General features: G+C 71.4%; 57 protein-coding genes (1 of these 57 running past the window's edge). 26 read left to right on the top strand and 31 right to left on the bottom strand.

What is annotated here, in order from left to right; genetic code table 11:
- Positions 1-37: 37 nt before the first annotated feature.
- The gene (locus ABGA98_RS22490) at positions 38-706 is read right to left on the bottom strand and encodes a hypothetical protein (RefSeq protein ID WP_347620327.1); all 669 of its coding nucleotides are present in this window, start codon (positions 704-706) and stop codon (positions 38-40) included.
- A gap of 129 nt (positions 707-835) precedes the next feature.
- Between ABGA98_RS22490 and ABGA98_RS22495 the strand changes: the two genes are divergently transcribed.
- A complete protein-coding gene (locus ABGA98_RS22495; protein ID WP_347620328.1) occupies positions 836-1,777 on the top strand; it encodes an acyl-CoA dehydrogenase family protein in 942 nt (313 codons plus the stop codon).
- Here the strand turns inward: ABGA98_RS22495 and ABGA98_RS22500 are convergent.
- Positions 1,774-2,289 carry a hypothetical protein gene (locus tag ABGA98_RS22500; protein ID WP_347620329.1) on the bottom strand — a complete coding sequence of 172 codons (516 nt, stop codon included), beginning with the start codon at positions 2,287-2,289 and terminating at the stop codon, positions 1,774-1,776. The two genes, ABGA98_RS22495 and ABGA98_RS22500, sit on opposite strands and share 4 nt — an antisense overlap.
- Before the next feature lie 92 nt (positions 2,290-2,381).
- On the opposite strand from ABGA98_RS22500, the gene ABGA98_RS22505 reads away from it, so the two are divergent.
- From ABGA98_RS22505 to ABGA98_RS22525, 5 genes are all read left to right on the top strand, one after another.
- A complete protein-coding gene (locus ABGA98_RS22505) occupies positions 2,382-3,449 on the top strand; it encodes an LLM class flavin-dependent oxidoreductase (protein WP_347620330.1) in 1,068 nt (355 codons plus the stop codon).
- Positions 3,446-4,519 carry a hypothetical protein gene (locus ABGA98_RS22510; protein WP_347620331.1) on the top strand — a complete coding sequence of 358 codons (1,074 nt, stop codon included), beginning with the start codon at positions 3,446-3,448 and terminating at the stop codon, positions 4,517-4,519. Before ABGA98_RS22505 ends, ABGA98_RS22510 begins: the two co-directional genes overlap by 4 nt.
- A 23-nt stretch (positions 4,520-4,542) precedes the next feature.
- Positions 4,543-6,096, top strand: coding sequence for an AMP-binding protein (locus tag ABGA98_RS22515; RefSeq protein ID WP_347620332.1), 1,554 nt, complete (start codon positions 4,543-4,545; stop codon positions 6,094-6,096).
- Between the two features lie 226 nt (positions 6,097-6,322).
- Positions 6,323-7,624 carry an FAD-dependent oxidoreductase gene (locus ABGA98_RS22520; protein ID WP_347620333.1) on the top strand — a complete coding sequence of 434 codons (1,302 nt, stop codon included), beginning with the start codon at positions 6,323-6,325 and terminating at the stop codon, positions 7,622-7,624.
- Positions 7,608-8,750, top strand: a complete 1,143-nt coding sequence (locus tag ABGA98_RS22525; protein WP_347620334.1) for an aldolase — start codon at positions 7,608-7,610, stop codon at positions 8,748-8,750. The genes ABGA98_RS22520 and ABGA98_RS22525 overlap by 17 nt, the downstream gene beginning before the upstream one ends.
- A gap of 10 nt (positions 8,751-8,760) precedes the next feature.
- Here ABGA98_RS22525 and ABGA98_RS22530 read toward each other — a convergent pair whose 3' ends face one another.
- The 5 genes from ABGA98_RS22530 to ABGA98_RS22550 all read right to left on the bottom strand — a co-directional run bounded on the left by ABGA98_RS22530 (position 8,761) and on the right by ABGA98_RS22550 (position 13,718).
- Positions 8,761-9,441: a copper homeostasis protein CutC gene (locus ABGA98_RS22530; protein WP_347620335.1), complete on the bottom strand. Its 681-nt coding sequence runs from the start codon at positions 9,439-9,441 to the stop codon at positions 8,761-8,763.
- A 213-nt stretch (positions 9,442-9,654) separates the two neighbouring features.
- The gene (locus ABGA98_RS22535; RefSeq protein ID WP_347620336.1) at positions 9,655-10,257 is read right to left on the bottom strand and encodes a GNAT family N-acetyltransferase; all 603 of its coding nucleotides are present in this window, start codon (positions 10,255-10,257) and stop codon (positions 9,655-9,657) included.
- 200 nt (positions 10,258-10,457) lie between these two features.
- A complete protein-coding gene (locus tag ABGA98_RS22540) occupies positions 10,458-11,207 on the bottom strand; it encodes a GntR family transcriptional regulator (protein WP_347620337.1) in 750 nt (249 codons plus the stop codon).
- A 946-nt stretch (positions 11,208-12,153) separates the two neighbouring features.
- A complete protein-coding gene (locus ABGA98_RS22545) occupies positions 12,154-12,549 on the bottom strand; it encodes an OB-fold domain-containing protein (protein ID WP_347620338.1) in 396 nt (131 codons plus the stop codon).
- Positions 12,549-13,718, bottom strand: a complete 1,170-nt coding sequence (locus ABGA98_RS22550; protein ID WP_347620339.1) for an acetyl-CoA acetyltransferase — start codon at positions 13,716-13,718, stop codon at positions 12,549-12,551. Before ABGA98_RS22550 ends, ABGA98_RS22545 begins: the two co-directional genes overlap by 1 nt.
- A 140-nt stretch (positions 13,719-13,858) precedes the next feature.
- Between ABGA98_RS22550 and ABGA98_RS22555 the strand changes: the two genes are divergently transcribed.
- From ABGA98_RS22555 to ABGA98_RS22575, 5 genes are all read left to right on the top strand, one after another.
- A complete protein-coding gene (locus ABGA98_RS22555; RefSeq protein ID WP_347620340.1) occupies positions 13,859-14,458 on the top strand; it encodes a flavin reductase family protein in 600 nt (199 codons plus the stop codon).
- Complete coding sequence (locus ABGA98_RS22560; RefSeq protein WP_347620341.1) at positions 14,427-15,593, top strand: acyl-CoA dehydrogenase family protein; 1,167 nt, start codon at positions 14,427-14,429, stop codon at positions 15,591-15,593. Before ABGA98_RS22555 ends, ABGA98_RS22560 begins: the two co-directional genes overlap by 32 nt.
- Before the next feature lie 11 nt (positions 15,594-15,604).
- Positions 15,605-16,378: an SDR family oxidoreductase gene (locus tag ABGA98_RS22565; RefSeq protein WP_347620342.1), complete on the top strand. Its 774-nt coding sequence runs from the start codon at positions 15,605-15,607 to the stop codon at positions 16,376-16,378.
- A gap of 82 nt (positions 16,379-16,460) precedes the next feature.
- Complete coding sequence (locus tag ABGA98_RS22570) at positions 16,461-17,756, top strand: DUF2252 domain-containing protein (protein ID WP_347620343.1); 1,296 nt, start codon at positions 16,461-16,463, stop codon at positions 17,754-17,756.
- Positions 17,757-17,871: 115 nt separating this feature from the next.
- Positions 17,872-18,618, top strand: a complete 747-nt coding sequence (locus ABGA98_RS22575) for an SDR family oxidoreductase (RefSeq protein ID WP_347620344.1) — start codon at positions 17,872-17,874, stop codon at positions 18,616-18,618.
- 133 nt (positions 18,619-18,751) lie between these two features.
- Here ABGA98_RS22575 and ABGA98_RS22580 read toward each other — a convergent pair whose 3' ends face one another.
- The 3 genes from ABGA98_RS22580 to ABGA98_RS22590 form a co-directional block, all read right to left on the bottom strand.
- On the bottom strand, positions 18,752-19,009 hold the full coding sequence (locus ABGA98_RS22580) for a hypothetical protein (RefSeq protein ID WP_347620345.1): 258 nt from the start codon (positions 19,007-19,009) through the stop codon (positions 18,752-18,754).
- A gap of 54 nt (positions 19,010-19,063) precedes the next feature.
- Positions 19,064-19,345 (bottom strand): hypothetical protein, encoded by a 282-nt coding sequence (locus tag ABGA98_RS22585; protein WP_347620346.1) that lies wholly within the window; start codon positions 19,343-19,345, stop codon positions 19,064-19,066.
- A gap of 224 nt (positions 19,346-19,569) precedes the next feature.
- Positions 19,570-20,409 (bottom strand): SDR family oxidoreductase, encoded by an 840-nt coding sequence (locus ABGA98_RS22590; RefSeq protein ID WP_347620347.1) that lies wholly within the window; start codon positions 20,407-20,409, stop codon positions 19,570-19,572.
- Between the two features lie 47 nt (positions 20,410-20,456).
- Here ABGA98_RS22590 and ABGA98_RS22595 point away from each other — a divergent pair, with 47 nt between their 5' ends.
- The 4 genes from ABGA98_RS22595 to ABGA98_RS22610 are packed head-to-tail and all read left to right on the top strand — an operon-like array spanning position 20,457 to position 23,707.
- Complete coding sequence (locus ABGA98_RS22595; RefSeq protein ID WP_347620348.1) at positions 20,457-21,185, top strand: enoyl-CoA hydratase family protein; 729 nt, start codon at positions 20,457-20,459, stop codon at positions 21,183-21,185.
- Between the two features lie 8 nt (positions 21,186-21,193).
- Positions 21,194-21,970, top strand: coding sequence for a CoA-transferase (locus ABGA98_RS22600; protein WP_347620467.1), 777 nt, complete (start codon positions 21,194-21,196; stop codon positions 21,968-21,970).
- Complete coding sequence (locus ABGA98_RS22605; RefSeq protein WP_347620349.1) at positions 21,960-22,682, top strand: CoA-transferase; 723 nt, start codon at positions 21,960-21,962, stop codon at positions 22,680-22,682. Before ABGA98_RS22600 ends, ABGA98_RS22605 begins: the two co-directional genes overlap by 11 nt.
- Positions 22,679-23,707, top strand: coding sequence for a nitronate monooxygenase (locus tag ABGA98_RS22610; protein ID WP_347620350.1), 1,029 nt, complete (start codon positions 22,679-22,681; stop codon positions 23,705-23,707). Before ABGA98_RS22605 ends, ABGA98_RS22610 begins: the two co-directional genes overlap by 4 nt.
- 123 nt (positions 23,708-23,830) lie before the next feature.
- Here ABGA98_RS22610 and ABGA98_RS22615 read toward each other — a convergent pair whose 3' ends face one another.
- The 3 genes from ABGA98_RS22615 to ABGA98_RS22625 form a co-directional block, all read right to left on the bottom strand.
- The gene (locus tag ABGA98_RS22615) at positions 23,831-24,502 is read right to left on the bottom strand and encodes a pentapeptide repeat-containing protein (RefSeq protein WP_347620351.1); all 672 of its coding nucleotides are present in this window, start codon (positions 24,500-24,502) and stop codon (positions 23,831-23,833) included.
- A 4-nt stretch (positions 24,503-24,506) separates the two neighbouring features.
- Positions 24,507-26,051 carry a glycoside hydrolase family 3 N-terminal domain-containing protein gene (locus ABGA98_RS22620; RefSeq protein ID WP_347620352.1) on the bottom strand — a complete coding sequence of 515 codons (1,545 nt, stop codon included), beginning with the start codon at positions 26,049-26,051 and terminating at the stop codon, positions 24,507-24,509.
- A gap of 61 nt (positions 26,052-26,112) precedes the next feature.
- The gene (locus ABGA98_RS22625) at positions 26,113-27,273 is read right to left on the bottom strand and encodes an acetyl-CoA C-acetyltransferase (RefSeq protein ID WP_347620353.1); all 1,161 of its coding nucleotides are present in this window, start codon (positions 27,271-27,273) and stop codon (positions 26,113-26,115) included.
- A 97-nt stretch (positions 27,274-27,370) separates the two neighbouring features.
- Between ABGA98_RS22625 and ABGA98_RS22630 the strand changes: the two genes are divergently transcribed.
- Both ABGA98_RS22630 and ABGA98_RS22635 read left to right on the top strand, forming a co-directional pair.
- Positions 27,371-28,039 carry a TetR/AcrR family transcriptional regulator gene (locus ABGA98_RS22630; protein ID WP_347620354.1) on the top strand — a complete coding sequence of 223 codons (669 nt, stop codon included), beginning with the start codon at positions 27,371-27,373 and terminating at the stop codon, positions 28,037-28,039.
- Positions 28,036-28,719 (top strand): DNA alkylation repair protein, encoded by a 684-nt coding sequence (locus ABGA98_RS22635; RefSeq protein ID WP_347620355.1) that lies wholly within the window; start codon positions 28,036-28,038, stop codon positions 28,717-28,719. Before ABGA98_RS22630 ends, ABGA98_RS22635 begins: the two co-directional genes overlap by 4 nt.
- Here ABGA98_RS22635 and ABGA98_RS22640 read toward each other — a convergent pair.
- Positions 28,709-29,548, bottom strand: coding sequence for a helix-turn-helix transcriptional regulator (locus ABGA98_RS22640; protein WP_347620356.1), 840 nt, complete (start codon positions 29,546-29,548; stop codon positions 28,709-28,711). The two genes, ABGA98_RS22635 and ABGA98_RS22640, sit on opposite strands and share 11 nt — an antisense overlap.
- A gap of 102 nt (positions 29,549-29,650) precedes the next feature.
- On the opposite strand from ABGA98_RS22640, the gene ABGA98_RS22645 reads away from it, so the two are divergent.
- Positions 29,651-30,358 carry an SDR family NAD(P)-dependent oxidoreductase gene (locus ABGA98_RS22645; RefSeq protein ID WP_347620357.1) on the top strand — a complete coding sequence of 236 codons (708 nt, stop codon included), beginning with the start codon at positions 29,651-29,653 and terminating at the stop codon, positions 30,356-30,358.
- Between the two features lies 1 nt (position 30,359).
- On the opposite strand, the gene ABGA98_RS22650 is transcribed toward ABGA98_RS22645, so the two are convergent.
- Complete coding sequence (locus ABGA98_RS22650; RefSeq protein WP_347620468.1) at positions 30,360-31,199, bottom strand: LysR family transcriptional regulator; 840 nt, start codon at positions 31,197-31,199, stop codon at positions 30,360-30,362.
- 85 nt (positions 31,200-31,284) lie between these two features.
- Between ABGA98_RS22650 and metE the strand changes: the two genes are divergently transcribed.
- Together metE and ABGA98_RS22660 are read left to right on the top strand one after the other, a co-directional pair.
- A complete protein-coding gene (gene metE / locus ABGA98_RS22655) occupies positions 31,285-33,426 on the top strand; it encodes a 5-methyltetrahydropteroyltriglutamate--homocysteine S-methyltransferase (protein WP_347620358.1) in 2,142 nt (713 codons plus the stop codon).
- 232 nt (positions 33,427-33,658) lie between these two features.
- Positions 33,659-35,224, top strand: a complete 1,566-nt coding sequence (locus ABGA98_RS22660; RefSeq protein WP_347620469.1) for an RICIN domain-containing protein — start codon at positions 33,659-33,661, stop codon at positions 35,222-35,224.
- 54 nt (positions 35,225-35,278) lie between these two features.
- Here ABGA98_RS22660 and ABGA98_RS22665 read toward each other — a convergent pair whose 3' ends face one another.
- From ABGA98_RS22665 to ABGA98_RS22685, 5 genes are read right to left on the bottom strand one after another with little or no spacing between them, the layout of a single operon-like run.
- A complete protein-coding gene (locus tag ABGA98_RS22665) occupies positions 35,279-36,145 on the bottom strand; it encodes a carbohydrate ABC transporter permease (protein ID WP_347620359.1) in 867 nt (288 codons plus the stop codon).
- A gap of 56 nt (positions 36,146-36,201) precedes the next feature.
- Positions 36,202-37,116 carry a sugar ABC transporter permease gene (locus tag ABGA98_RS22670; RefSeq protein ID WP_347620360.1) on the bottom strand — a complete coding sequence of 305 codons (915 nt, stop codon included), beginning with the start codon at positions 37,114-37,116 and terminating at the stop codon, positions 36,202-36,204.
- Complete coding sequence (ngcE, locus tag ABGA98_RS22675; RefSeq protein ID WP_347620361.1) at positions 37,116-38,522, bottom strand: N-acetylglucosamine/diacetylchitobiose ABC transporter substrate-binding protein; 1,407 nt, start codon at positions 38,520-38,522, stop codon at positions 37,116-37,118. Before ngcE ends, ABGA98_RS22670 begins: the two co-directional genes overlap by 1 nt.
- Before the next feature lie 19 nt (positions 38,523-38,541).
- Complete coding sequence (locus ABGA98_RS22680; protein WP_347620362.1) at positions 38,542-39,276, bottom strand: SIS domain-containing protein; 735 nt, start codon at positions 39,274-39,276, stop codon at positions 38,542-38,544.
- On the bottom strand, positions 39,277-40,146 hold the full coding sequence (locus ABGA98_RS22685) for a MurR/RpiR family transcriptional regulator (RefSeq protein WP_347620363.1): 870 nt from the start codon (positions 40,144-40,146) through the stop codon (positions 39,277-39,279).
- An 82-nt stretch (positions 40,147-40,228) separates the two neighbouring features.
- On the opposite strand from ABGA98_RS22685, the gene ABGA98_RS22690 reads away from it, so the two are divergent.
- The gene (locus tag ABGA98_RS22690; RefSeq protein WP_347620470.1) at positions 40,229-41,239 is read left to right on the top strand and encodes a BadF/BadG/BcrA/BcrD ATPase family protein; all 1,011 of its coding nucleotides are present in this window, start codon (positions 40,229-40,231) and stop codon (positions 41,237-41,239) included.
- Between the two features lie 48 nt (positions 41,240-41,287).
- Here ABGA98_RS22690 and ABGA98_RS22695 read toward each other — a convergent pair whose 3' ends face one another.
- The 3 genes from ABGA98_RS22695 to ABGA98_RS22705 all read right to left on the bottom strand — a co-directional run bounded on the left by ABGA98_RS22695 (position 41,288) and on the right by ABGA98_RS22705 (position 42,237).
- A complete protein-coding gene (locus tag ABGA98_RS22695; protein WP_347620364.1) occupies positions 41,288-41,617 on the bottom strand; it encodes a hypothetical protein in 330 nt (109 codons plus the stop codon).
- 92 nt (positions 41,618-41,709) lie between these two features.
- Entirely contained in the window at positions 41,710-41,988 is a 279-nt protein-coding gene (locus ABGA98_RS22700; RefSeq protein WP_347620365.1) for a CopG family transcriptional regulator, read from the bottom strand.
- 90 nt (positions 41,989-42,078) lie between these two features.
- Positions 42,079-42,237: a hypothetical protein gene (locus tag ABGA98_RS22705; protein WP_347620366.1), complete on the bottom strand. Its 159-nt coding sequence runs from the start codon at positions 42,235-42,237 to the stop codon at positions 42,079-42,081.
- A gap of 239 nt (positions 42,238-42,476) precedes the next feature.
- On the opposite strand from ABGA98_RS22705, the gene ABGA98_RS22710 reads away from it, so the two are divergent.
- The gene (locus tag ABGA98_RS22710; RefSeq protein ID WP_347620367.1) at positions 42,477-42,971 is read left to right on the top strand and encodes a GntR family transcriptional regulator; all 495 of its coding nucleotides are present in this window, start codon (positions 42,477-42,479) and stop codon (positions 42,969-42,971) included.
- Between the two features lie 42 nt (positions 42,972-43,013).
- Positions 43,014-43,496: a GntR family transcriptional regulator gene (locus ABGA98_RS22715; RefSeq protein ID WP_347620368.1), complete on the top strand. Its 483-nt coding sequence runs from the start codon at positions 43,014-43,016 to the stop codon at positions 43,494-43,496.
- Here ABGA98_RS22715 and ABGA98_RS22720 read toward each other — a convergent pair.
- The 6 genes from ABGA98_RS22720 to ABGA98_RS22745 all read right to left on the bottom strand — a co-directional run bounded on the left by ABGA98_RS22720 (position 43,486) and on the right by ABGA98_RS22745 (position 49,711).
- Complete coding sequence (locus tag ABGA98_RS22720) at positions 43,486-44,304, bottom strand: carbohydrate ABC transporter permease (RefSeq protein WP_347620369.1); 819 nt, start codon at positions 44,302-44,304, stop codon at positions 43,486-43,488. The genes ABGA98_RS22715 and ABGA98_RS22720 overlap by 11 nt on opposite strands.
- A complete protein-coding gene (locus ABGA98_RS22725) occupies positions 44,301-45,185 on the bottom strand; it encodes a sugar ABC transporter permease (RefSeq protein ID WP_347620370.1) in 885 nt (294 codons plus the stop codon). The genes ABGA98_RS22720 and ABGA98_RS22725 overlap by 4 nt, the downstream gene beginning before the upstream one ends.
- A complete protein-coding gene (locus ABGA98_RS22730) occupies positions 45,185-46,444 on the bottom strand; it encodes an extracellular solute-binding protein (RefSeq protein ID WP_347620371.1) in 1,260 nt (419 codons plus the stop codon). The genes ABGA98_RS22725 and ABGA98_RS22730 overlap by 1 nt, the downstream gene beginning before the upstream one ends.
- A 60-nt stretch (positions 46,445-46,504) precedes the next feature.
- A complete protein-coding gene (locus ABGA98_RS22735; protein WP_347620372.1) occupies positions 46,505-47,857 on the bottom strand; it encodes a cellulose binding domain-containing protein in 1,353 nt (450 codons plus the stop codon).
- 184 nt (positions 47,858-48,041) lie between these two features.
- Complete coding sequence (locus ABGA98_RS22740; protein ID WP_347620373.1) at positions 48,042-48,815, bottom strand: SIS domain-containing protein; 774 nt, start codon at positions 48,813-48,815, stop codon at positions 48,042-48,044.
- Positions 48,812-49,711 (bottom strand): MurR/RpiR family transcriptional regulator, encoded by a 900-nt coding sequence (locus ABGA98_RS22745; RefSeq protein WP_347620374.1) that lies wholly within the window; start codon positions 49,709-49,711, stop codon positions 48,812-48,814. The genes ABGA98_RS22740 and ABGA98_RS22745 overlap by 4 nt, the downstream gene beginning before the upstream one ends.
- Before the next feature lie 60 nt (positions 49,712-49,771).
- Between ABGA98_RS22745 and ABGA98_RS22750 the strand changes: the two genes are divergently transcribed.
- Positions 49,772-50,953 carry a BadF/BadG/BcrA/BcrD ATPase family protein gene (locus tag ABGA98_RS22750; RefSeq protein ID WP_347620375.1) on the top strand — a complete coding sequence of 394 codons (1,182 nt, stop codon included), beginning with the start codon at positions 49,772-49,774 and terminating at the stop codon, positions 50,951-50,953.
- Between the two features lie 139 nt (positions 50,954-51,092).
- Here ABGA98_RS22750 and ABGA98_RS22755 read toward each other — a convergent pair whose 3' ends face one another.
- Positions 51,093-52,154, bottom strand: a complete 1,062-nt coding sequence (locus ABGA98_RS22755; RefSeq protein WP_347620376.1) for an acetyl-CoA acetyltransferase — start codon at positions 52,152-52,154, stop codon at positions 51,093-51,095.
- Between the two features lie 353 nt (positions 52,155-52,507).
- Between ABGA98_RS22755 and ABGA98_RS22760 the strand changes: the two genes are divergently transcribed.
- Both ABGA98_RS22760 and ABGA98_RS22765 read left to right on the top strand, forming a co-directional pair.
- A complete protein-coding gene (locus tag ABGA98_RS22760) occupies positions 52,508-53,356 on the top strand; it encodes a LysR family transcriptional regulator (protein WP_347620377.1) in 849 nt (282 codons plus the stop codon).
- 15 nt (positions 53,357-53,371) lie between these two features.
- A complete protein-coding gene (locus tag ABGA98_RS22765) occupies positions 53,372-53,992 on the top strand; it encodes a MerR family transcriptional regulator (RefSeq protein ID WP_347620378.1) in 621 nt (206 codons plus the stop codon).
- On the opposite strand, the gene ABGA98_RS22770 is transcribed toward ABGA98_RS22765, so the two are convergent.
- On the bottom strand, positions 53,956-54,895 hold the 3' portion of the coding sequence (locus tag ABGA98_RS22770) for a LysR family transcriptional regulator (RefSeq protein ID WP_347620379.1). It continues 2 nt past the right edge of the window; the window shows 940 of its 942 coding nt (coding positions 3-942); the start codon is cut by the window's right edge — 1 of its three bases falls inside, at position 54,895; its stop codon occupies positions 53,956-53,958. The two genes, ABGA98_RS22765 and ABGA98_RS22770, sit on opposite strands and share 37 nt — an antisense overlap.

Raw genomic sequence — 54,895 nt, forward strand, 5'->3', positions numbered from 1 at the left:
GACTTCCGGCGGCGCGCCGCGCTGCTTGTCCCCGGGGTCAGACCGGCAGCGGGAGCAGGCCCGCCGGCGAACCGGTCAGGCCGGCCGCGAGCAGGGTCGACAACACCGCCGACATCGCCAGCGCGCGCACCCGTCCCCACGCGTTCCTGCGCAACCCGAGCACCAGCGCCACGGACAGCAGCCCGATCACCACCGCGGGATACGGCCAGAACGAGACGTCGCTCTCCACGAGCCGGGGAACCGCCCGGCCGGCCACGTCCGCGATCAGGGCCGCGCCGACCGCGGACGCCGCGACGTCGCCCCACACGTCGTCCCTGCGGGTGACATGGGCGGCCAGGCCCAGGCAGACGAGCAGGACGAGGGCCCAGTTGACCCCGGCGGCCTCGCCGACGGGCCCCAGGACGTCGCCGCCGAGCAGCGCGCTCGTGCCCATGGCCGACACCAGCGTGGACACGGCCGCCAGGAACGTCGTCACCAGCGCCCACCCGATTCCCGAGGCGGTGGCGCCCACCGCCAGGGTGAGGGCGAAGTAGGCGTACGGGTCGTAGATCTGGCCCAGCCATCCGGGGGCGTCGCCGGTGACGAGCATGCCCATGAGGCCGACGGCCAGACCACCGAGGAAGGCCGCCAGCAGGTGGTGTTCGATGTTGCGCTGCCGCCGGTCGTATTCGGCGTAGTCGCCATAGTCGAGCGTGGTGTTGTTCATCTCCATCCCAGGTCAGCCCTTTCCCGGCAGATTCCAGGGATGACCAGTGCCAGACTATGAAATCGTACAAAAAGGGCAAAATTGGGTCATTGGTGTACCATCAAGCAACCGCTTGGTTAAGATGCGTCCGTGGGCCTTCCCGATGAGCTGCGCGACGCCGTCCGCGCCTATCTCGCCGGCCGGCCCGGCGCGTCGTGGCGAGAGGCCGCGCGCGACCTGGGCATCGCCGGGCTGCTCGTCCCCCAGGAGCACGGCGGCGCGGGCTGCGGCCCGGCCGAGATGGCGGCCGTGGCCGGGGAGCTGGGCCGGGTCCTGTCTCCTCATCCGTTCCTGCAGTCGGCGGTGATGTCCGTCGCGGCGGCCGAGGCCTGCGGAGCCGGGGAGCTGCTGAGCACGCTGGCCGACGGCTCCGCGACCGCGACCGTGGTGCTGCCGGGCGACGGCGACCTGCGACTGGAGGGCGACCTGCTCACGGGGGACGTGCCGTACGCGCCGGCGGGCGAGGTGGTGCTCGTCTACGCCGGCGGGCTGCTGGTGGAGGCCGTGCCGACGCGGCGCGAGCCGTACGCGACGATGGACGAGAGCCGCCCGTTGCAGCGGCTCGCCTTCCGGCAGGCCCCGGCACGCCGGCTGGGCGACGGCGGGGCGTGGACCCGTGTGCGCGACCTCGGCATCGCGGCCCTGGCCGCCGAGCAGGCGGGCGGGGCGCGGCGGTGCCTGGAGATGGCCGTCGAGCACGCCAGGGCGCGGCGGCAGTTCGGGCGGCCGATCGGGTCCTTCCAGGCGATCAAGCACAAGCTGGCCGATCTGCTCCTGCTGGTGGAGTCGGCCTGCTCGGCGGCGGAGGCCGCGGCCCGCGACGAGGTGTCCGCGGCCATCGCGGGGTCGTACTGCACGGAGGCCTATCTGGCGGCGGCCGGCGAGAACATCCAGGTCCACGGCGGGATCGGGATCACCTGGGAACACCCCGCGCACCGCTATCTCAAGCGCGCCACCTCGGACGCGCAGCTCTTCGGGCCTCCCCAGGCCCACCGCGCCCGCCTGGCGGCTCACGTCTTCGCGGGCGCCTAGCCTCCGAGCAGTTCCTCCCACGGGTGACGGGCGTTGGTGCGGCGGGTGGTGTCGAGAGCCTCGGACAACCGCCAGAAACCGGACCGCGCCCGCAGGGTGGCCCGGCCCATCGGGTCGATCGCGCGCAACTCGAACCGCACGCCCATCACGTCGAGCATGGCCGAGCCGGCGCCGCCCGGGCCCGCCTCGGTGACGAGAGGACCGTCGGAGGCGCGGACATGACCTGAGAGGAGCTCGGCCACCTCCGAGGCGTACGGGCCGTCGCGCCACTCGATGTGCCAGCTGTGGTCTGCTCCGCGCCACCAGGTCAGGTCGCGGCACGACTCGATGAAGTCGACCTCGGTCGCGAGCGCGGCCATCACCCGGCCGAACGCCTCGTAGCCGCGGGCGCCCGCGAGCGAGAGGTCGTCGTCGCCGGAGTCGGGGCCGCTGCCAGGACCGCTGCCAGGACCGGGGCCGGGGAGCGCGCCGTCCTTGGGCCGCCGCGGCGCGCGCTTTCGCTTCACGGGCATCACTCTGATCGTCGCCGCGCCCTTCCCGCAAGTCTTTGCCGCTGATACGCTCTACCAAGCGAGCGCTTGGTCACCAACCTGCCGGAGGCGCGATGACGTCCCTACGGATCAGCCTGGGATACGAACTGGAGGTCCGCGGTCGCACCCGCGACGTCGAACAACAGGCGTTCCAGAACGTGATCGAGCAGGTGGTGCTGGGCGACCGGCTGGGGTACGACACCGCGTGGTTCGTGGAGCACCACTTCACCAGGGGTTTCTCCCACTCCTCCGCCCCCGACCTGGTCCTTGCCGCCATCTCCCAGCGCACCGAGCACATCCGTCTGGGGCTCGGCGTGGTGCTGCTGCCGTTCCAGTCCCCGATCCGCACGGCCGAGCGCGTCGCCACGCTGGACGTGCTCAGCGGCGGGCGGGTGGAGTTCGGCACGGGACGGGGCGCCTCGCCGCTGGAGTACCAGGCGTTCCAGCGGCCGTTCGAACAGTCGCGGCGGATCTGGGAGGACTCACTGGAGGCGACGCTGGCGATCTGGCGGGCCGACGGCGCGCCGGTCAGCAGGTCGAACGAGTTCTTCGAGATCCCCGACGTGGCCGTCTACCCCCGGCCGGCGCAGGAGCCGCATCCACCGGTGTGGGTGGCGTCCACGTCGCTGGAGGGTTATCTGGCGGCGGCGCGGAACGGGTACAACCTGCTCGGCATGACCATGCTCAAGGGCATCGACGACGTGGCCGCCGACATCACGAAATATCGGAAATGCTTGGCCGAGAGCGGCTTCGACCCGGCCAGCCGGCGCGTCGCCCTGATGATCCCCTGGTACGTCGCCCCCACCCGCGACGAGGCGACCGCCACGGCCGCCGACGCCGTGCTGTGGTACATCCGCCGCCAGGTCAACCTCGTCACCCCGCCCGGCTACTACGACGCCCGCCATGCCACGCACCGCGTGCTGGGCCAGCTGGCGGCCGGGCTGCCTCCGGAGGAGGCGATGGCCACCCTGCGCGAGAACCTGATGGTGGTGGTGGACGACGTGGCGGGCTCGCGCAAGGCCCTGGCCGGGATCGCCGAGGCGGGCGCCACCGACCTCATCATCCAGGCGCAGGTCGGCGGCCTGGCACACGACCGGGTGTGCGACGCGATGACGCTCTTCATGACCGAGGTGGCGCGGTGACCCGCCGCTGGCTGACCCGTGACGACCTCGGGGCCGCCGGGCACGCCGCCACCGGCCTGCTCCTCGTCTCCCCCGACGCGTCGAGCGTCCTGCCGATGGGGCCGGACGACCGCGCGGCGGCGTCCGCGCTGACCGGCGCGGCGCTGCGCGCTGCGGGGGTGGGCGAGCGCGACCGCGTCGTGGTGGCCCTGGCGGAGCCCGCGGGCGCGCTGTGGAGCGCCGCGGCGGCCGACGTGGCAGCGGCCGCCGCCTGCGCCGGGCCCCGCGGCCGGATGCGGCTGCACCACACGCTGTCCGCGCTGAGGGCCACCACGCTGGTCATCACCCCCACGGGAGCGATGGACTTCCTGGCCCGCCTGCACCTGGAGTTCCTGCTGGACCCGCTGGATCTGGGCCTCAGGACCGTCGTGCTCACCGGCGAGATCGCCTCGAAGCGCACGATCGGCCATCTGGCGGGCGAGTTCGGGGCACGCGTCACGGAGGTGCTGGCGAGCCCGTTCGGCGGCATGGCCCTGGCCTGGCGCGCGGCCGAGGACGACCCGTTCACGCCGCTCGCCGGCGGCCTGATCGCCCCGGCTCCCCTGACCAAGGACGACCGGTCCGCGCCGCCCGGCCCGCTGGCCGAGCTCGTCCTCACCCCTCGCGGCCACGCGACGCTCGGCGACGCCGTGCTCAGGACCGGGCTGGTGGCCAGGACCGGTCCTGAGGACGGTCCCGGCATCCCCGCGCCCGCCCATACGGCCGGCGAGCACGTCCTCGTGAGGGGCGTGTGGCTGGCCCTGCCCCGCGTCGAGAAGGCGCTGGCGAAGATCGACGGCGTGGCGGGCTGGGAGCTGGCGATCAGCCGCCCGGGAACGCTGGACGCGGCGGCGCTGACGGTGACCTTCACCCGCGAGAGCCTGGTGGGCAACCCCATGTGGCGCTCGCGGATCGAGCATGCGCTCCGGGCGCTGACCCCCGTCTCGATCGACGTGGAGATCGCCGGGAACGTCTCGGAGGCGCCCTTCCCCGCGACGGTGACCGACCTGCGCGGCCACCACCTCGGCAGGGACCGGGCGCTCATCATCTGAGAGGCGACGGGAGGCGCGAGCCGATGGCACCGATGCCGGACTGGGGGACGCTCCCCCGCATGCTGCGCGACCAGGCCGAGCACCACCCCGGCGGCACCGTGGTCGCCGGGGGCGGCGCCGGCGTGACCTTGTCCGGGTTGCGGGCGGCGGCGGCCGGGATCGCCCGCGGCCTGATCGCCCTGGGCGTCGGCCCGGGTGACCGGGTGGCGATGTGGGGGGTGAACTCGGCGTCCTGGGTGGCGCACGCCTTCGGGATCTGGGACGCGGGCGCGGTCATCGTGCCCCTCTCGTCCCGGTACAAGGGCATCGAGGCGGCCCAGTTCATCGACAAGACGGGCGCGAAGGTCCTGATCACCGGCGCGGGCCCGGCGGACGCCCCGCTCGCCGGCCTCCTGCCGCCGCTGCCCGACCTGCGGGTCGTGAGCGCCGGGACGGGCCCGGAGATGAGCGCTGAGGCCGGCTTACATGCGCTGGGGGCGGCGGTCTCCGTCGGGGAGGCCGAGGACCGGGCGCTCGCCGTCCGCCCCGACGACCTGTGCGAGATCATGTCGACGTCGGGCACCACCGGCGCGCCCAAGGGCGTCATGCTCGACCACGCGCAGATCCTGCGCGGCTACTGGGACTGGTCCGAGATCGTCACCCTGGGCGAGCACGACCACTACCCGGTGATCGCCCCGTTCAGCCACGGGTTCGGGTTGAACGCCGGGCTCATCGCGTGCGTGCTGCGCCGGGCCACGATGGTGCCGGTCCCGGTCTTCACCCCCGACGCCCTCATGTCGCTGATCTCGTCCGAGCGGGCGAGCGTGCTCGCCGGCCCGCCCACCCTGTTCCACCGGCTGCTCGACGAGCTGGACCGGGGTTCGTGGGACGTGTCGTCGCTGCGGGTGGCCATCTGCGGGGCCGCCGCCGTGCCGTCCTCCCTGATCACCAGGATGGTCGAGCGGGTCGGGCTCGAGCGGATGATCAACGCGTACGGGCTGATGGAGGGCACGGTCGTCTCCATGACCAGGGCCGGCGACCCCATCGACGTGATCGCGAACACCACGGGCAGGCCCGTGCCCGGCATCGAGGTCAGGATCGTCGACGATGACGGCAAGGAGGTCGCGCCCGGCGAGCGCGGCGAGATCCTGCAGCGCGGCTACGGTGTGATGCGCGGCTACTGGAACGAGCCCGCCAGGACGGCCGAGGCCGTCGACGCGGACGGCTGGCTGCGCACCGGCGACGTCGGCGTGCTCGACGAGGCCGGCAACCTGGCCATCGTGGACCGCAAGAAGGAGCTCTACATCGTCAACGGGTTCAACGTCTCCCCCGCCGAGGTCGAGTCGCTGCTGCTGCGCGAGGGCTCGCTGGCGCAGGCCGCGGTCATCGGCGTGCCCGACCCGGTGGCGGGCGAGGCCGGCCTGGCGTACGTGGTCGCGCGGCCGGGCGTGACGCCCGACCCCGAGGCCCTGCTCGCCTGGGCGAGGGCCAACATGTCCGGCCACAAGGTGCCCAAACGCGTCATCGTGGTCGACGCCCTGCCCGCCAACGCCAACGGCAAGATCGACAAGCGGGCCCTGCGCGACCGGCTGCCGTGAGCCTCAGGGGTCCCCTGCGAGGGCCGGGCGGGTTACGGTGAACTCGGCGCCCGAAAAAACGGCCTGAAGATGCGGTCCGGACGAGCGGTCACGTCGGCACTGCCCGGGTGTGCGCCCGTTCGCCCGGCCGCGTTCATCCGGGTCGGCGATCGGGGATACATCGATCACACCGGCCGGTTGTACCTAAGGGACACATGTCTCGTGCGACCGGGTCTTAGGAGGCAGCGTGGCGTTGCACGTGGCGGTCATCGGGTCGGGCCCCGCCGGGATCTACACGGCGGAGGCCCTGGTCAAGCAGTCGTCCGAGCCTGTCCATGTCGACGTGCTCGAACGCCTGCCGACCCCGTACGGGCTGGTCAGGTACGGCGTCGCGCCCGACCACACGTCGATCAAGTCGATCGCCAACTACCTGCGCAGGGTGCTGGAGCTGCCGGAGGTGCGCTTCCTCGGCGGCGTCACGCTGGGCGAGCACCTGTCCGTCGACGACCTGCTCGGCGTCTACGACGCGGTGGTCTACTGCACGGGCGCGATGGTCGACAGGAAGCTCGGCATCCCCGGCGAGGACCTGCCGGGGAGCGTGGCGGCGACCGACTTCGTCAACTGGTACTGCGGCCATCCCGACGTCGACTCCGGCAGGTTCACGCTCGACACCTCCGAGGTCGCGGTGATCGGCGTCGGCAACGTGGCCGTCGACGTCGTCAGGGTGCTGGCCAAGACGTCCGACGAGCTGCGCTCGACCGACGTGCCCCACGACGTGCTCGAACGCCTCCAGGACAGCCAGGTCAAGGCCATCCACATGATCGGCCGCCGTGGCCCTGAGCACGCCAAGTTCACCCTGAAGGAGCTGCGCGAGCTCGGCGAGCTGGCCAACGCCGACGTCTGCGTCCGCCCGGAGGAGGCGGTCGTGCTGGGCGGCGACTTCCCGCGCCAGGTCCAGGGCAACATCAAGGTCCTGCAGTCGTGGGCCGAGCGCGAGCCGGTGGGCCGGCCGCGCCGCCTCGACGTGCGCTTCTGGCTGCGGCCCGTGGAGATCCTCGGCACCGAGCGGGTCGAGGGCATCACGCTCGAACGCACCCGGCTGTCCGACGAGGGCCGCGTGGTCGGCACGGGCGAGTTCGAGACGCTGCCCGTCGGCATGGTGCTGCGTTCCGTGGGTTACCAGAGCGTGCCGCTGCCCGGGGTGCCGTTCTCCGAGGCGACCATGACCGTGCCGCACGAGGCCGGCCGGGTGCGCGAGCGCGAATACGTGGCGGGCTGGCTGAAACGCGGACCCACCGGGGTGATCGGCACCAACAAGTCCGACGCGGCGGAGACCGTGCGCACGCTCCTCGCCGACCTCGCCGGACACGAGCGGGCGCACCGCGGCTCCGTCGACGCGCTGCTGGCCGAGCGCGGGGTGCGGCCGGTGACGTACGAGGAGTGGCTGGCCATCGAGCGGGCCGAGGCCGAGCTGGCCAGGTCGCTCGGCAGGGGCGAACGCGTCAAGCTCGTGGGCTTGGAGGCCATGCTCCGTGCGTGCCGACCTTAGGGGTTTCGCGGAGGCGTACTCGGTCCAGCAGGCCCGCTATCCCGCCGGCGAGCTGGAGTGGCAGCCGGTCCACACCGTCTACGTCCCCGCCGACCGGTTCACGGCCGGCACGGTCTCCGCGTGGGGCGACCAGGCGGCGTCCCTGGTCAAGGCCCATCTGGCCGGCCCCGGCGAGCTGGCCGAGGTGTTCGGCGTGCCCGGCGGGCTGGCGCCGGCCGTGCACGAGCGGGTGGTGCGCAAGCTCGCGTCCGAACCCGTCGAGGACGTGCGCGTCGACTTCGAGGACGGCTACGGCGTACGCCCCGACGCGGTCGAGGACGGGCACGTGGAGCAGGCGGCCGAGGCGGTGGCCGCGCTGCACGCCGCCGGGGCGTTGCCGCGGCGGTGGGGGCTGCGGGTGAAGTCGTTCGCCGACGGCGACCCCGAGCGGTCGGTGCGCACGCTCGACGGGTTCGTCACGGGGGTGGTCGCGCGGGCCGGGGAACTGCCCGGCGGGTTCGTGGTGACCTTTCCCAAGGTGCTGATGGAGGCCTACCTCGGGCAGTTCGCCGAGGTGCTGGCGCGGCTGGAGAGCGGGCTCGGGACGCGGCTGCGGTTCGAGATACAGGTGGAGGCGCCGCAGACGCTGCACTTCCTGCGCGGTGACCTGCCGGAGTCGCTGGACGGCCGGCTGGCGGCGGCGCATTTCGGGGTCTTCGACTACACGGCGGCCATCGGGTTGCCGCCGCACGAGCAGCGACTCGACCATCCGGCCTGCGACCACGCCAGGCACGTGATGCAGACGGCGTTCGCCGGCACGGGGGTGGAGTTGTCCGACGGCTCGCTGGCCGCCTCGCCGGCCTCCGGCGGGAAGGAGGACGTGCACGCGTTGTGGCGCCGGCACGCCGAGCTCGTCAGGCACTCGCTGCGGCACGGCTACTACCAGGGCTGGGACATGCACCCGTCACACCTGGTGAGCAGGTTCGCCGCCGTCTACGCCTTCCACCTGGCCCGCTACGACTCCTACCGGGAGCGGGTCAGCGCGTGGGAGGAGCAGCGGCAGGCGGGTGGGGGCGTCATGGACGAGCCCGCCACCATCCGCACGCTGACGGCCGCCCTCCGGCGCGCCGACCTGACCCTTCCGTAAGGGCCGCGGCTCAGTCGCGTTCGACCAGGGCGCGCCACTGGCGTACCAGGCGCCACTCGACCGGGTCCGACCAGCTCGCCCGCACGGCCGATCCGACGTGGAAGGCGCGGACGCCGTAGTCGAGCAGGGAGGGCACGTACGCCGGCCGCAGGCCGCCACCGGCCAGGATGATCGAGCCGTCGCCCGCCTCGGCACGTGCCTTCAGCACCGGCAGCCCGCTCCCCACGCCCGTGGGAGAGCCCGAGGTGAGCACGGTGGCCAGGTTGGGGAGTAACCGCACGGCCCGCCACGACGCCTGCACGTCGGCGGCGTGGTCGACGGCCCGGTGGAACGTCCAGGGCAGCGGGGAGACGGCGTGGATGAGCGCCTCGGTGGCCGCCAGGTCGACCGCGCCGGCCCCGTCCAGGAAGCCGAACACGAACCCCGCCGCCCCCGCCTGTGCCAGCGCCTTGGCGTCGCGGGCCAGCCGGTCGAGCGCGTCGGCGTCGGCGGTGAAGCCGGCGTCGCGCCGGAGCATCACCATCTGGGGGAGGGGGCATTCCGCGGCGATCGCGGCCACGGTCTCCGGGGAGGGGGTCAGCCCGTCGGCCGCCATGTCGGCGACGACCTCGAGCCGGTCGGCTCCGCCCTGTTCGGCGGCCACGGCGTCGCGCACGTTGAGCGCGATCACCTCGAGCAGGGATCCGGTCATGCAGGAGAGGTTATATGGTGCTCTGCACCCTTCTGCCGCCGTAGCCCAAAAGGCGGCAGGACGGCACCCCCACAGTGCCTCTCCGCCCGCCCGAGAGCCCCCGTACGGGCCGCGTACCGGCGGGCTGCCGGATGGTCGCGGACGGGCGGGGTCCACCCGTCCACGGGACGCACACGCGGGCCCGGCCCCCGCGCGGGGGCCGGGCCAGGAGTGTCAGGCGCTGATCAGCTCCGCCATCGTCAGGTCACGGAAGGCCGTGGCCGGAAGGTCCAGCGACGGGCGCTGGAAAAGGGCCCCGGAGGACCGGTGCGGCAGGTCCACCGTACGGACGTGCCGGAACCCCCGGGTGCGGTAGTAGCGCTGCAGGCGCGGATTGTTCTTGGCGCAGTCGAGCCGCAACCAGGGCAGCCCCGCGGAGCAGGCCGCGGCTCCGGCCCAGTCGAGCAGGGCGTCGCCGAGACCGCTGCCCGACCACGGGCGGGCGACGGCGAGCTTGTGGATGTAGAGGGCCGCGCCCGGATCGTCGGCAGGTGTCCAGAATTCCGGGTCGGCGTGGTCGTCGAGGGCTATGGTGGCAACCGGTGGTGCCGTTTCGTCGGGGTCGAGATATCTGAGCTCGTCGTCGAGCAGGAAGAGCACCCGCTCCTCGATGAGCGGCTCGATCCGCTCGGGACCGAAACCCCCGCGGGGCCACTGCCTGAGACCCTGCGTATGGAGCCACTCGGCGGTGTCCGCCAGAAGAGTGAGTACGCCGGGAAGGTCCGCGGGTTCCGCGCGCCGGAGCGCGAGCGGATGAAGCAGCGTGTTCGTGTGCATAATACAACTCCCGTTGCGTCGGGTGCCCGCGCTGACACAAAGCGTGATGACGCGATGGTGCGCGGTGACCGAAATGGGCCTTAACCCGATATATATGGATAAATGGCGATTTGGGGGAGTATGCACGACTCCCCCAGGCCAGCGAGGCGGCTAATTCTCGCTGCGCCCGGCCGGCGGGATCACCCCTTCGAACGAGCTCTTCAGCGGCGATCGAGCTCGTATCTGATCAGATGTTTGTCGGCGGGCAGCACCGACACCGCGACACGCACGGGCATATCGGCCCCGTCGAAACCAACACGGACATAGACCATGACTGGCGTGCCGAGTTCGAGCTGGAGGCGCTCGGCTTCCTCCTGGTTGGGCATGCGGGCCCAGATGTCGTCGACGACGCGTATCTGCGCATGCCCCAGCTCTTCCAGCACCCGGTTCGCCCCTCGCGCGATGTCTCCGGGCCTGGCGATCTCGGAGTCGGCGACGAGATCACGTGGAAAGTAGGAATCATTGGTGTTGTACGGCTGGCCGTCCACGAACCGCAGACGACGTCTCACCACCGCCAATTCCCCATCGGCCAACTCCAGCCTGCTGGCGATCTCCTCGACCGGAGACACCGTCAGGACCTCGATGTACTGGCTCGGGGCGCGGCCTTCCTGCGCCACGGCGTAGGCGAAGGCTTCCCGAAGTTCCCCACTGGGTTGCGGCTCCAGCTCCCGCTGCGGATAGATCAGCAGCGGTCTGCGGTCTCGGACCACCGTCCCTCGCCGCGGCGTGCGCGTGACCAGCCCTTCGTTGACGAGTTCGCCGAGGGCCAGCCTGACGGTGTTCCTGCTCACCCCATGGTCTTCCATGAGCTGCGCCTCGGTCGGCAGCTGCGCCCCGGGGCCGAGGACACCCGAGTAGATGGCTCGTCTCAACTCCGAAGCCACCTGCTGATACAGCACCGACCTTGCCACTTTCACCCCTTTTGTTCCAACAATTTAGACGATCTGGTTCTAGCAGGCCACAACCCCTTGACCAAACCCCCTCGCCCGGCCCATCATCCATTCGTTGGTACAAATCCATCTATAGGCCGGTGAGGAGGTGAAGGCCAGTGTTGCCGGACCGCACGGATATGCCATACCCGCGCTGGCATGCCTCTCGCGACACAACACGTTTACTGCGTTACGCGTTGTGTCGCCAGGGGTCCACCCACACCTACCAGAGCAGTGGCACCTCCATGCAATCGACGTTGACTGAGCTGACCGTGTGGTGCGAAGACGGAACCTTTGTCTGGAATGAGGAGGGTGGCGCCCCCGTCACGCACCCCGACGATGACCCGATTGACCCAGCTCAGGACATCGCCGCATGTCGCCGGCAGCGCAAACCTTCTCTCTCCCCACCGACTCCGTGTGTGAGCTAACGGTCTAGGACTCCATCCCTCGCCGGAGTCCTGGCGCCGTCGCACACGGGGCAGGAAGCGCGTCCTGGCGGGTCCCCCACGCCCGCCAGGACGCGTTTTCCTCCGAGGACCGACCAGTTGCCCGGGAATTCGACCGATTGCAGCCTCTTCTCCCGTTGCGAGGCTCGCTCCGGTCAGGCGGCGCCCGGGCCAGGCCGGGCGGACACGGCCAGGCGCAGGCGGGCCCAGCGGCGGGCCCAGCGGCGGGCCCAGCGGCGGGCCCAGCGGCGGGCAGGGTCACGACCCGCGACCTCACGGTCGCGCCCGTCACCACGCCAGAACCTCTCACGCCAGCCACCACCGAGCCGTCCGCGTTGACGCCTACCGCATCATCATCAACCCTCGGGGCCCGACCTGTGAGCCGCTTGGGAAAAGCGGGGCTGGTGGGGTTTTCCGGTACCAATCCAATGTGCGGCGCAAGATCAACCAGCGCGAGACCTTGCGCCGCGACCGACGATCGTCTAGGGCCCTGGCCGCCAGTCGACCAGGGTCAGGTCCGCGTCGACCCGGGTGTAGGAAGCCGTGACCCGTTCGCCATGCTCCGGCGGCCGCCGGCCGCGCCAGTTCCCGTACACGAAGCAGCCGGGGACCGCCGCCAGCCTGACCATCACCACCACGTACGGCTCCCGCGGGCCGGGCACGAAGGGCTGGTGGTTGACGATCCAGCTCTCCACCGTTCCCTCGGGCGCCACCTCCCGCCAGTGCGCGCCCTCCGTACGGCATCGCCCGCAGAACGCCCTGGCCGGGAAGCGGGCCGTGCCGCAGGCGTCGCACACCTGCACCGCGAACTCCCGCCTGCCGACCCGTTCCCACCACTCCCGGGAATCCCGGTCGGGCTCCGGACGGTACCCGGCCATCATGCCCTCCGCAGGATCAGGGCCGAGGTGGCCGGAAGGATGTAGCCGGGCTGGGCCGTGGACAGCGCCACCTCCGCGCCCGGCACCTGGCGCTCGCCGGCGTCGCCTCTCAGCTGGGAGACCGCCTCGGCGATGTGGTTCATGCCGTGCACGTAGCCCTCGGACAGGAAACCGCCGTGTGTGTTGACCGGAAGCGGGCCACCGGCCGCGGTGGCGCCCGAGGCCACGTACGGTCCGCCCTCGCCCTTGCCGCAGAAGCCGTAGTCCTCCAGCTGGACGATCACCGAGTAGGTGAAGCAGTCGTACAGCTCGGCCACGTCGACGTCGTCAGGCCCGAGACCGGCCTGCGCGTACAGGCGTGGGGCGAGGGCGGCGGCCGCGGTCACCGTGGGGTCGGCGCCGGGGCCCGACAGGTGGGTGGTGCCGCCGCCCCAGGCCGCGGCCGAGATCAGCACGGGAGGGCGGCGGAGCGCGCGGGCGCGTTCGGCGGTGGTGACGACGACGGCGCAGGCGCCGTCCGTTTCCAGGCAGCAGTCCAGGAGGCGGAACGGCTCGGCGATCCACCGGCTCGCCAGGTAGTCGTCCAGGGTGATGGGGGTGCGCATCAGGGCGCGGGGGTTCTGGGCGGCGTTCGCGCGCTGGGTGACGGCCAGCTGCCCGAAGTGCTCGGCTCTTGTCCCGTATTTCAGCATGTGGGCGCGGGCGTACATGGCGTACTGCTGCGGTGGCGCGACATAGCCGTACGGGGCCTGGTACTGCACCTCCGGGCTCACCGGCACGCCCCGGCCGGTGCCGCCCATACGGAACTCCGAGCGGGCGTTGATGGCCCGGTAGCAGACGACCGTCTCGGCCATGCCCGTCGCGACCGCCAGCGCGGCCTGGCCGACGACCGCGTGCGAGACGCTGCCCCCGCCGAACTGGTCCAGGTGCCAGGCCAGGTCCGCCAGCCCGAGGGCGGGGCCGACCAGGGTCGGCGGGGCCGAGTCTCCCACGCGGTGCGTGGCCAGGCCGTCCACCTGGTCGACGGGCAGCCCGGCGTCCTCCAGGGCGGCCAGCACGGCACGGCAGGCCAGCGTCAGGGTGCTGACGCCCGAGTTCTTGGTGAAGGGGGTGTAGCCGACCCCGGCTATCGCGGTCAGATCAGAGAAAGCAAGCAAGCGCTTGGGCACATCCGTCACGTTAGACAGGACGTTTCACCCATGTCAACGCACCTCTCGCGGCCCGGCTTGACACCGTTCCCGGGTTCACCCTACCGTCCAAGCAAGCGCTTGGTAATATTAGGCGCACCCGGTGGACGAGGAGGCGGACCATGAGCACACACGCTGCCCGGCTCATCGCGCCGGACGGCTGTCGCGGCCTTCCGACGCCCCATCAGCGCAGAGTCCGCAACGGAGCCGCCATGCCGCCCGGCCCCTCACAAGGCCACCTCGACAGCCTCCGCTTCCGCCAGGTGCTCGGCAGGTTCGCGACCGGCGTGGTGGCCATCACGGCGGTCGAGCCGGTCAGCGAGAAGCCCTGCGGCCTGGCGGCCAACTCCTTCACCTCGGTCTCGCTCGATCCGCCCCTCGTCGCGTTCTGCGTCGCGCACACCAGCACGAGCTGGCCCAAGGTGCGCGGCGCCAAGGTCGTCACGGTGAACGTGCTGGCCGAGCACCAGCAGTCCGTGTGCGCCCAGCTGGCGGCCAAGGGCGGCGACAAGTTCGCCGGCCTGACGTGGACCGGCTCCCCCGGCGGCAACCCCGTGCTCGACGGCGCGCTGGCCTGGATCGACTGCGCCGTCGAGGCCGAGCACCTGGCGGGCGACCACATGATCGTGGTGGCTCGGGTGCTCCAGCTCGACACCCACGCGGACGGCGGCCCCCTGGTGTTCTTCCGCGGTGACTACGGCGGCTTCGTTGCGCCTGCCTGACCCGGAGACGCCAGGCGGCCTTCGCGAGCAGGCGCGGGCCTGGCTGGAGGAGGCGCTGAGCGGCGAGTTCGCCCATGTGCGCGGGCTGGGCGGCCCCGGACGCGAGCACGAGGGACATGAGGAGCGGCTGGCGTGGGAGCGCCACCTCGGCAGGGCCGGCTGGACCTGCCTGGGCTGGCCCCGCCGGTACGGCGGCCGCGCCGCCTCCCTGGAGGACCAGGTGGCCTTCCACGAGGAGTACGCCAGGGCGCGGGCCCCCGCCAGAGTCGGCCACATCGGCGAAGGGCTGATCGGCCCGACCGTCCTCGAGTTCGGCACCGGCGAGCAGAAGGAGCGCTTCCTCCCGCCGATCCAGCGCGGTGAGGAGTTGTGGTGCCAGGGCTACTCCGAGCCGGAGGCCGGATCCGACCTGGCCAACGTCCAGACCAGGGCCCGCCTGGAAGGCGGCACGTGGGTGGTCACCGGCCAGAAGGTGTGGACCTCGCTGGCCCACGTGGCCGACTGGTGCTTCGTCCTGTGCCGTACGGAGGAGGGCTCGCAGCGGCATCACGGGCTGTCGTACCTGCTCGTCCCCATGGACCAGCCCGGGGTCGTCGTGCGGCCGATCGTCCAGCTGACCGGGACGTCCGAGTTCAACGAGGTGTTCTTCGACGGCGCGCGCACGGCGGCGGGCAACGTCCTCGGCGCGCCCGGCGACGGCTGGCGGGTGGCGATGGCCACCCTCGGCTACGAGCGGGGCGCGTCCACGCTCGGACAGCAGATCGGCTTCCGGCGCGAGCTGGCCGAGGTGATCGCGACGGCCGGGCGGACGGGCGCGGCGGACGATCCGGTGCTGCGCGACCGGCTCGTCAGATCGTGGCTGGAGCTGGAGATCATGCGCCTCAACGCACTCAGGATGCTCCGCCCCGGCCCCGGCCCTGAGGTGTCGATCGCCAAGCTCTACTGGTCGGAGTGGCACCGCAGGCTGGGCGAGCTGGCGCAGGCCGTACAGGGCAGGGCCGGGCTGGTGGCCGACGGCGGGCTCAACGAGCTGCAGCGCCTCTACCTGTTCAGCCGCGCGGACACGATCTATGCCGGATCCAGCGAGATCCAGCGGAACATCATCGCCGAGCGCACCCTCGGACTCCCCCGCTGATTGGACCGCTCATGCCCCAGCCCTACCCCAAGGCGCACGGCCTGCTCGACGGCAAGGTGACGCTGGTCACGGCGGCCGCGGGAGCCGGCATCGGATACGCGACGGCCAGGCGCTGCGCCGAGGAGGGCGCGACGGTCGTCGTCTCCGACCGGCACGAGCGCCGCCTGGCCGCCGCCGCCGACGCCCTGACCGAGCTCGTCGGCGTCAAGCCCCTGGCGGTCCCGTGCGACGTGACCTCCGAGGCGCAGGTGCTGGCGCTGTTCGACGCGGCGGTCGAGGCGCACGGCAGGCTGGACGTGGTGGTGAACAACGCCGGGCTCGGCGGCACGGCCCCGCTCGCGGAGATGACCGACGAGCAGTGGCACACCGTCGTCGACGTCACCCTGACCGGCACCATGCGCTGCACGAGGGCCGCGCTCAGGCAGATGACCGCGCAGGGCGCGGGCGTCATCGTCAACAACGCCTCGGTGCTCGGCTGGCGGGCCCAGCCGGGCCAGGCGCACTACGCGGCGGCCAAGGCCGGGGTGATGGCCCTGACCCGGTGCGTCGCCCTGGAGGCGGCCGAGCACGGCGTACGGGTGAACGCCGTGGCGCCGTCGCTGGCGGTCCACCCGCATCTGGCGAAGGTGACCGGGGAGGAGCTGCTGGCGGAGCTGGCCGCCAAGGAGGCGTTCGGCCGGTCGGCGCAGCCGTGGGAGGTGGCCAACGTGATCGTCTTCCTGGCCAGCGACTACTCGTCGTACATGACGGGCGAGGTGGTCTCGGTCTCCTCACAACACCCGTGACTCTCGCGCGAGGGGCGCGACCCTGATGGTCAGGGAAAGATCAGGGTAGGCGGGAGGGGCGTCGCGATCTACTGTCCCCAGTATGGGCACACGCTCTTCCTTCCTGCTCGATGTCCTCATGACGGAGTTCGGCGAGTCGATCACGGAAGATCCTGCGGCGTTCAGGCGGAAATTTCGGAAGATGGCGGCTTCGCCGTTCGCCTTCTACCGGGGCAGCGCCTGCCTGTTCTACGCCGACATGACCGGCGAGTACGCGGACGGCTCCTTCCTCGACGGGCCGACGAGCAGGGTGTGGATCCACGGCGACCTGCACGCGGAGAACTTCGGCACGTACATGAACGCCTCCGGGGTCCTCGTCTTCAACGTCAACGACTTCGACGAGGCGTACGTGGGCCCGTACGTCTGGGACCTCAAGCGGTTCGCCGCCAGCGTGGCCCTGCTGGGGTACGCCAAGGCGCTGTCCGACGACTCGATCAGCATGCTCGTGACCGACTTCGCCGGGGCCTACCTGGTCGAGCTGACCGCCATCGCGGCGGACGGCGACGACGCGATCGGCTCGCTCACGCTGGACACCACCACCGGCGTGCTGCACCGCGTGTTGCAGACGGCCCGGCTGCGCACGCGGGTGGCGCTGCTGGACGTCGAGACCGTGGTCGACGGCTATGACCGGCGCTTCGCGCTCATGGACGGACGGGAGCCGGTGGACGCGGCGACCAGGCAGGCCGTGCTCGGCGCGTTCGTCGACTACCTGACCACGCTGCCGGTGCGGGTGGACCCGGTCGAGCAGGTGATCAAGGACGTGGCGCTGCGCAAGGGCGTGGGCATCGGGTCGGCGGGGCTGCCGTCGTACAACCTGCTGCTCGAAGGGCGCTCGCAGGCGCTGGAGAACGATGTGATCCTCTACATGAAGCAGGCGGCGGTGCCCGCCGTGGCGCGGCACGTCGCCGACGAGAAGGTGTCGGCGTACTTCAGGCACCAGGGGCACCGTACGGCCGAGTCCCAGCGCGCGTTGCAGGACTACGCCGATCCCTGGCTCGGGTACACCACGCTCAACGGGGTGGGGCAGCTCGTGGCGGAGGTGTCCCCGTACTCGGCGGACCTGGACTGGGACGACGTGAACGAACCGGCCGAGCTGCGCTCGATCGTCCAGGACCTGGGACGGGCGGTGGCGCGGATGCACTCGGTGGCCGATGACGAGTCCGGCCACGACCTCGTCGACTTCTCGACGGAGGAGGCGATCGTGGACGTGATCGGCAGCGACAGGTCCGGATTTATCGGCATGCTGGTGGATTTCGCCCATCGGTACGGGGCCCAGGCCCGCGAGGACCACCAGAAGTTCGTCGACCTGTTCCGCAACGGCCGGCTCCCTGGCCTCTGAAAGCGGCGGCCGCGGTCGTACGGCACCGCGCGGCGACCTCTGTGCCGCGGGCGGACCCCGCTACGAGCCGTCGGCGGCTAGCAACCGACCGTTCGGTATGGCATGCTTCCGGAACATGACTCTGTTCTCGGTGGAAGGCAAGACCGTCGTCGTCACGGGTGGATCGCGCGGCATCGGGCGCATGATCGCCGCCGGGTTCGTGGAGGCGGGGGCGTCCGTCTACATCTCCGCCCGGAAGACGGCCGAGGTCGAGAAGACGGCAGCCGAGCTGGGCTGCGTGGCGGTGCCGGCCGACCTGTCCACGCCCGAAGGGCTGGAGTCACTGGTGTCGGCGGTGGACGGGCCGCTGCACGTGCTGGTCAACAACGCGGGCGCCACCTGGGGGGCGCCGCTGGAGGAATATCCGGAGCACGCTTTCGACAAGCTCTGGAACATCAACGTCAAGGGGGTCTTCTACCTGACCCAGCGGTTCCTGCCGAGACTCAGGGAGGCGGCGAGCGCGGACGACCCGGCGCGCGTGATCAACGTGGGCTCGATCGACGGGATCAGGGTGCCGGCGCTGCCGAGCTATGCCTATTCCTCGACGAAGTCGGCCGTGCACATGCTCACCCGGCACCTGGCCCGGCACCTGGCCAAGGAGCACATCACGGTCAACGCCATCGCGCCCGGGCCGTTCGACTCCAAGATGATGGCCTTCGCCCTGAACGACCCCGAGACCCGCGAGAGCATCGCCGCCAGCGTGCCCCTGGGCCGCATCGGGCGCCCCGAGGACATGGCGGGCGCGGCCATCTATCTGTCGTCGCGGGCCGGCGCGTATCTTACGGGAACGGTCATCCCGGTGGACGGCGGGATCTCCTGCTGAACAAGCCGGGCCAGGCCGGTCCCGTCACTGGGAAGGGTGCGGGGACGGCGGCGAGCACCTTCCCGGCGGGTCCGGCCTGGCCCGGGGCTCGTGGCGCGCGCGTTCTGGCGGATCGCGGCGCCGTGGCTCCGGACTAGTCGAGCACGTCGTCGATGGCCACGTCGCCACCGCGGGTCGCGGTCACGGCGACGCCGTTGACGTTGTTGACCCCGGTCGCGCCGCGACCGCTCACGTTGCTGTTGACGACGTTGCCGAAGTTGTTGCCCGACTGGATGGCGTTGCGGTTGCGGCTTGCGTTGCCGGCGTTGGTGTCGGCGAACGCGGGGGCCGACATGAGGGCCATCCCGGTCGCGGCGGCGACGACGATGCCGGACACGCAGAGCTTCTTCATGTGAGGTCCTTTCACTGTTCGGGTCACTGTTCGGGTTGGTCGGACGTCAGCCGGTCAGTCGAAGATGTAGATCACCGTGATGCCGCCGTTGGTGGCGGTCGGGGCTATGCCGTTGACGTTGTTGACGTTCGTCGAGTGGTCCTGGCCGCGGTTGGTGGCGAAGACGTCGGCGAAGTTGTTGCCGGACTGGATCGAGTCGCTGTTACGGCTCCAGTTGGCCGCCCAGGAGCGCCCATCCCAGGGCCCGGCCACGTCATCGGCGTGAGCGGGGACGGCGAACAGCAGCCCGCCGGCGACCGCCGACACCGCGGCCGCGGCGCACACCCTTTTGATCACTTCTGCTCCTTCACCGGTACGGAAGTCGCCGGGGGCAGCGGACGCCGTGGGCCCGAAGGCGCACCACCAGCCCCGTTGACCTTTGTTGACCTCAGCGGATCAAGGCCAGTGCGAGCATATAACCGTACGTTGCCGATGAGTAGCTCTGAGTGATCAGAACTTTGTTCGGCCATGACGCGGCCACGACCCGCCCGCCTGGCCCTGCCTCCCGCATGTGAGAATCTTCAGCGGGTTCTCCTGGTCAGGTGGCGCCAGGCCGGGGTCTCGCCGCCGCCGTCCACCCGCACCTCGGCGCCGGTCACGTAGCCGGGCGCCGCCAGCCACAGGCACACCCGGGCCACGTCGCCGGGTGCAACCATCCGGCCCGCGGGGATGGTCGCCCCGATCCGGCCGGCGCCCGTCTCGCCGGGCTCCGGGGCGCCGGCGATGACCGGAACCGTGCTCGCCGACCCGCCGCCCCGCACCGGAACATGGCTGTCCGTCGCCGGGCCGTCCTGGTGGGGGTCGTAGTGAGGGGCGGCGCCGGTCGTGGCGGCCAGGCCGACGACGACCGTGTTGACCCGTACGCGTGGCGCCCACTCGGCGGCCAGGCAGCGGGCCAGGTGGTGCAGGCCCGCCTTGGCGGCGCCGTACGCGGCGGTGCCGGGCGAGGGGCGGCTGCCGCTGACGCTGCCGATCATCACGATCGCGCCGCTCGAGGCGGCGAGCAGCGGGTACGCGCGCTGCGCCACGAGCAGCGGGGCCGTCAGGTTGAGGTCGATGACGCGGGCGTGCAGGCGCGGCGAGGTGCCGTCCACCGGCGCGTACGGCGACCCGCCCGCGTTGTTGACCACCACGTCGAGCCGGTCGAAGCCGGAGATGAGCCGGTCGACGTCCTCGGGGTCGCGCACGTCGGCCCGGACGAACCGGATCTCACCGGCCGCCACAGGCCCGGGTGGGGTGCGGGCGCAGATGGTGACGGTGGCGCCCGCGTCGTGGAAGGCCCTGGCGATGGCGGCGCCGATGCCCCTGGTGCCGCCCGTCACCAGGACGGTCCTGCCCGTGTAGTCGTAAGTCACGGTCACGGGTGCTACCGTACCAAGCAAGCGTTAGGTGCAACCAGGGAGTCGGATTGGGGATCACGCTGCGGGCCGGGCCGGTCGCGGAGGTCGTCGTGGACGTGCCACCGGTGAACGCGCTGACCGCACGGGCCTGGGAGGAACTGGCCGAGGCCGTACGGACCGCCGGCCGCGACCCGGGCACCAGGGTGGTCGTGCTGCGTGCCGAGGGGCGCGGGTTCAACGCCGGAGTCGACATCAAGGAACTGCGGGACGCCGAGGGGCACGAGCGGCTGGTCGCGGTGAACCGGGCGTGTCATGCGGCGTTCGCGGCGGTCTACGCGTGCGCGGTGCCGGTGGTCGCAGCCGTCCACGGCCACTGCCTGGGCGGTGGCGTCGGGCTGGCGGGCAACGCCGACGTGGTGGTGGCGAGCGACGACGCCTACTTCGGGCTGCCCGAGGTCGACCGGGGCGCGCTGGGCGCGGCCACGCACCTGGCCAGGCTCGTGCCGCCACACCTGATGCGGGCCATGGTCTACACGTGCAGGAACGCCACGGCGGCCGAGTTGCACGCGTTCGGCTCGGTGCTGGAGGTCGTGCCGCGCGACCGGCTGCGCGACGCGGCGGCAGGGGTGGCGGAGCAGATCGCCGCGAAGGACCCGTACGTCATCCGCTGCGCCAAGGAGTCGCTCAACGGCATCGACCCGGTGGACGTCAACCGCAGCTACCGCTTCGAGCAGGGCTTCACCTTCGAGCTGAACCTGATGGGCGCGGGCGACCGGCACAGGGAGCGGTTCGCGTGACGAAGGCGATGACGGCCGAGGAGGTCGCCGCCTCGGTCGAGAGCGGCATGACGGTCGGGATCGGCGGCTGGGGTTCGCGCCGCAAGCCGATGGCCCTCGTACGCGCGATCCTCCGCTCCCCCGTCCGCGACCTCACGCTCATCTCGTACGGCGGCCCCGACGTCGGCATGCTCTGCGCGGCGGGGAAGGCGCGCAGGGTCGTGGCCCCGTTCGTCACGCTCGACTCCATCCCGCTGGAGCCGCACTTCCGCCGGGCCAGGCAGACCGGGACGATCGAGTTCACCGAGTACGACGAGGGCATGTTCATGTTCGGGCTGCTGGCGGCGGCGCACCGACTGCCGTTCCTGCCGACGCGGGCGGGGCTGGGGTCGGACGTGATGCGGGTCAACCCGGGGTTGCGGACGGTCCGGTCGCCGTACGCGGACGGGGAGGAACTGGTCGCGGTCCCGGCGCTGACGATGGACGTGGCGCTGGTGCACATGAACCGGGCGGACGCGCGGGGCAACGCGCAGTACCTGGGTCCGGATCCGTACCTCGACGACCTCTACGCCAAGGCGGCCGCGCGCTGTTACGTGTCGTGCGAGCGGGTGGTGGACGACCTCCTCGAGGAGGGCCCCCTGCAGTCGTTGCTGATCAGCCGGTCGATGGTGACGGGCGTCGTGGAGGCGCCCGGCGGGGCCGGGTTCACCTCGTGCGAGCCCGACTACGGGCGTGACGAGGCGCTCCAGCGGCGCTACGCGGAGACGCCCTGGGAGGAGTGGGATGAGCGGCCCCATGAGCGGTAGGGCTGACGTGTGCGTGGTCGCGTGCGCGGAGGCGTTCAGGGGCGACGGGGAGATTCTGGCGGCCGGGATCGGCGGGGCGGTCACGGTGCTGGCGGCGCGGCTGGCGCGGCTGACCTTCGAGCCGGACCTGCTCACGCACGACGGCACCTGCCTGCTCACCGGCGACGTGCCCGCGCTGGGCGAGGCGCCGGAGGTGGTGGAGGGGTGGCTGCCGTTCCGCGAGCACCTGTGGCTGGTGCTGAACGGCCGCCGCCACGTCATGCTCGGTGCGAGCCAGATCGACCGGTACGGCAACACGAACATCTCCTGCATCGGCGACTGGGCCCGGCCCAAGGCGCAGTTGCTGGGCGTGCGGGGCGCGCCGGGCAACACGCGGTGCGACCCGACGAGTTACTGGATCCCCCGGCACTCCCCCCGGGTGTTCGTGCCCGAGGTGGACATGGTCAGCGGGCTCGGCACCGACCGCGGGGCGTTCGAGCTGCGACGGGTGGTGACGAACCTGGCCGTCCTGGACTTCGGCGCCCCTGACGGTTCGATGCGGCTGGTGTCGGTGCATCCGGGGGTGAGCGTGGACGAGGTGGTGGCGGCGACCGGGTTCGCCCTCGACATCCCCCGGAACGTCCCGCGGACGCGGGAACCGTCCGAGGAGGAGCTGCTCGTCCTGGACCGGCTCGACCCCGCGCGCTCGCGCGACCGGGAGGTCGCCGCGTGAGGACCGCCCTGACCTCACTGACCGGCTGCCGGCATCCGATCGTGCAGACCGGCATGGGGTACGTCGCCGGAGCCCGGCTGGCGGCGGCCACCTCCCGGGCCGGCGGCCTGGGCGTGATCGGGGCGGCGACCATGTCCGTGCCCGAGATGACCGCCGCGATCAGGCGGGTGAAGGAGCGCACGGACGCGCCGTTCGGGGTCAACATCCGCTCCGACGCGGGCGACGCCGCCGAACGGGTCGAGGTGATGGTCCGCGAGGGCGTACGGGTGGCGTCGTTCGCCATGGCGCCCAGGCGGGAGCTGATCGCCCGGCTCAAGGACGCGGGCGTGGTGACGATCCCGTCGGTCGGGGCGCTCAGGCACGCGGAGAAGGTGGCCGGGTGGGGCGCCGACGCGGTGATCGTGCAGGGAGGCGAGGGCGGGGGCCACACGGGGCCGCTCGCCACGACGCTGCTGCTGCCCCAGGTCGTGGACGCCGTCGACATCCCGGTGATCGCCGCCGGCGGCTTCTTCGACGGGCGCGGGCTGGTGGCGGCGCTGGCGTACGGCGCCTGCGGGATCGCCATGGGCACCCGGTTCCTGCTGACCAGCGACTCCCCCGTGCCGGACGAGGTCAAGAAGCTCTATCTGGCGGCGCGGGAGACCGTGGTGACCACCAAGGTGGACGGGGTCCCGCACCGGGTGTTGCGGACGCCGTTCGTGACCTCGCTGGAACGGTCGCGGCTGGTGCGGGCGCTGGCGAACGGAGCCAGGTTCCGGCGGTTGTCGGGGCTGTCGTGGGCCGGGCTGATCCGCGAGGGGCGGCGGATGCGGCGGGGCAGGGAACTGACCTGGGCCCAGGTGCTGCAGGCGGCCAACACGCCGGTGCTGCTGCGGGCGGCCATGGTGGACGGGCGGGCGGATCTCGGGGTGATGGCGTCGGGGCAGGTGGTGGGGGTCATCGGCGACCTGCCGTCATGCCGGGAGCTGATCGAGCGCGTCATGGCCGAGGCCGAGGCCGCCCTGGCCCGCCTGCCGGCGCGCTGAGCCCCCAGGCCGAGGCCGCGCTGACCGGCGCGCTGAGCCCCCAGGCCGAGGCCGCGCTGACCGGCGCGCTGAGCCCGCCGGGGCGGACATCCGTTTCGGTGCGGCCCTCTCGTCCCGGCGGGGTCAGAGGACCGTGATGCCGCGGGCGGCGAGGATGGCGTTGGCCTGCGTCTGGTTGATGACGGCGCCCGCGAACGCCCGGAGCTTGGCGTCGTCGGGCTGCCCCAGGTCGGCGCCCCGCAGGTCGGCCTTCGTGAACGTGGTGTTCAGCAGGCGCGTGCCGATGAGGCGGCAGTCGGTGAGCGTGGCCTCGGTGAAGTCGCAGCCCGACAGGTCGGCGTCGTCGAAGCGGACCCCCTCGATGTGCTCGCCGCGCAGCGAGCAGCCCCCGAGGTTGGCCAGGGTCAGGTTGGAGCGGGTGACCGTGAAGCCGGTGCCGCGCGAGGCGGTCAGCGCGGCGCCGATCATGCGGCAGCCGGTGAACGACACGTCGGTGAGCAGCGCGCCGCCGAACTGGGCCGAGGACAGGTCGACGTCGGTGAACGTGACGTCGATGAGGTCGGCGTCGTTGAAGCGGGTGCGCATCCCGCCGCCGCCGGTGAAGACCGCCCCGTCGAGGTCGGCCTTGCGGAAGTCGGTCTGATCCAGCACGCACGACTCGAAGCGGGCCCCCGCCAGGGAGGCGCCCCACAGGTCGGTCTCCGTGAGGTCGCACTCGCGGAAGACGTGGGTCTCTTCGGGACCGAGCCGTTCGGACAGCACCTTGTGGGAGAGGTCCTCGCCGTCGAAGTTCACGGTCTCAGAGACTACCGGCCAGGATCTCCGCGGCGGCCTGGCCGCAGACCCGGGCGGAGCCGTACGTGGCGATGTGCACGGCCCCGAGGTCCGAGCGGGCGGGCAGGCCCATCTCGACCACCACGGCGTCCTTGCGGGCGCTCAGCAGGTGCCTGAGCGCCTCCTCCTGCCATGGGTGGCGGTGCGCGTCCCGGACCACCACGACCAGCGGGCGGCCGGTCGCCGCGCCGAGCAGCCGTTCCAGTGCGGGACCGGTCGCCTCCCCCGCGGTCATGCGCGTGACCACGGTGCCGGGCAGCAGCCCGGTCAGCGGCTCGCCCACGCCCCAGGGGGTGTGCCGGTCGATGGCCAGGTTCGTGGCCGGCGCCAGCTCCACCACGTGCGGGGCCGCGGCCAGCGGCAGCTCCGGCTCGGTGGAGCGCCGCACGACCCTGACGGCCCGCCGGGCCGCCACCAGCCCGGCGCCGCCGTCGTTCGCGGCCCCGCCAGGCACGCCGGAACCCGCGCCCTGGGTCACGGCGGTGCCGCCCGCACCCCCGGTTCCGCCGGGGCTGCCCGAGGACGCGGTCCATGCCGCCAGCTCGCGGACCCTGCGAGCGGCGTCGGCCAGCCGGTCCTCGGGCAGCAGTCCTTGGGTGACCGCGGCGGCGATCGCGTCGCGGATCCCCGTGGCGGTGGCCTCGTCGGCGTGCTCGCCGCCGACGCAGATCGCGTCGGCCCCGGCGGCGATGGCCCGGGCCGCGGCGCCCCCGATCCCGTACGCCTCCGTCACCGCGGCCATCTCGATGGCGTCCGTGATGATCATTCCTTGGAACCCGAGCTCCTCGCGCAGCAGCCCGGTGAGCACCTTGGGGCTGAGCGTGGCGGGCAGGTCCCCGTCGTACGAGGGCACGAGGAGGTGGCCCGTCATGACCGCCTTGACGCCTTCCCTGACGGCGTCGGCGAACGGCAGCAGCGCGTCCTCGACCCCGTCCGCGGCCATCTCGGGCACGCCGTGGTGGGAGTCGACCGTGGTGTCCCCGTGGCCGGGGAAGTGTTTGACGCAGGCGGCCACCCCGGCGGACTGCAGACCGCGGACGAACGCCCTGGCGTGCCGGGAGACCAGCGCGGGGTCGGCGCCGAAGGAGCGCAGGCCGATGACCGGGTTGTCCGGGTTGGAGTTCACGTCGGCGGAGGGGGCGAAGTCGATCGTGATGCCCGCGCGGGCCAGGTCGGCGCCGAGGTCCGCGGCCAGGGTCTCGGTCATGGCCACGTCGTCGACCACGCCGAGCGCGTACGCCCCGGGGCGGCTGCTGCCGGTGGCCGCCTCCAACCGGGTGACCTCGCCTGACTCCTCGTCGACGCCGACGAGCACCGACGGGTTCTCCGCGCGCAGGGCCGCGGTCAGCCGGGCCACCTGGGCGGGGCCGGCGATGTTGCGCGAGAACAGCGCCACCCCGGCCAGCCCCTCGCCGAGCCGGCGGCGGAGCCAGTCGGGTGGCTCGTGCCCGGTGAAACCGGGGAAGAGGACGGCGTCGGCAAGGCGCAGCAGGTCACCGCTCATGGGCATGACCCGCAATCTAATAGGAAAGTTTCCTATTTGCTAGTGGCATTTTCTGACGTCAGGCCGCTCACGTGCCGGCGAGCCGTTCGATGACGGTGACGTTCGCCTGGCCCCCACCCTCGCACATGACCTGCAGGCCGTACGTGCCGCCCGTGCGCTCCAGCTCGTGCAGCAGCCGCACCGCCAGGACCGCGCCGGTCGCCCCGAGCGGGTGGCCGAGCGCGATCGCGCCGCCGTTCGGGTTGACCCTGGCGGGGTCGGCGCCGGTCTCCTTCATCCAGGCCAGCACGACAGAGGCGAACGCCTCGTTCACCTCGATCGCCGCGAAGTCGCCGATGGACATGCCTGTCACGCGGAGGGCGTGGGCGGTGGCGGGGATGGGGGCGGAGAGCATCATGATCGGGTCGGCGCCGCGGGCCGACAGGTGGTGCACGCGGGCGCGCGGGGTCAGGCCGTGCTCGCGTACGGCTCCGGGCGAGGCGACGAGCAGGGCGGCGGCGCCGTCGGAGATCTGGGAGGCCAGGGCCGCCGTGAGCCTGCCGCCCTCGGCCAGGGGCTTGAGCCCGGCCATCTTCTCGGGCGAGGTGTCCGCGCGCGGGCCCTCGTCCGCCGCGACGCCCTCGAAGGGGGCGATCTCGCGCCGGAAGTGACCGACCTCGATGGCGCGCAGGGCCCGCCGGTGCGACGTGTACGCGTACCGCTCCATCTCCTCGCGGGTGATCTCCCAGCGGGCTGCGATCTGCTCGGCCCCGGCGAACTGCGAGACCTCCCGCGTGCCGTACCGCCCGGCCCAGCCCTTGGAGCCCGCGAAGGGGGTCTCGTGCCCGAGCGGGCGGCCCGCGAGCATCGCGGCCGAGATGGGAACCATGCTCATGTTCTGCACGCCGCCGGCCACCACCAGGTCGTTCGTACCGGAGAGCACGGCCTGGGCGGCGAAGTGCAGCGCCTGCTGGGAGGAGCCGCACTGGCGGTCGATCGTGACGCCCGGCACCTCCTCGGGCAGGCCGGCGGCCAGCCAGCAGGTGCGGGCGACGTCGCCGGCCTGCGGGCCGATGGTGTCGACGCAGCCGAAGATCACGTCGTCGACCGCCGAGGGGTCGGCGCCGGTGCGGCGCATCAGCTCCTTGAGCACGTGGGCGCCCAGGTCGGCGGGGTGCGCTCCGGCCAGTCCGCCGTTCCTGCGCCCGATGGGGGTGCGGACGGCTCCGACGATGTACGCCTCGCTCATCATCGCATCGTAGCAAGCGCTTGGTCGTGCACGGAACGCCGCATGAACTGGGCAGGTTAGGCGAACAAGCGATTGCCTGAGGCTTCATAATGGGAACGTGACCACGCGAAAGAACTCCGGCACCGCGACCACCCCGGCCAAGCGCCAGCGCACGACCTCGTCAGGGTCGGCGTCAGAGCGCCGCGACCACCTCGTCAAGCTCGCCGCGGAGCTCTTCGCGCGCAAGGGCTTCCAGGCCACGACCGTCCGCGAGATCGCCGACGAGGCCGGCATCCTCTCAGGAAGTCTCTACCACCACTTCGACTCCAAGGAGACGATCGTCGACGAGGTGCTCTCCACCTTCCTCGACGACCTCATCGCCCGCTACCGCGCCGCCCTCGAGTCCGGGGGCGACGCGCGCGCCGTGCTGTCGGAGATGGTCCGCATCGGCTTCGGCACGCTCGAGCCCCACCGCGCCGCGATCACCGTCATGCAGAACGACTGGAACTATCTGCGCCAGTTCCCCCGGTTCAACTACCTCGTCAAGGCCGAGGACGAGGTCGAGCAGATGTGGGTGGCGCAGATCAAGGCCGGCCAGGCGGCCGGGCTGTTCCGGCCCGACGTCGACCCCAAGCTGACCTACCGCATGATCCGCGACACCATCTGGGTCGCGGTCCGCTGGTTCCGCCCGGGCGGCCGGCTCAACACCAGCGGCCTGGCCGAGCACTACATCACCGTGCTGTTCGACGGGCTCGCCACGGGCGAGCGCACCACGCACAGGAAATGAGCCTCGGCAAAGCGGTGCGCCTGGCACTGCAGGAGGTCGCCGAGCCGGCCAAGGCCGAGGCGATGCGCGCGTACATGAAGTCGGCGCTGCCGTTCCTCGGCGTCCAGGCCGTGGCCAGGCGGGCGGCGCTGCGGCGGGTCTTCGCCGGGCACCGGCTGGAGACCGCGCCCGAGTGGCGGCGGGCCGTGCTGGCGTTGTGGCGGGAGGCCGAATACCGCGAGGAGCGCTACGCAGCCGTCGAGCTGTCCGGCCACCACTACTACCGCGAGTTCCAGACCCTCTACACCGTGCCGATGTACGAAGAGATGATCGTCACCGGCGCCTGGTGGGATCTGGTCGACGAGCTGGCCGTCCACCGCGTCGGCGGGCTGCTGGCCGCGTTCCCCGAGACCATGCGGCCGCTCATGCTGGAGTGGGCCCACGACGCCGACCTGTGGAAGCGCCGCACCGCGATCCTCTGCCAGAACCGCTTCAAGGCGCGCACCGACACGGCCCTGCTCTACGCGTGCATCGAGCCGAGCCTGTCCGACAACGACTTCTTCGCGCGCAAGGCCATCGGCTGGGCGTTACGCGAATACGCCAAGACCAATCCGGCCGAGGTCGTGCGCTACGTCAAGGCCAAAGGGCTCTCGGGCCTGAGCCGCCGCGAGGCGCTGAAGAACCTGCCCGCTACCCCATGAGCGTCTGGGTGCCGAGAACGGCCAGCAGCGCGAGGCGTTCGGCGTCCTCGGTGCCGGGCTCCGCGGTGTAGACCATGATGCGCAGGTCGCTGCCCGCCACGCTGAGCACGTCGCAGTCGAGCGTCAAGGCGCCCACCTGCGGATGCTCGATCGTCTTGCGCGCCGCCTCGTGCCGGCCGACGATGCCGGAGTCCCACAGCTCGGCGAACCGGTCGCTGCTCGCGCGCAACCGCGCGACCAGGCGGCGCACCTGCTGGTCGGCGGGATAGCGCCCGGCGGTGGCACGCAGGTCGGCGACCAGCGCGGCCTCGAACGCGCGCCGTGCCTCGGGCGTGTGGCGCACCCGGCCGCCGGGGCCGGCGAAGTTGCGCCACACGCCGTTGCGTTCGTCGCCCCGCCATCCGGACGGATCGCCCATCAGCGCCGCGTACATCGGGTTGGCCAGGAGCAGCGTCCACGCCGCGTCGTAGACCCCGACGGGCGTGCCGGCCAGCCTGTCGAGCAGCCGCTGCACGCTCGGAGTGATGAACCCGGGCACCACCTCCGGCCCCGGCGGCTCGAGCCCGGCCATCCGGAACAGGTAGGCGCGCTCGTCCGCCGACAACCGCAGCGCCCGCGCCAGCGCCTCGACGACCTGCGCCGACGGGTTGGCGGCCCGGCCCTGTTCGAGCCGGGTGATGTAGTCGGCGGAGATCCCGGCCAGCAGGGCGAGCTCCTCCCGGCGCAGCCCGGCCGCGCGCCGCTGCCCGGAGGCGGGCAGCCCGACCGTCGCGGGCGAGACCCGGTCGCGCCAGCGCCGCACCGCCTGCCCGAACTCCGTCCGCGTCATGCCACCAGTGTGCACGCGGCACCGGTGTGCTCGCCTGGTACTGGCGGTCCCAGGACGACGGGACGACTGGCCGGCCGGACCGCCCCGCCGCAGGCTTGCGACATGACGACAACACTGATCACCGGAGCGAACAAGGGCCTGGGGTTCGAGACCGCCCGCCGGCTCGTCGAAGCAGGTCACACCGTGTACGTGGGCAGCAGGGACGCCGAACGCGGGCGCCGCGCGGCCGAGCGGCTGGGCGCCCGGTTCGTCCGGCTCGACGTCACCGACGACGACTCGGTCGCGGCCGCGGCCAAGACCGTTGAGGCCGAGGGCGGCCTGGACGTGCTGGTGAACAACGCGGGCGTCGAAGAGCGCACGCCTGACGGAGGCGTCATCGGCCCCGCGGACGTGACCGCCGACATCATGCGCACGACGTTCGAGACCAACGTCTTCGGCCTCGTGCGCGTCACCCGTGCCTTCCTGCCGCTGCTGCGGCGCTCGGCGGCCCCGGTCATCGTCAACGTCAGCAGCGGCCTGGCGTCGCTGACCATGGTCACCACCCCGAACACGCCGACGTACGCCTACCCGGGCGTCGCCTATCCCGCCTCGAAGACCGCGGTCAACATGATCACCGTGCAGTACGCGAAGGCGTTTCCCGGCATGCGGATCAACGCGGTGGAGCCCGGCTACACCGCGACGGACCTCAACATGCACACGGGCACGCAGACCGTGGTGGAGGGGGCCGAGATCATCGTACGGATGGCGCAGGTGGGCCCCGACGGCCCGACCGGGGCGTACGTCGACGTCTCGGGCACGCTCCCGTGGTAGCTCACCTGGTCCACAAAGCGTCCTGGACGGCCTGCACCAGGGCCATCAGCTCCGGTGTGACGTGCTCCTTCGACCAGGCGAGGGCGTAGGTGATGCGCAGGTCGCCCGCGTCGAGCGGCACGAAGCGCACGTCGTCCCGCTTGATGGTCCTGGCCAGGAGCTGCGGGATCGGCAGCAGGCCGGCGCCGGCCGCCACCAGGTCGAGCGCGGCGGCGAAGTCGTCGTCGGCCACCATGCGCGCGCGGCCGGGCAACCCTGACCACGGCCGGCTGAACGGCGTGAGCAGCACCTGACCGCCCAGTTCCGCCGGGGCGACCTTGGCCGAGGGCGCCAGCCGGTGGCTCGCGGGGACGGCCAGGTGGTCGACGGTGACGTGGAACCGGGCGGCCGTGACGAACCGCGCGGGAGCGGGGGTGGCGAGGATCGCCGCGGAGATCTCGCCGCTCGCCAGCGCCTGCGCCGCCGCGCCCCGACCGGCAGGCCGGAGCTCCACGCCGAGCGACGGGGTGCGGCTCGCGAGCCGCCTGGCGATCCGCGCGGCGAGAGTGCCGACGAGCGGTGGATAAGCAAGGTGAATGGTCGGCCGGGCCAGCCGCGCGGCCTCATCGGTGAACGCCCGGGCCGACTCGATCACTTGCCGCGCGTGCGCGAGCAGCGCCTTGCCCTCCGCCGTGAGCCGCACCTCCCGGGCCGTGCGCTGGAAGAGCTGGATGCCGGTGGCGCGTTCGAGACGGGTGATGGCCTGGCTCATGGCGGGCTGCGACATCCCCAGGTCGGCGGCGGCCCTGGAGAAGCTGAGCCGTTCCGCCACCCTGGTAAAGCAGTGGATCTCCCTGAGCATAAGCAGCACCAATACATAGTGCACGACTCACGGGGTACTCGGCAGGATCGCAGCGATCTGATCCACGTCCTAGGGAGCCTGGAAGATGTCCCCATTTCCCACGTCCACGGTGCTCGGCTACCCGCGGATCGGCCCGCGCAGAGAGCTGAAGCGGGCGCTGGAGTCCTACTGGGACGGGCGCGCCACCCGCGACGAGCTGGACCGGGTGGGCGCGCGGATCCGCGAGCGGACCTGGCGCAGGCTGGCCGAGCTGGGGCTGGAAGGGCTGCCGGGCAACACCTTCTCGATGTACGACCAGATGCTGGACACGGCCGTGCTGCTGGGCGCGGTGCCGGCGCGCTACCGCGACGCGGACGACCCCTATTTCGCGATGGCCAGGGGCACCGACGAGGTCGCGCCGCTGCGGATGACGAAGTGGTTCGACACGAACTACCACTACATCGTGCCGGAGATCGGGCCCGACACGGTGTTCAAGCTCGACGCGGCCAAGCCGCTGTCCGAGGTGCGGGAGGCGCGGGCGCTGGGGTACGAGACGCGGCCCGTGGTGGTGGGGCCGGTGACGTTCCTGCTGCTGGCCTCGGCCCTCGACCGGCTGGACGAGGTGCTCGGCTGCTACGAGGAGCTGCTGGCCGCGCTCGCCGCGGAGGGCGTCGCATGGGTGCAGCTCGACGAGCCGGCGCTGGTGGCCGACCGGACGCCGGAGGAGCTGGCCGCCGTACGGACCGCGTACGGGCGGCTGGGGGCCGCCGCCGCGCGGCCGGGGTTGTTCGTGGCCACGTACTTCGGCGCGGCGGGGGAGGCGCTGCCGGTGCTGGCCGGCACGCCGGTGGAGGCCATCGGCGTCGACCTGGTCAGGGGCGGCGTGCCGGAGCTCGACCTGCCGGGCAAGACCGTGGTCGCGGGCGTCGTGTCCGGGCGCGACGTGTGGCGCACCTCGCCCGAGCGGGCGCTGGCGGCGCTGGCCGCCGTACGCGCCGGGCGGGTGACGGTGAGCACCTCGTGCTCGCTGCTGCACGTGCCCTACGACGTGGCGGCCGAGCCCGGGCTGGACCCGGAGTTGAAGGAGCGGCTGGCGTTCGCCGAGCAGAAGGTGGCCGAGGTCGTGGCGCTCTCCCAGTCGCCCTTCCACGGCCCCGCCCCCGCCGGGCCTTCCGTGGCGCTGCCCGCGCCCGTGGCGGCGGAAGGGCGCGGCCCGTACGCGGAGCGCGCGGTGGCCCAGGCCGAGCACCTGCGGCTGCCCCCGCTGCCGGCCACCACGATCGGGTCGTTCCCGCAGACCGGCGAGCTCCGCGCGGCCAGGGCGGAGGTCGCGGCGGGCACGCTGTCGCAGGAGGACTACGAGCGGCGGGTCGAGGCCGAGATCGAGCGGGTCATCCGGCTGCAGGAGCGGCTCGGCCTCGACGTGCTCGTGCACGGCGAGCCCGAGCGCAACGACATGGTGCAGTATTTCGCCGAGCACCTCGACGGCTTCGCCGTCACCGCCAACGGCTGGGTCCAGTCGTACGGGTCGCGCTGCACCCGGCCGCCGATCCTGCACGGCGACGTCAGCCGTCCCTCGCCGATCACCGTCCGGTGGGCCGCTTACGCGCAGTCGCTCACGGACAAGCCGGTCAAGGGCATGCTCACCGGGCCCGTCACCATCGTGGCCTGGTCGTTCGTCCGCGACGACCTGCCGCTGCGTGACGTGGTGTTCCAGGTGGCCGACGCGGTGCGCGAGGAGGTGAGCGACCTGGAGGCGGCCGGGGTGAAGATCATCCAGGTGGACGAGCCGGCGTTGCGCGAGCTGCTGCCGCTGCGGCGGGCCGCGCAGGCCGACTACCTGGAGTGGGCGGTGGCGGCGTACCGGAGGGCCACGTCGGGGGCGAGCGACCGCACGCAGATCCACACGCACCTGTGCTATTCGGACGCCGATCAGATCCTGGCCGCCATCGACGGCCTGGACGCCGACGTGACCACCATCGAGTCGGCCCGGTCGGGAGGCAGGCTCCTGGGAGCGGTGGAGGCATTCGGGCGCGGGCTCGGGCCGGGCGTCTACGACATCCACTCGCCGCGCGTGCCGAGCGCGGAGGAGGTCGAGGAGCTGCTGCGCAGGACGCTGGCGGTGCTGCCCGCCGAGCGGGTGTGGGTGAACCCGGACTGCGGGCTGAAGACGCGGACGTACGAGCAGGTGGAGGCGTCGCTGGCGAACGTGGTCACGGCCGCCCGCGCACTGCGCGCCGAGTTGTGAGGCCCAGGCGTCGACGTCGTGGCCGGGCAGCCCGTCAGAGCGCGCCCGCTCTTCGGATGAACGTTTCAGCGGGTTCGGGCAGGCAGGCGGGCCTGGCGGTGCCTCCTCGCTTGACTTGAGCTCCTTCACTCGCTGATCTGATCCTAGGAAAGCGCTTTCCTAGGATGGGAGCAGAACAGTGGGTTCCTCACCTCAGGCCACCGGACAGGGCTGGCGGCGCCTGCTCGCCGTCCTGGCGGCGGCGTTCCTCGCCCTGACCGGCGCCGTCGTCGCCCAGCCGCCACCCGCCGTCGCGGCGAGCGTCGACACCAGCGCGTGGTACGTGCTGGTCAACCGGCACAGCGGCAAGGCCCTCGACCTGTACGACTTCGCGACCAACGACGGCGCGCCGATCGTGCAGTGGGCCCGCAACGACGGCAACCAGCAGCAGTGGCAGTTCGTCAGCTCCGGCGACGGCTACTACCGGCTCAGGTCCCGCCACAGCGGCAAGGTGCTGGACGTCTACGAGTGGTCGACGGCCGGCGGCGCGGAGATCGTCCAGTGGGCCGACCTGAACGCCGCCAACCAGCAGTTCCGCCTGGCCGACTCCGACGGCGGCCACGTCCGGCTGATCAACCGCAACAGCGGCAAGGCGCTGGAGGTGTGGGAGTGGGGCACCGGCGACGGCGCCAGGATCTCCCAGTGGGACGACCTCGGCGGCGCCAACCAGCAGTGGCAGCTCGTCAAGATGGGCGGCGGCGGGTCCGGCGAGTGCGGCAGCGGGTCGTCCAACGCCGAGGCCGTGCTCAGCAACGGCACCTGGACGGCCAGGAACGGCGGCACCACGCTCTACACCGGCGCCAGCATGATCGAGGCCATGCGCCGCGCCGTCGGCAGCCTCACCTCAGGGCGCACCTCCAAGCAGAAGGTGATCGTCCGCGGCTCCGGCTCCATGAACGCCAACCAGTCGCTCGACCTGCCCAGCTACACCATCCTGGAGGTCTGCGGCACGATCAACGTGTCCGGCACGATCAGCGCCAACAACGCGGCCGTACGCGCCCAGAACGTCACCGACGTCGAGGTCACCCACCTCAACGTGACCGGCAACCCCTACTTCGGGGTGTTCGTCCGCAACGGCACCAACATCACGCTCGGCCGGCTGGACCTGCGGCTCGGGTCGGCCGGGCTCGGCGTCCGCATCGACAACCACGCCAACAGGAACGTCCGCACCCGCAACGTGCGCATCGACAGCGTGTACGCCTCCGGCGGCGGCAGCCACGGCGTCGAGACGTACGGCGTGGACGGCATCACCATCGGCACCGTCACGGCCAGGAACACCGGCGAGTCGGGCCTGCTGTTCAACGACACGATCAACGCCACGGTCGGCACCGTCGACGCCGAGGGCGCCGGCACCGGCACCGGGTACGCCGCCTTCCGCATGGCCAACCGCAACGGCCGCATCGGCAGCGGCTACCCGACCAACGTCCGGGTCGGCACCGTCATCGCCAGGGGCGGCGGACGCGGCGTCTTCTGCGTCTCCGAGAGCGGCGGCGCCGTCATCGACCGCGTGGACATCTCCGGCACCGGCAGCAACTCGATCCTGATCGAGAACTGCTACAACGTCACCATCGCCGCCCAGAGCGGCACCGTGAACGGCTCCGACATCCGCATCGCCGCCCGCAGCGAGTTCCCCGTGACGTCGGACATCACGCTGCAGAACCTGACGCTGACCAACTCCGCCATCAACGAGAGCCCGTGCGGCGACAACATCGTCATCCGCAACATCGAGCTGGTGAACTCCCGGATCAACCGCTGCTGACGCGCTAGGGCGAGGCCGCGTACGGACGCGGCCCCGCCCGCATCACTGCCGGCGTCACTTGAGCGCCCCCGCGGTCAGGCCGGACTGGATCTGCCGCTGGAAGACCGTGTAGACGACCAGCATGGGCAGGATGGCCAGGGTGAGGGCGGCGAACAGGGCCGCCCAGTCCGCGTCGTATCCGGCGGCGGTGGAGATGTCGGCGATGCCCTGGGTGAGCACCCACTTCTCGCGGTCCTGCAGCAGGATCAGCGGGATCTGGTACTGGTTCCACTGGCCCAGGATGTTGAAGATCGTGATGCTGATGATGCCGGGTTTGGCCATCGGCAACATGATCTGGAAGAACACCCTGGTGTGCGACGCCCCGTCCACCATCGCGGCCTCCGCGACCGCCGTCGGAAGCGTACGGAAGAAGGCCGCCAGGAAGAAGACGGTGAACGGCATCGAGTAGGCGATGTAGACCAGCACCGCGCCCGCGTGCGTGTTCAGGCCGATGAACGGCCCGACCACCGGCACGTTGCCCATGTTCTGCACCACGAAGAACAGCGGGGTCAGCGCCAGGAAGAACGGGAAGGCCAGGCCCGAGACGAACAACATGTAGATCGCCCGGTTGCCGCGGAACGGATAGCGCGCCAGCACGTACGCCGCCATCGAGCCGACCAGCATCGTGCCGAACGTGCTGAACGACACGACGACGAGGCTGTTGAGCATGTACTGGCCGATGCGCGCCTGCTCCCAGGCCCTGGCGAAGTTGTCCCACTGCAGCGTGGCCGGCAGCGCCCAGGCGTCGCCGAAGATCTCGTCCTCGCTCTTGACCGAGGCCAGGAAGGTCCAGATGATCGGCACCGTCACGAGGAGGGTCCAGATGCCCAGCGCCGCGTGCGTCAGCACGCCCATCGGCCCCAGCCGCCGCTTTCGCTCCACGCGGAGGGCGCTCCTCGAGTGCGCACCTGTGGTCGCCGGAGTCGTCGTTGCCATTCTCAGTACTCGATTCGTTCGCGCCGCGACAGGCGCAGCGACAGGACCGCGAAGCCGAGGGTGAAGAAGAACATCACCACGCCGAGGGCGGAGGCGTAGCCGAAGCGGAAGTATTCGAAGGCGTTGCGGTAGATCTCGGCCGCCATGACCGTGGTCGACCAGTCGGGCCCGCCCTGCTGGTCGGTCATCACCCAGACGATCGCGAACACGTCCATGGCGAGGATGCCGAGATAGACCCAGGCGACCTGGACGGTGTCCCACAACAGCGGGAGCGTCACGCGGAAGAACAGGGTGACCCGGTTGGCCCCGTCGATCTGGGCGGCCTCGAACATGTCCTTCGGGATGCTCGCCAGCCCGGCCGAGAACAGCACGACGTAGAAGCCGACCGCCTGCCAGACCAGGACGCCGAGCACCGACCAGAACGCGACGTCGGGGTCGGACAGGAACCCGATCGGGCTGAGCCCGAGCCCCATCAGCGGCCCGTTCAGCATGCCGCTGCCGTCGGGCCTGAACACCTGCTGGAAGAGCACCGCCACGATGGTGACGGCCAGGACCTGCGGGAAGAAGAAGACCACCCGGTAGAAGCCCGACCCGCGGATGCCCGACACGCCCTGCTTCCCGCCCACGTTGAGCAGGAAGGCGAAGAACAGGGCGATGGCGATCGTGATCACCGGCAGCAACACCAGCAGGGCGATGTTGTGGGTGACGGCCTTCCAGAAGACGCTGTCGCCGAGCAGCCGCTGGAAGTTGTCGAGCCCGATGAAGTTGGGCACCGCCGTCACGCCGCGCCAGTCGGTCATCGCGATGTAGAACGCCTGGACGTACGGCGAGATCACGTAGACCAGGTAGAGAATCACCGGGGCTGCCAGGAACGAGGTGATGAACAGCCCGCGGCGATACCTGTTGAACAGCACCATCAGCGCTTGTACTTCGTGATGGAGGAGTCGTTCTTGATCTCGTCGGCCTTCTTCTGCATGCGCTCCAGGTAGGCCTTCGGCTTCAGGCCGCCGGTCATGAGCTGGCCGGTGGCGGCCTTGCCCTCGTCGTTGAGCGGGCCGTACCAGGTGTGCCAGCGGTAGTAGACGGTGTTCTCGCCGGCGTCGGCGACCGCCTTGGAGGCGCTGGTGACGCCCGGCGAGATGTCGCGGCCCTCACTCGCCCCCTTGACCGTCGTCACCGTGGTGACCAGCTCGCTGAAGTCGCCGGCCGCCTTCTTCGACAGCATGGCCCGCAGATATTCCATGCCGGCCTGCGGGTGGGCGCTCTTGGCGGAGACGATGAAGTTCTCGCCGGGCTGGGTGTGCAGGGTGCCGTACGGCATCGCGTCGGAGCTCGTGACGTCAGGGAGGGGGAACATCGCGTACGCGAAGTCCTCCGGCGTGGTGGACTTCTGCTCGTTCTCCAGCCACGAGCCGCAGGGCAGCATGGCCACCTGCATCTTGTTCTGGGCCGTCTGCGTCTGCACGTGGTCGAGGCCGGCCGTGCCCTGCATGAGGTATTTGGCGCCCACCTCGGCCCACTTCTCGGCGGCGGTCAGCATCGGCTCGGCGGTCCAGGCGCCGTCCTCCAGGTTGTCGATGTTGACCAGCACGTCGTTGCCGCCGATCTTCGCGGCCATGGTGAGCAGCGGCTCGTACAGGTACTGCGGGTGTTTGCCGGCGTAGGTGAAGGGCGCCATCTTGCCCGACTTCTTGATGGTCTCGCACAGCTCGAGGAAGGCGTCCCAGGTCTTCGGGATCTCCCAGCCGTTGTCGTCGAAGACCTTCTGCGAATACCAGATCCCGTGGATGTAGTTGACGTAGCCGAGCACGCTGAACTTGCCGTCGTACGTGCCGATCTCGATCACCGACGGGTCCAGGAGGTCGCGCACCTTGACGTTGGGGTCGTCCCACGAGGGCGCGTCGAGCAGCGGCGTCAGGTCCTGGAGCTGGCCGTCCTGGGAGAGGGCGCCGAAGTCCATGAAGTTGGCGCCGGAGTTGTCGATCACCTCGGGCGGGTTGCCGCCGGCGAAGCGCGGCTGGAGGACCTTGGTGATCTCCTTGGTGGAGTTGTGCTTGATCTCCACCTTCGCGTACTTGCTCTTGAACAGCGGCTGGTGGATGTCCGTGGCGTAGGCCTGGCCGAAGCCGCCGTCGAAGATCCACACCTCGAGGGGCTTGTCGCCCACGCCGAACGGATTGGCCGCGCTGGTGGCGGCCGGCGCCGCCGACGAGGGCGCGGGCTGGGCGGCGGGGGTCGCGCACGCGGCGAGCGCGCCCGCCACGGGCACGAGAGCGGCACCGCGTAGAAGCTCACGCCTGGTGATATGGGGGGTGTTGGCCATCGTCACTGCTCCTGACTTGTCATGCTCCGCGCCGGATGCGCCCTGCATAGCGGCTCTCAAGCGCCTTGTTGTGCTCGTCCCCGCCCGCCACGTTGGCCGACAGGTAGATGGGCGGCGTCTCGCCCATCGCCACGAGCTCGTCCACCGCCTCGGTGACCACCATCTGCGCGAGCAGCGCGGAGGTGATCGTGGACACCGCACCGTAGCTGCCGCCTCCGGGCAGCTCGAGGAGGGCGTCGCCGTACGGGGCGCCGTTGTCCAGGACGACGTCGGCCAGGTCGAGCAGCTTGCCGCCCGACGGGTGGCGCGAGGTCATCTGGGTGCTGTGCTTGACCGAGGTCAACGCGATCAAGGGGTGGCCGTGCTCCTTGACGATCCTCGCCAGCTCGACGACCGTGCCGTTCACGCCCGAGCTGGAGATCAGCACGAACACGTCCTGCGGCGCGACCGGCGCCAGGTCGTAGATCTGGCGCGCGATCGCCGGGTCACGCTCGAGCTCCGGGGTCAGCACGCCGGGCGGCTGCCCGCCGTACAGGACGAGGTCCCGCGGCGTGAGGCGGTTGCTCGGGACGAGGCCGCCGGCCCGTCCGGCGATCTCCATGGCGATGGCCTCGGAATGCCCGGAGCCGAAGGCGTTGACCACGCCGTCGGCCCTGAGCGAGGTCACCAGCAGCTCCGCCGCCTTGCGCACCTGCTCGGCCTGGCTCTTCGCGACCTGGCGCGCCAGATCGAGGACCCTGTCTGCGTACGTCATCTAGCTTCTCTCCACCCGATGGCTTTCCACGGCGCTGATCGTTCGCTCGAACGCCTCGTTGGTCCGTTCGTACGTGCTCTGGGCGATCGCCACGTAGACGGCGTCCAGCACGAACAGTTGCGAGTGGACGGCGGCCAGCCCGCCGAGCCGGAACGTGGTCTCCCTGCTGGCGGTGGTCAGCACCAGCTCGGCCAGTTCGGCCAGCGGGGAGCGGGCGAAAGAGGTGACGGCGACCGTCAGCGCGCCGTGGCCGCCGGCCTCGGCCAGGGCCTCCATGACCTCGCGCGTGCGGCCCCTGTGGCTGATGCCGACGGCCACGTCGCCCTCCTTGAGCAGCGCCGCCTCCGACAGCGCCACGTGCGCGTCTCCCGCGCTCCAGCAGGGGACGCCGATGCGGCGCAGCCGGCCTTCGAACATGGTGGCGACGTTACCGCTGGTGGAGACGCCGACCAGGAGGACGCGCGGGGCGGCCACGATGGCGGCGGCCACCTTGGCGACCACGTCGAGGTCGAGCTGGGCGGCGGTGTCCTGGATCAACCGGACGTCGGCGGCGGCCATCACCTCGATGGCCGCGTCGAGCGGGTCGTCGGGGCCGATCTCGTGGCCGACGCCCGCTCCCCAGCCCGCCTGCGCCGCCCGCCCGGTCTCGGTGGCGAGGGCGACGCGCAGCTCGGCGTAGCCGGAGAAGCCGAACGCCCGGCAGAACCTGGTCACGGTGGCGGGCGAGCTGCCGGCGCGCTCGGCCAGCGCGATGATGGTCGACCGCGCGGCCTCGGCAGGGTCGCCGAGAATCACCTCGCCCACCCTGCGCAAAGCCTCCGGCAAACCGGGTAGCTCTGTTTCGACGCGCCCTAGCGCTCCTGAAGTCACGAATATTCCTTCCGAATACTCGGTCTTCTGGCGAAAATTATTCTTGCTTCCTGGCCACGTCAAGCCCCAGACTCAGTCCGTGATGCAATCGCTAGTCGTCGGCGTCGATGCCGGAGCCACCTCCACGCGAGTCGCCGTCCACACACTCGACGGCACGCGGGTGGGCTATGCCCGGGCGGGCGCGGGCAATCCGACCGCCCACGGGCTGGCCAAGGCGGTGTCGGCGATCGAGACCGCGCTCGGGCAGGCGCTCGGCTCCCTCGACGGATCGCGGGTGGTCGCCTCGCTGGCCGGGGTCGCGGGGCACGTCGAGGAGATGGTGCCCGCACTGGCGAAGGTCTGGGCCGGGCAGGGCATCGCGGCGGAGCCGCGTTACATGGGCGACGTGCCGATCGCCTACGCCGCGGGGTCACCCGAGCCGGACGGCTCGCTGCTGCTGTCGGGCACGGGCGCGGTCGCGGCCAGGATCGCCGGGTTCGAGCTCGGCGTGGTCGCCGACGGGCTGGGGTGGTTGCTGGGCGACGCGGGCTCGGGCTTCTGGATCGGCCGCGAGGCCGCCAGGGCGGTCGTCGACGCCTTCGACCGCGGCCTGCCGGTCGCGGCCCTCGACCGCACGGTTCCGGACCGCGATCCCGCTTCCGGGGCGGGCGGCGCGGAGGCCGGCAACGGCCTGCTCGTCGCTCTCGTCGGCGAGCACTTCCTCGGGGCTGAGCGGCCCGCCACGCCGCGCGCCGTCGCCGACCGCATCGTACGCCTGGCGCAGGCCGACCACATGCGCCTGGCGGCGTTGTCGCCGCTGGTCGGCCGGGCCGCCTCGGAAGGCGACCCGCTGGCCGCCGGGATCGTGCGCGAGGCGGCCGGCCACCTGGTCGCCACGCTCAGAAGGGTGCACACCTCGGGGCCCGTGGTGCTCGCCGGCAGCGTGCTGACCAACCCCGGGCCGGTGCGCCAGGCCGTGACGGAGCTGCTGGCGGGCGAGCGGGTCACGACGGCGGGTGACGCGGCGAGCGCGGCGGCCTGGCTGGCGGCCCGCGACCAGCTTCCGGAGCCCGACGCCAAGGCCCTGCACAGCACCTTCACCGCCACCACCTGACGGGGCACCACTGGCTCAAGGGTGCCGGTTCTTCAGCCGTAGGGGCGGTCAGACCTTCCTGACGACGATCGAGTCAGGGACCAGTTTCATCAGGTCATCCTCGTCTGAGGTGAAGATGGTGACCTGGCCTTGCTGCTGGCGCGCGATGACGGCCAGCACGGCGTCAATCGCGTGCTTGTGGCCGTGCAACTTGGCATCGGCCAGGAGCCTTCGCGCCTGCCGAGCCTGATCCTTGCCTATCGCGGCGACGTCGAGCCGGGACAACACCCAGTCCCAGCGCTGCTCGGTGATTCTGCCGTCATGAGCCTCGACCACCGTCATCGGAGACGTCACCACCTCCGCCTGCCCCCGCGCCGCGAGGTCCAGCCAAGCGATCATCTTTCTGTCACCACGCACGGCCAGGGACAGGGCTTGACAGTCGAATACGAAGATTCGCAACGGTGGTTGCCGCGGCCCACCGCTTCGCTTGCTCACGCGTCCGCCCCCGCGCTGCTCTTTCCTCCGGTACGGCGACGCTCGTGCTCGGCGTCGAGGTGTTCCAACTCCTCGGTCACCGCCGCATGCTCGGCTTCGGTGACCGGGCCATATTCCTCTTCCAGCCAGTCCACCAGCTCCAACAGCCTGTCCCGGTCTCGTTTGACGCGCAGAGCCTCGGCGACGTACGCCGACAGGCCCCGATCCGCCGCCTCCGCACGAATCTCCTCGAGGAGTCCCTCGGGAATCGTCACCGTCACCTTCTTAGTGGCCATACTTGAGACCATACTCCACGTATCCAGTCCCCTATGAGCATGCCCAACCCGATCTGAGCGCGGGTGCAGTAAGGCGTCATCCCATCCCGATCATCTGGCCACCCCCGTCAGCACTTTGATCCAGACGAGATATGTCTGGGCGCGCCCACCGAGGGCGCACTGGTCGACCAGGACCTCTCCACCGACCCGGCGGGTCCTGCGGATGAAGTACTGGCCGCCGGCCTGGCACAGCTCGTAGAACGTCGGCACGCAGTCGCACGTGTAGTCACAGACACGTATACGGTTTCCTGCTGCCCAAACGGGGTCCCACGTCAGCCGGGTGAAGCCGGGACCTGGCTCCGGCACATGGGCCGAGTGGAACCGGTCATCCGCAGGCATCGGCGATGGTTGCGACATGCCGCCACCATAGATCTGGTCGTCTTTCCTTGTCTACATGTACGGGCTGCCCTGTCTATCTAGACAGAACGATATGTGAACTCTTGCCCGCATTGGCCTATGTTGCCTACGTGCTCGACTACGAAGGGGACACCCACGTCTACGTCCAGATCGCCGACATCCTCCGCCGTCGGGTCGCGAAGCTCGACGCCGGACACCCGGTGCCGAGCGAGGCCGACATTCAGTACGAGTTCGGAGTCGCCAGGACCACGGCCAGGCGGGCTGTCCACGTGCTGCGCGAGGAAGGGCTCATCTACACCGTTCAGGGCGAGGGGACCTTTGTCGGCACACCGGAGGAAGCACCTCGCAAGCAGCGAAAAGTACCGTTGTACCAGCAGATCGCGACAGACATCAGCGATCAGATCAAGGCGGGGAGATTCCTTCCCCGGCGCCCCATACCGGGCGAGACAGCGCTGGTGAAGCAGTATGACGTCGCGCGTGAGACGGTGCGGCGGGCCATGGCGCTGTTGCGGGAACAGGGGTGGATCTACACCGTCGCCCAGCGGGGCAGTTACGTCTCGCCGAAGGAGTCGTGGCCCCAGGACTGACTTTGCCTAAGTGCTTGTATCCACACGTCTAGAATCTAGGGCATGCTCGACCGCGATGGCCCAGTCCCGCTGTACGTTCAGGTCGCCGACGTGATTCACCGGCGGATCACCAGCGGGGAGTTGCGGACCGGCGAACCCGTGCCGAGCGAGGCGGCCCTGGAGTCGGAGTTCGACATCGCGCGCAGCACCGCGCGCAACGTGGCCCGGGAGCTTCGCCGACGGCGGCTCGTCCATACCGTCCGGGGCGAGGGCACCTTCGTCGGGCCCGCCGGCGTGCCACGTGCCAAGCCGACGAGGGCCAAGTATGCGATCATCGCCGATGATCTGGCTGCCCGCATCAGACGCGGCGAACTCCGTCCCAACACGGCGATCCCGAGCGAGCAGGTGCTGATGCGGCAGTACGGCGTCGCCAAGGTCACGGCCCGGCTGGCCGTCTCGCGGCTGCGGGAACAGCGGTGGGTCGTCACAGTGCCGCACCGGGGCACCTACGTGTGCGATCCGGCGCGATGGCCCCTCAGCCCTTGACCGCGCCCGCCGTCATGCCGGTGCCGACACGGCGCTGCAGGAAGAGGAAGAGCAGCAGCGCGGGCAGCGCGAACAGGCTGGCGGCGGCCATGGTGGCGCCCCAGTCGGTGCCGAACACGTCGCGGAACGACGAGAGCCACACCGGCAGCGTGCGTTTGTCCTGGTCCTTGATGATCAGCACGTTCACGAACGCGAACTCGTTCCACGCGGTGATGAACCCGAACAGCGAGGTCGCCATCAGCCCCGGCGCCAGCAGCGGGAAGACCACCCGCCGGAAGGCCGCCAGCCGGCTGCATCCGTCCACCTGCGCGGCCTCCTCCAGCTCCGGCGGGATCGCGGCGAGGAACCCGCGCAGTGTCACGATCGTGAACGGCAGCGTGATCATGAAGTAGACGCCCGTCAGCATGGCCAGCGAGTCGAGCAGGTCGGTGTCCCTGGCGATGATGAACACCGGCACCAGCAGCGCCTCCCACGGCGCCATCTGGGCCGCGAAGACCGCCACCACGAACGCGCCCCGCCCCCGCCAGCGCATCCTCGTCATCGCGAACGCCGCCAGCAGCGCCACCACCAGCGCGACCAGCACCGCCGCGACCGTCACCAGCAGGCTGTTGCGCCAGTAGGTCCAGAACCCCGGCGCGCTGACCGCGGTGACGAAGTGGTCGAGCGTCGGATCGGCGGGCCAGAACGTCGGCGTGGCCGCCTGGATGTCCCGCGTCGGCTTGAACGCGGTCAGGAACATCCAGTAGACGGGGAAGACCGTCGTCACGAGCACGGCCACCGCCGTCGCGTTGAGCGCGAGCCGTTTCACGAGCGGACCATCCTTCGCAGGTTGCTGACCAGGGCGACGGCGAGGATCACGACCGTGAGCATGGCGACCGCCGAACCCAGGTCGTAGCGGTGCAGCACGCGGGCGACCTTGAACGCGTAGACCGGCAGGGTGGTGGTGGCGCCGTCGGGGCCGCCCTGGCTGAGCACCCAGATCTGCGGGAAACATTTGGCCACCCAGATCACCTCCAGCGAGGTGATCAGCGCGAACAGCTGCCTGAGCATCGGCACGGTGATCTTCCAGAACACCTGCCGGCCGTTGCCGCCGTCGATCCGCGCCGACTCGTACAACTCGGCGGGGATCGTGGTGAGGCCCGCGTACAGGGTGAGCGCGGCGAACGGGACCGACTGCCACACGACCAGGATCACGAGGACGGCGAACGTGGCCGTGCCGTCGGCGAACCAGGTGTAGCCCTGGAAGGAGTCGAAGCCGAGGGTGACCAGCAGCCAGTTGACCACGCCCAGCTCCGACTGGAACAACCACTGGAAGATCGTGGTGGCCGCGATGATCGGGGTGGCCCAGGCCAGGGCGAGGGCGCTCATCAGGGCCAGGCGCAGGCCGCGGCGCAGGCGTACGAGCATGAGGGCGACGCCGGTGGACAGGACCACGATGAGCACCACGTTGAGCGCGGTCCACACGGCCGTGCGCCACACCACCTGCCAGAACTCCTCGCCGCCCAGCAGCTCGGCGTAGTTCTCCAGGCCGACGAGGGTGGCGCCGCCGCTGATCAGCTCGCCCATGCGGAAGTGCTGGAACGAGATCACCGCGGCCTTGAGCATTGGGTAGAGCAGGAGGAAGGCCCCGCCTGCCACCGTGGGGGCGATGAGCAGGAAGGGCCAGAACGAGCGGTGTCCAGCCCGCATCAGGATCCGCTGTTCAGCGTCGTAGTGATCGACTCGGAGACCTTCTTCGCCTCCGCCGCCGGGTCGGCGCCGGTGAGCACGGCGGTCATGTACTGCTTGATCACCGAGGTGGCCTCGACGGCGGCCCAGTTGGGGGTGTTCGGGGTGGCCCGGCCGTTGGCCGCGCCGACGGCCATCGCGGCGGTGCCCTCGTCGCCCGACAACACGCCGGCCAGCGAGGTGCGGTTGGGGACGAAGCTCATCGTCGTGGCCAGCTCTTTCTGGAACTTCTCTCCGGCCAGGGCCTTGACCAGCTCGTACGCCTCGTCCTGGTGGTGCGAGGCGACCGGGATGATCAGGTCGGAGCCGCCCGTGAAGACCGTGCCGGGTTTGTCCGCGGTCTTGCCCGGGATGGGGAAGAAGCCCATCTTGTCCTTCAGCTTGTCGTCCACCTCCAGCACGCGGGCGGCGACGCCGGGGACGGCGATGATCTGCGCGACCTTGCCCTGGGCGAACACTTCGTGCTGCGGCGGGTTGGCCTCGTCGGCGTCCTTGGGCCCTTTGCCGAGGGCCTGGAGCCGCTGGTAGAAGTCCATGCCGGCCCGGGCCTGCGGGGTGTCGAGGGCGCCCTTCCACCGGCCGCCCTCCTGGACGGCCAGGTCGCCGCCCTCGTCCCAGATGAATCCGGCGAGCGCGTACCAGGTCTGGCCGGTCAGATAGATGCCTTGGTTGCCACCTTTATTGAGCTTTGTCGTGATATCTAGCCACTCGTCGCGGGTTTTCGGGGGCTCCTTGATGCCGGCCTCGGCGAACAGGTCCTTGTTGTAGACGACCACGCGGTTGGCGGCGTACCAGGGGATTCCGTACTGCTTGCCGTCGATGTTGCCCGGCTGGGCCAGCCCCGGCAGCCAGTCCTCGCCCTTGAGGTCGGCGACCTTCGCGGTGAGGTCCGTGACGCCGCCGCTGGACGAGTATTGGGCGACCTGGGTGTTGCCCACCTCGATCACGTCGGGCGCGTCGGTGCTGGCCAGGGCCGCGGTGACGCGCTCGCCGATGCCGTCCCAGGCCTGGATCTGGATGTCGAGGTCGACACCCTTGTGCGCGGCCTCGTGCTCGGCCTCGAACTTCTTCAGCAGCTCCTGCGTGACGCTGCCGTCCATGATCCAGACGGTCAGCTTGGCGGGGGCGCCGCTCGCCGCCGCCCCGGTCTCCGGCTCCGCGCCGGTGCCGCACGCGCCGAGCGCGAGCACGGCCGCCAGGGCAAGGATGCGGTACTTCATAGTGATCCTTCTGGTGCTGGGGGGTGGGCCCGCGCCCGCCCGGGCGGGCGCGGGGCACGATCACACGTTGGGGACGGTGTCCTTGAACGCGGTGCCGGACGAGCGCAGCGAGCCGACCCGGCTCTGCACCTCGGCGGGCGAGAGAACCTCGTTCTTGCTGTGGAAGACGTAGTCGACCTGCTGGCGGTACGTACGCGTGCCCGTCGCTCCCTGGAGATCGATGAACCACTGGTTGAACATGATCCACATCGGGGTCTCGGGGTAGTAGATGTCACCGTGGTCGGCGAAGAGGCGGCCGTCCACGTAGTACTTCATCCGGCCGCCCGAGACCTGGATGACGAGGTCGTGCCAGCCGGCGAAGCTCGCGCGCTCCTCCGTGTGGGTGTTCACCGCCTGCCAGGGCTCGCCCTGGTAGGTCTCCCAGCTCGTGGCGTAGAGGATGTTGGCCACCTCGCCCCAGCCGCCGTTCGGCAGATATTCGAAGTCCAGCTCGCCGTAGTCGGGGTCGAGGTTGAAACGCAGCGGGGTGATGGTGAAGAACGTCTGCACCACGTGCTCGCCGTCGGGGCCGCTGGTCGGCGCGTCGCTGAAGCGCACGCGGGCGGCGTACGTGCCCTCGTGGAACTTGCGGTTGGCGGTCGACAGCTCGGTCTGCACGGTGCCCGAGGGGGTGCCGTTCGTCGAGGAGTCGAGCGTCAGCAGGCCGCCGGGGAACGAGACCGCGCCGGGCGACCAGGTGGCGCCGGGCACGCCGGGGCCTCCCGAGCTGGAGCGGACCGTCCAGCCGCGCTGGGCCAGCCGGGGGTCGTTCGAGCCCGTGTAGGTGAAGTCGTCGAACAGCTCGCCGCCCGGCCCAGGCGGCACGGTGGGCGTGACGGTGGGGTCGGGGTCGCTGCCGCTGGGCTTGCCCCAGGAGAGCGTGCCGTTGATGTAGACGGTGACCTTGTCCCAGTTGGAGTAGCCGGTCTGGGGGCCGTAGGAGTAGTCGTCGCCCTGCGTGAACGTCTGCCAGTCGGAGCGGTAGAAGCGCAGCTGCATGTCGCCGGTGGTCCGGCCGGGAGCCAGGCTGCCCGAGGTGAAGCCCACCTCCAGGTACTGGTCGCCGCCCGCCTGGCGGACGAACTGGCCGGTCACCGTCGAACATCCCACGACCGCCCAGGAGCAGGCGAAGCGGTAGGTCTCGCTGCCGGTGAGGTAGTAGCGGATCTTGACCTGGTTGAGCGGGATGGTGGTGGTGCCGTCGTTGAAGAGCTGGAGCCAGGGCTCGGACTGGGCCGTGGTGGCGCCGGGTGCGCTGGTCCGGTATTGGAGGCGGACGGCCTGGTCGGCGTTGGCGGGCGCGACCAGGGAGACGGCGAAGAGGAGAGCGGGGATGGCTAAGGAGAGCAGAACTTTACCGAAATTTCGGGACATGAGTGGGGTTCTCCTTGAGTGGGTGGTCCCCCGACTGTCGTACGGTTCCGAAGATCAGCGGTGCCGCGGCGCCTGACCGTGCCGCAGCGGATGCGCCGCGGTCGGGCGCCGGTGTGAGGGCGGCGCCGGTCGGGCGCCGGTGTGAGGGCGGCGCCGGTCGGGCGCCGCCGTGGGTGCGGCCGGGTCAGGCGGTACGGCGGATGCGGCCCGCGTACAGCGCCTCCAGGCGGAGGTTGTGCGCGTCGCCCTCGGGGACGTTGGCCGAGAGGTAGACCGGTGGCACTTCACCGGCTTCGAGCAGGTTGCTGACGGTCTGGGCCACGACGAGCTGGGCCAGCAGAGCCGAGGTGATGGTGGAGACCGCTCCAATCGACGCGGGCGCTGCGGAGCCTCCGCCGGGCAGGGGCAGGACGGCGTCGCCGTAGGGGGCGTGGTTGTCGAGGACGACGTCGGCCAGGTCGGCGAGCCGGCGACCCGAGGGATGGCGGGACGCGACGGCCTCGCTGTGGGCGCGCGAGGTGATCGCGATCAGGTCGTGACCGCGCTCCTTGACGAGCGTGGCCAGTTCGACGACCACGCCGTTGACGCCCGAGTTGGAGATGATGACGAACAGGTCGTGCTCCTGGACGGGTGCCAGGTCGAGGATCGTGTGGGCGACGGCGGGGTCGCGTTCGAGGTCGTAGCGGTCGAGCTCGGCTCTGGGCGCGTCGCCGTACAGGACGATGTCGCGCAGCGCGAGCCGGTTGGTGGGCACGAGGCCGCCCGCGCGGCCGGCGATCTCCATGGCGATCGCCTCCGAGTGGCCCGCCCCGAACGCCTGGATCACGCCGCCCGCGGTCAGCGCCTCGGTGAAGAGGCCCGCGGCCCGCGAGATCTCCGGATCCTTCGGGATCACCTGGACGAGGTGCGCGATGTGCTCGGCGAAAGCCTGCGGGACGACTCGCTGGTTGACCGTCATATGTCCCCTTCTGGCGAACCTGGTCCTGCCAGGCCCTGTTCTGGTAGCCGGTGTCCGGCCACGGCCCGTACGGTGACGTCGAACGCCTGTTTCGTCCGTTCGTACGTGCGCTGGGCGACCGACACGTACACGACATCAAGGACGAGCAACTGCGAGTGGATCGCGGCGAACCCCTCGGACCTGTAGCTCGTCGCGCGGCTCGCCGTCGTCAGCACCAGCTCGGCCACCTCGGCCAGCGGCGACCTCGGCTGCGAGGTGACGGCCACGGTGATCGCGCCATGGCTGCCCGCCTCCGCGAGCACCTCGATGACCTCGCGCGTCCGGCCGCTGTGGGAGATGCCGATCGCCACGTCGCCCTGGCCGAGCAGCGCCGCGTCGGTCAGCGCGGTGTGGGCGTCGGACCTGCTCCAGGTCGGCACCCGCATGCGCTGCAGCCGGTATTCCATCTCGCTGGCGACGGCCGCGCTGCTCGACACCCCGAACAACAACACCCGCCCCGCCCTGGCCACGGCCTGCGCGACCTTCTCCACCACGGCCAGGTCGAGCTGGTCGCCGGTCTCCTGGATCAGGCGGATGTCGTTGCCCGACACGACGCTCAGCACCCGTTCGAGACTGTCGTCGGGCAGGATCTCGCGGCCGATGTCGGTCTGCCACGTCTGCTGCGCCACCCGGCCGGTCTCGGTGGCCACGGCCACCCGCAGCTCGGCGTAGCCGGAGAAGCCGAGGGCGCGGCAGAACCGGGTGATCGTGGCCGTGGACGTGGCGCTCCGCTCGGCCAGGTCGACGATGGTCAGCCGGGCCGCCTCCGCCGGGGCCGCGAGAATCGCATCGGCCACCTTGCGCAGCGCCTCGGGCATGTCGTGCTGCTCGGCCCTGATGCGGCTCAGTAGTTCCACGCGGTGATAATTATGCTCATTGTCTGGTGCCGTCAAGGTGTTTCGGCAATAATTTTTGACATGCACCTGGTTCTGGGCGTCGACGCCGGCGGCACCTCGTCGCGCGCCGCGCTGTTCACGCTGGACGGCACGCTGGTGCGGCGCGGGCAGGCGGAGGGCGCCAATCCGGGGGCGCTCGGCATGGACACCGCCGCCGCCAACCTGACCGCCGCCGTGCACGCAACCCTGGCGGACCCCGGATCGGCCCACCTCCCGGGCCCGGTCACAGGCGCGGGCACCGTCGTGGGCGTGGTCGTGGGCTTGGCCGGCAACCCCGCGCTGTGCGCGACGCTGACCGAGCGCGTCTTCGGCGCCCTTCTGCCCGGGGCGGACCTCTCCGGCGAGCCGGGCGTCCCCGGGGTCACGCCGGTACGCGTGACGGGAGACATCGTGACCGCCTTCGCCGCCGGCACCCCCTCACCGTCGGGCACCGTGCTCATCTCGGGCACGGGGGCGATCGCGGCCAGGATCGCCGACCACGCTCCCGCCGGCACCGCCGACGGGTACGGGTGGCTGCTCGGGGACGAGGGCTCGGCCTTCTGGATCGGCCTCGCCGCCGCCCGCGCCACCATCCGCGCCATCACCACCCCGTGCCCCTCGCCGACGAGGACGGGCGTCGATCTGGTACGCGACCACGAACCGAACGGCACGGCGCACCGCCCCGAGCCGGGCCGCGACGAGATGAGCGCCGGTCACGAGCCGGGCGCCCGCGAGGCCGACGGCCGCCGGCCGGCGCGTGGCGGAGCCGGCGACCGCGAAGCGAGTGGAGGTGGTCGGGCCGGGTGGGGGTTGTTGGCGGAAATCGTTCTGGGGCGGCTGCTGCCCGATGGCCCAGGTGGTGATCCGGGGGCGCGGCTGGCGGCGGCGGTGCATGCTCGGCCGCCCCTCGCGCTGGCCGAGTTGGCGCCGCTGGTGAGCGAGGCGGCCATGGGTGGTGATCCGGTGGCGCTGACCATCGTGGCCGAGGCCGCGTCCAAGCTGGCGAGCACCGCCTCCCGGGTGCACGAACCCGGTCTGCCCCTCGTGCTGGCCGGTGGCGTGCTCACGGCGGAAGGCCCCGTACGCGACGCCGTGCGAGGCCTTCTGGAGGGTGCGGTCACGGCGGGAGATCCGGCGGGGGCGGCGGCATGGCTGGCCGCGCGGCCCCTGCTGGGCCCGCGGGAGGCCGAGGCGCGCCATTCCCGTTTCACGCATCCCGCTTAGGCGCGCCATCCCCGTCCCTGTCAGGCGCGCCGTCCCGTTTCACGCATCCCCGTGCGTCCCGGTTCGCGGGTCGGGTCAGGCAGGCCTGGTGGGGTTGCGAGGCAGGCGTTCCCGGGTGACCAGCATTTCAGCTGATTTTTCACCTCACGAGCAGTGCGGCGCTCCCGTAGCTCCCGCCGAACCCCGTCACGAGCGCCACGGACCGCCCGGCCCGTAGTTCCCTGACGGCCTGGGCGACGTTGTTCAATCCGTGCACGTACCCCTCCGAGAGCAGGCCGCCGTGCGGGTTCACCCAGCCGTGCCGCCGCTCCATCAGGTACGTCCCGAGCTCCTCGCGCGCCACGAAGCCGAAGTCCTCCAGTTGCCTGGGCACGAGCCACGAGTAGGCGTCGTACAGCAGCGCCACGTCCACGTCCGCCGGCCGCATCCCGGAGGCGTCCCACACCATGGGGCCCACGTACGCGGAGAAGATCGTGCCGGCGTCGGGCGCGCGGTCCATCGACGAGCAGCCCGGCCCTCCCCCGCGCACCACGGCGTGCACGCGCGGCCCGTCGAGCACGGCGCTGACCAGCAGCGCGCACGCCCCGTCGGTCTCCTGGCAGCAGTCGACCGTGCGCAGCGGGGTGCAGACGTACGGCCTGGCCAGGTAGGCGTCGAGGGTGAGCGGGTCGCGGCGCAGGGCGCGGGGGTTGGCCGCGGCGTTCTGCCTGGACTGGGCGACGACGGCGTGCAGGTGCTCGGCGGTGAGGCCGGTGTCGTGCAGGTAGCGGGTGGCGGCCATGGCGAACAGCGGGATCGGGCCCGCCAGCCCGTACGTGGGGATGCCGGTGGGGGCGGTGTTCATGCGCGTGCCGGAACGCCCGTTGAGCGCCCGATAGATCAGGATGTTTCTGGCGAGGCCGGCCTGGATCAGCATCGCCGCGTCACCCAGGATCGACGCCGCCTGCGTGCCCCCGCCGGCGATGTCGTTGTGCCAGCCGAGCCGCTCGATCCCGAGCGCCCTGGCGACCCGTACGACCGGCGCGGAGTCGTTCATGTGGTAGCTGAGCACCGCGTCCACCTCGCGCGGCCCGATCCCCGCGTCCGCGCAGGCCGCCCGGCACGCCTCGGCCGCGAGCTCCTCCTCGGTGCGCCCGGACTCCCTGGTCAGGGCCGTCATGCCGATCCCGGCCACGGCCGCCCGCCCCGCGAACGGCTGCATGCTCCCTCCTCCGGCGCCCCCGGCAGGGCCCGCCATCCGGCGCGGCCGGCGGAGCCGTGCCGTCAGCGCCTTGCCGATCACGCTAACCGGCCGCACCCGCTTCAGACAAGCGCTTGCTCAACGAGCCGCGTCCCGGGTTCACGGACACCCGTAACGACCGCGTCCTCCGTCCGAAGCCCGTGCCCCCGGACCGGCACGAACCCCGGGCTCAGCCGCCTGAGCAGCGGATCACCGCGCATCACCGGAAGGTCGGCGGCGGCGGATAACTGTGTATCTTCACGGAAGCTATCGCCGCTTGTAATACCGAGGTTCGATCAACCGATAGCCCATCATCATCAGGCCCGAGGTGAGCGATGGATCTACGCTACGTCCGCTACGCCCTGGCGATCGCGCGCGCGGGCTCCCTGCGCCGGGCCGCCACCGCACTGCACATCTCGCAGCCCACACTGTCCGAGCAGCTCAGGGCGCTGGAGAAGGAGATCGGCGTCGAGTTGTTCAGCCGCTCGCCGAGCGGGGTGCGGCTCACCGTGGCGGGCGAGGCGTTCCTGGCCCAGGCCACCGTCGCGGTCGACGCCTTCGAGCGGGCCGTGACCGCCGCCAGGAGCAAGGGCCACGTCGCGCGCCTGGGCGTGGCCGACGGGCTGACCGACGTGGTGGCCCGCCTGCTGTCCCAGCTCCAGAACGGCAACCTGCGCATCGCCCCCATGGGGACGGCCGAGCAGATCGTCTCCATCGCCGACGGCGCGCTACAGGCCGGGCTCGGCTACGCGCCCGGCTCCATGCCGAGGGGCGTGGCCCGGATGCTCGTCCACCGTTTCCCGGTGCGCGCGCTGATGCCGCGCGCCCATCCCCTGGCCGCCGCAGGAGCGGTGTCGCTGGCGGACCTGGCGTCGGAGCCGCTGGTCATGCCGGAGTCCGACGCGGTGGCGGGCGCCCGCCGTTTCCTCGAAGGGTTCGTACGCCACCGCCTGCACCCCCGCCTCGGCCCGTCGGCGGCCACGCACGACCTGGTCATCGACATGGTGGAGTCGGGCGCGGGCTACGCCCTCTGCGTCCACGAAGGCACGAAAATTCCCGACACGCTGGCATTCATCCCTATCAAGGAGGACGTCCCACCCCTGGAAGTCGTCTTCCTCTGGAACCGCCAGGCCGACGTACAGGAGCTGGTCAGCGCGGCCCGCCATCTGGCCCGATCTGGATAGCGCTATTATCTACCGATGCGCATCTCCGAACTGAGCGCCAGGTCCGGCGTGGCCATCCCCACGATCAAGTACTACCTGCGCGAGGGCATGCTCCACCAGGGCCGGCAGACAGCCCCGACGCGGGCCGAATATGACGAGTCGCACCTGCGCCGGCTCCGCCTGATCCGCGCCCTGCTCGACGTGGGCAGGCTCTCCGTGTCCTCCATCAAGAAGGTCGTCGCCGCCGTCGACGACGAGTCGCTGCCCATTCACGAGATGCTGGGCATCGCCCACTACGCCCTGAGCCCCGGCGCCCAGCCGGAGCCCGGCGAGGACTGGCAGCAGGCCCGCGCCGAGGTCGACCACCTCGTCGAGCAGCTCGGCTGGGACGTCAAGCCCCACGCCCCCGCCCGCGACGAGCTGGCCCAGACCCTGGTCAGAATGCGCCAGCTCGGCGTGGCCGTGGACCTGGCACCCTACGTCGAGACCGCCAGGAGGCTCGTGTCGGAGGTGGAGATGGACAAGATCCCGTTCGACGGCCCGCGCGACGCCGCCGTGGAGGCCCAGGTGCTCGGCACGGTCCTCTACGGCAGGGCGTTCGACGCCCTGCGCAGGATGGCTCAGGAGTCGGAGTCGGCCGCCCGCCTCCGCTCATAGCCCCGCGCCGGCGACGCGACGGCCTTGAGCGCCGCGAGATACGCGGCGATCGCCGGCCGGGCCTCCGCCCCCCGCCGGACCGCCGCGTAGATGTGCCGCCGGATGTCGTGCCCGGTCGGGGCCACGGTGACGACCCCCGCGGGGATGGGCAGCCGTGCGGCGCGGGGGATGAAGGCGATGCCCATCCCCGCTTCGACCAGGGCCAGGATCGCCGTCCAGTCGCCGGCACGATGCCGCACCTCGGGACGGAAGCCGGCGGAGGCGCAGGCGAGGTGCAGCAGGCGGTCGCAGGCGTCGCCTTCGAGGGTGCTGACCCACTCCTCACCGTGGAGCAGCGACAGGGCGACGGCCGGCTCGCGCGCCGACGGGTGCGCGACCGGCAGGGCGAGGTCGAAGTCGTCGGTGCCCAGCTCCACCCTGGTGTATCTCGCGTCGCCGCCGGAGGGCGCCCCTTCGGCCTCCACCGCGACGACCACGTCGAGGTCTCCGCCGGCGAGCTGATCGAGGCAGCCGGGCACCGCGACCTCGCGGATGTCGACCCGCAGCCGGGGACGGCTGTCGCGGATCATGAGCGCCGCCGGAATGAGCAGGGACGAGATCGTCGAAGGGAAGGAACCCACCGTGATCCGCCCCAGCTCGCCGTTCACGGTGGACTGTATCTCTCCCGTCGCCCGCTCGAGCAGCGCGAGCATGGCATAGGCGTGGTCGACGAGCACGCGGCCGGCGTCGGTGAGGCGCAGCTTGCGGCCGTCGGCCTCGGCGAGCGGCACCCCCGCCTCGCGGGTCAGCGTCGCCAGTTGTTGCGAGGCGGCCGACGGGGAGATGTGCAGCGTGGAGGCCGCGGCGTGGAGCGTGCCCTGCTCGTGCAGGGCCACGAGCAGCTTCAGGCGAGCCGGATCAACC

It is taken from the genome of Nonomuraea sp. B1E8 (genome assembly GCF_039871515.1).
Lineage (GTDB): Bacteria > Actinomycetota > Actinomycetes > Streptosporangiales > Streptosporangiaceae > Nonomuraea.

Bases quoted from the DNA above. Each gene is read 5' to 3' on its own strand.
- ABGA98_RS22490 (WP_347620327.1), bottom strand. From the start codon at position 706: ATGAACAACACCACGCTCGACTATGGCGACTACGCCGAATACGACCGG.
- ABGA98_RS22500 (WP_347620329.1), bottom strand. From the start codon at position 2,289: ATGCCCGTGAAGCGAAAGCGCGCGCCGCGGCGGCCCAAGGACGGCGCG.
- ABGA98_RS22505 (WP_347620330.1), top strand. From the start codon at position 2,382: ATGACGTCCCTACGGATCAGCCTGGGATACGAACTGGAGGTCCGCGGT.
- ABGA98_RS22515 (WP_347620332.1), top strand. From the start codon at position 4,543: ATGGCACCGATGCCGGACTGGGGGACGCTCCCCCGCATGCTGCGCGAC.
- ABGA98_RS22530 (WP_347620335.1), bottom strand. From the start codon at position 9,441: ATGACCGGATCCCTGCTCGAGGTGATCGCGCTCAACGTGCGCGACGCC.
- ABGA98_RS22535 (WP_347620336.1), bottom strand. From the start codon at position 10,257: ATGCACACGAACACGCTGCTTCATCCGCTCGCGCTCCGGCGCGCGGAA.
- ABGA98_RS22545 (WP_347620338.1), bottom strand. From the start codon at position 12,549: ATGGCCGGGTACCGTCCGGAGCCCGACCGGGATTCCCGGGAGTGGTGG.
- ABGA98_RS22555 (WP_347620340.1), top strand. From the start codon at position 13,859: ATGAGCACACACGCTGCCCGGCTCATCGCGCCGGACGGCTGTCGCGGC.
- ABGA98_RS22565 (WP_347620342.1), top strand. From the start codon at position 15,605: ATGCCCCAGCCCTACCCCAAGGCGCACGGCCTGCTCGACGGCAAGGTG.
- ABGA98_RS22570 (WP_347620343.1), top strand. From the start codon at position 16,461: ATGGGCACACGCTCTTCCTTCCTGCTCGATGTCCTCATGACGGAGTTC.
- ABGA98_RS22575 (WP_347620344.1), top strand. From the start codon at position 17,872: ATGACTCTGTTCTCGGTGGAAGGCAAGACCGTCGTCGTCACGGGTGGA.
- ABGA98_RS22580 (WP_347620345.1), bottom strand. From the start codon at position 19,009: ATGAAGAAGCTCTGCGTGTCCGGCATCGTCGTCGCCGCCGCGACCGGG.
- ABGA98_RS22600 (WP_347620467.1), top strand. From the start codon at position 21,194: ATGACGGCCGAGGAGGTCGCCGCCTCGGTCGAGAGCGGCATGACGGTC.
- ABGA98_RS22605 (WP_347620349.1), top strand. From the start codon at position 21,960: ATGAGCGGTAGGGCTGACGTGTGCGTGGTCGCGTGCGCGGAGGCGTTC.
- ABGA98_RS22620 (WP_347620352.1), bottom strand. From the start codon at position 26,051: ATGCCCATGAGCGGTGACCTGCTGCGCCTTGCCGACGCCGTCCTCTTC.
- ABGA98_RS22625 (WP_347620353.1), bottom strand. From the start codon at position 27,273: ATGAGCGAGGCGTACATCGTCGGAGCCGTCCGCACCCCCATCGGGCGC.
- ABGA98_RS22635 (WP_347620355.1), top strand. From the start codon at position 28,036: ATGAGCCTCGGCAAAGCGGTGCGCCTGGCACTGCAGGAGGTCGCCGAG.
- ABGA98_RS22640 (WP_347620356.1), bottom strand. From the start codon at position 29,548: ATGACGCGGACGGAGTTCGGGCAGGCGGTGCGGCGCTGGCGCGACCGG.
- ABGA98_RS22645 (WP_347620357.1), top strand. From the start codon at position 29,651: ATGACGACAACACTGATCACCGGAGCGAACAAGGGCCTGGGGTTCGAG.
- ABGA98_RS22650 (WP_347620468.1), bottom strand. From the start codon at position 31,199: ATGCTCAGGGAGATCCACTGCTTTACCAGGGTGGCGGAACGGCTCAGC.
- metE (WP_347620358.1), top strand. From the start codon at position 31,285: ATGTCCCCATTTCCCACGTCCACGGTGCTCGGCTACCCGCGGATCGGC.
- ABGA98_RS22670 (WP_347620360.1), bottom strand. From the start codon at position 37,116: ATGGTGCTGTTCAACAGGTATCGCCGCGGGCTGTTCATCACCTCGTTC.
- ngcE (WP_347620361.1), bottom strand. From the start codon at position 38,522: ATGGCCAACACCCCCCATATCACCAGGCGTGAGCTTCTACGCGGTGCC.
- ABGA98_RS22680 (WP_347620362.1), bottom strand. From the start codon at position 39,276: ATGACGTACGCAGACAGGGTCCTCGATCTGGCGCGCCAGGTCGCGAAG.
- ABGA98_RS22690 (WP_347620470.1), top strand. From the start codon at position 40,229: ATGCAATCGCTAGTCGTCGGCGTCGATGCCGGAGCCACCTCCACGCGA.
- ABGA98_RS22695 (WP_347620364.1), bottom strand. From the start codon at position 41,617: ATGATCGCTTGGCTGGACCTCGCGGCGCGGGGGCAGGCGGAGGTGGTG.
- ABGA98_RS22700 (WP_347620365.1), bottom strand. From the start codon at position 41,988: ATGGCCACTAAGAAGGTGACGGTGACGATTCCCGAGGGACTCCTCGAG.
- ABGA98_RS22715 (WP_347620368.1), top strand. From the start codon at position 43,014: ATGCTCGACCGCGATGGCCCAGTCCCGCTGTACGTTCAGGTCGCCGAC.
- ABGA98_RS22725 (WP_347620370.1), bottom strand. From the start codon at position 45,185: ATGCGGGCTGGACACCGCTCGTTCTGGCCCTTCCTGCTCATCGCCCCC.
- ABGA98_RS22730 (WP_347620371.1), bottom strand. From the start codon at position 46,444: ATGAAGTACCGCATCCTTGCCCTGGCGGCCGTGCTCGCGCTCGGCGCG.
- ABGA98_RS22735 (WP_347620372.1), bottom strand. From the start codon at position 47,857: ATGTCCCGAAATTTCGGTAAAGTTCTGCTCTCCTTAGCCATCCCCGCT.
- ABGA98_RS22740 (WP_347620373.1), bottom strand. From the start codon at position 48,815: ATGACGGTCAACCAGCGAGTCGTCCCGCAGGCTTTCGCCGAGCACATC.
- ABGA98_RS22750 (WP_347620375.1), top strand. From the start codon at position 49,772: ATGCACCTGGTTCTGGGCGTCGACGCCGGCGGCACCTCGTCGCGCGCC.
- ABGA98_RS22755 (WP_347620376.1), bottom strand. From the start codon at position 52,154: ATGCAGCCGTTCGCGGGGCGGGCGGCCGTGGCCGGGATCGGCATGACG.
- ABGA98_RS22760 (WP_347620377.1), top strand. From the start codon at position 52,508: ATGGATCTACGCTACGTCCGCTACGCCCTGGCGATCGCGCGCGCGGGC.
- ABGA98_RS22765 (WP_347620378.1), top strand. From the start codon at position 53,372: ATGCGCATCTCCGAACTGAGCGCCAGGTCCGGCGTGGCCATCCCCACG.